This is a genomic window from Streptomyces sp. NPDC026394 (genome assembly GCF_055567735.1).
Genome location: NZ_JBVHPX010000002.1, coordinates 623,159 through 680,218 on the forward strand (window position 1 = coordinate 623,159; position 57,060 = coordinate 680,218).

At 71.1% G+C, this 57,060-nt stretch carries 50 protein-coding genes, 1 tRNA gene and 1 pseudogene (1 of these 52 running past the window's edge); 40 read left to right on the forward strand and 12 right to left on the reverse strand.

The genetic code is table 11. The features are described from left to right. From ACZ4QV_RS06830 to ACZ4QV_RS06840, 3 genes are all read right to left on the reverse strand, one after another. Window positions 1-268, reverse strand: the 5' end (the start) of a protein-coding gene (locus ACZ4QV_RS06830; RefSeq protein WP_361144519.1) for an esterase-like activity of phytase family protein. The gene continues 1,001 nt to the left of window position 1, outside the view; only the first 268 of its 1,269 coding nucleotides appear in the window; its start codon is at window positions 266-268; the stop codon falls past the left edge of the window. A 95-nt stretch (window positions 269-363) separates the two neighbouring features. Next, window positions 364-2,049, reverse strand: a complete 1,686-nt coding sequence (locus ACZ4QV_RS06835) for a penicillin-binding transpeptidase domain-containing protein (RefSeq protein ID WP_467762706.1) — start codon at window positions 2,047-2,049, stop codon at window positions 364-366. Between the two features lie 294 nt (window positions 2,050-2,343). Further along, the gene (locus ACZ4QV_RS06840) at window positions 2,344-5,202 is read right to left on the reverse strand and encodes a discoidin domain-containing protein (protein ID WP_467762648.1); all 2,859 of its coding nucleotides are present in this window, start codon (window positions 5,200-5,202) and stop codon (window positions 2,344-2,346) included. A 205-nt stretch (window positions 5,203-5,407) separates the two neighbouring features. On the opposite strand from ACZ4QV_RS06840, the gene ACZ4QV_RS06845 reads away from it, so the two are divergent. From ACZ4QV_RS06845 to ACZ4QV_RS06865, 5 genes are all read left to right on the forward strand, one after another. Then, window positions 5,408-6,220: an ATP-binding cassette domain-containing protein gene (locus ACZ4QV_RS06845; RefSeq protein ID WP_361582588.1), complete on the forward strand. Its 813-nt coding sequence runs from the start codon at window positions 5,408-5,410 to the stop codon at window positions 6,218-6,220. Then, on the forward strand, window positions 6,192-8,522 hold the full coding sequence (locus ACZ4QV_RS06850; RefSeq protein ID WP_361616985.1) for a YhgE/Pip domain-containing protein: 2,331 nt from the start codon (window positions 6,192-6,194) through the stop codon (window positions 8,520-8,522). The genes ACZ4QV_RS06845 and ACZ4QV_RS06850 overlap by 29 nt, the downstream gene beginning before the upstream one ends. After that, on the forward strand, window positions 8,519-9,223 hold the full coding sequence (locus ACZ4QV_RS06855; RefSeq protein ID WP_467762649.1) for a TetR/AcrR family transcriptional regulator: 705 nt from the start codon (window positions 8,519-8,521) through the stop codon (window positions 9,221-9,223). Before ACZ4QV_RS06850 ends, ACZ4QV_RS06855 begins: the two co-directional genes overlap by 4 nt. A gap of 178 nt (window positions 9,224-9,401) precedes the next feature. Next, window positions 9,402-11,087, forward strand: coding sequence for an NAD-dependent malic enzyme (locus ACZ4QV_RS06860; protein ID WP_361582594.1), 1,686 nt, complete (start codon window positions 9,402-9,404; stop codon window positions 11,085-11,087). Window positions 11,088-11,531: 444 nt separating this feature from the next. Next, window positions 11,532-12,449, forward strand: coding sequence for a nitroreductase/quinone reductase family protein (locus ACZ4QV_RS06865; RefSeq protein ID WP_467762650.1), 918 nt, complete (start codon window positions 11,532-11,534; stop codon window positions 12,447-12,449). Window positions 12,450-12,591: 142 nt separating this feature from the next. On the opposite strand, the gene ACZ4QV_RS06870 is transcribed toward ACZ4QV_RS06865, so the two are convergent. Further along, window positions 12,592-13,545, reverse strand: a complete 954-nt coding sequence (locus ACZ4QV_RS06870; protein WP_361633214.1) for a DMT family transporter — start codon at window positions 13,543-13,545, stop codon at window positions 12,592-12,594. Between the two features lie 92 nt (window positions 13,546-13,637). Here ACZ4QV_RS06870 and ACZ4QV_RS06875 point away from each other — a divergent pair, with 92 nt between their 5' ends. The 6 genes from ACZ4QV_RS06875 to ACZ4QV_RS06900 all read left to right on the forward strand — a co-directional run bounded on the left by ACZ4QV_RS06875 (window position 13,638) and on the right by ACZ4QV_RS06900 (window position 24,768). After that, window positions 13,638-14,597, forward strand: a complete 960-nt coding sequence (locus ACZ4QV_RS06875) for a LysR family transcriptional regulator (protein WP_467762651.1) — start codon at window positions 13,638-13,640, stop codon at window positions 14,595-14,597. A gap of 176 nt (window positions 14,598-14,773) precedes the next feature. Continuing rightward, entirely contained in the window at window positions 14,774-15,058 is a 285-nt protein-coding gene (locus ACZ4QV_RS06880) for a hypothetical protein (protein WP_361582606.1), read from the forward strand. Window positions 15,059-15,229: 171 nt separating this feature from the next. Then, on the forward strand, window positions 15,230-15,733 hold the full coding sequence (locus ACZ4QV_RS06885; protein ID WP_361144547.1) for a hypothetical protein: 504 nt from the start codon (window positions 15,230-15,232) through the stop codon (window positions 15,731-15,733). A gap of 482 nt (window positions 15,734-16,215) precedes the next feature. Continuing rightward, complete coding sequence (locus tag ACZ4QV_RS06890; protein ID WP_467762707.1) at window positions 16,216-22,101, forward strand: toxin glutamine deamidase domain-containing protein; 5,886 nt, start codon at window positions 16,216-16,218, stop codon at window positions 22,099-22,101. 81 nt (window positions 22,102-22,182) lie between these two features. Next, a complete protein-coding gene (locus tag ACZ4QV_RS06895; RefSeq protein WP_361633202.1) occupies window positions 22,183-24,375 on the forward strand; it encodes an SUKH-4 family immunity protein in 2,193 nt (730 codons plus the stop codon). Between the two features lie 57 nt (window positions 24,376-24,432). Continuing rightward, on the forward strand, window positions 24,433-24,768 hold the full coding sequence (locus ACZ4QV_RS06900) for a hypothetical protein (protein WP_361144552.1): 336 nt from the start codon (window positions 24,433-24,435) through the stop codon (window positions 24,766-24,768). Window positions 24,769-24,874: 106 nt separating this feature from the next. On the opposite strand, the gene speB is transcribed toward ACZ4QV_RS06900, so the two are convergent. After that, window positions 24,875-25,870 carry an agmatinase gene (speB, locus tag ACZ4QV_RS06905; RefSeq protein WP_361144555.1) on the reverse strand — a complete coding sequence of 332 codons (996 nt, stop codon included), beginning with the start codon at window positions 25,868-25,870 and terminating at the stop codon, window positions 24,875-24,877. A gap of 111 nt (window positions 25,871-25,981) precedes the next feature. On the opposite strand from speB, the gene ACZ4QV_RS06910 reads away from it, so the two are divergent. Then, on the forward strand, window positions 25,982-26,776 hold the full coding sequence (locus ACZ4QV_RS06910) for a phosphatase (RefSeq protein ID WP_361144558.1): 795 nt from the start codon (window positions 25,982-25,984) through the stop codon (window positions 26,774-26,776). Between the two features lie 118 nt (window positions 26,777-26,894). On the opposite strand, the gene ACZ4QV_RS06915 is transcribed toward ACZ4QV_RS06910, so the two are convergent. From ACZ4QV_RS06915 to ACZ4QV_RS06925, 3 genes are all read right to left on the reverse strand, one after another. After that, window positions 26,895-27,779, reverse strand: coding sequence for an acyl-CoA thioesterase (locus ACZ4QV_RS06915; protein ID WP_361633199.1), 885 nt, complete (start codon window positions 27,777-27,779; stop codon window positions 26,895-26,897). A gap of 70 nt (window positions 27,780-27,849) precedes the next feature. Beyond that, window positions 27,850-29,007 carry an acyl-CoA dehydrogenase family protein gene (locus ACZ4QV_RS06920; protein WP_361144563.1) on the reverse strand — a complete coding sequence of 386 codons (1,158 nt, stop codon included), beginning with the start codon at window positions 29,005-29,007 and terminating at the stop codon, window positions 27,850-27,852. Window positions 29,008-29,087: 80 nt separating this feature from the next. Further along, window positions 29,088-29,795: an SACE_7040 family transcriptional regulator gene (locus ACZ4QV_RS06925; RefSeq protein WP_361144566.1), complete on the reverse strand. Its 708-nt coding sequence runs from the start codon at window positions 29,793-29,795 to the stop codon at window positions 29,088-29,090. 151 nt (window positions 29,796-29,946) lie between these two features. Here ACZ4QV_RS06925 and ACZ4QV_RS06930 point away from each other — a divergent pair, with 151 nt between their 5' ends. Genes ACZ4QV_RS06930 through ACZ4QV_RS06945 form a run of 4 tightly spaced genes read left to right on the forward strand, consistent with a single transcriptional unit; the run spans window position 29,947 to window position 35,689 of the window. After that, on the forward strand, window positions 29,947-31,572 hold the full coding sequence (locus tag ACZ4QV_RS06930) for a carboxyl transferase domain-containing protein (protein ID WP_467762708.1): 1,626 nt from the start codon (window positions 29,947-29,949) through the stop codon (window positions 31,570-31,572). A 32-nt stretch (window positions 31,573-31,604) separates the two neighbouring features. Beyond that, window positions 31,605-33,596 carry an ATP-binding protein gene (locus ACZ4QV_RS06935; protein ID WP_361144569.1) on the forward strand — a complete coding sequence of 664 codons (1,992 nt, stop codon included), beginning with the start codon at window positions 31,605-31,607 and terminating at the stop codon, window positions 33,594-33,596. Continuing rightward, entirely contained in the window at window positions 33,593-34,531 is a 939-nt protein-coding gene (locus ACZ4QV_RS06940) for a hydroxymethylglutaryl-CoA lyase (protein WP_467762652.1), read from the forward strand. Before ACZ4QV_RS06935 ends, ACZ4QV_RS06940 begins: the two co-directional genes overlap by 4 nt. 3 nt (window positions 34,532-34,534) lie before the next feature. Then, complete coding sequence (locus ACZ4QV_RS06945) at window positions 34,535-35,689, forward strand: acyl-CoA dehydrogenase family protein (RefSeq protein WP_361144575.1); 1,155 nt, start codon at window positions 34,535-34,537, stop codon at window positions 35,687-35,689. 116 nt (window positions 35,690-35,805) lie between these two features. Here ACZ4QV_RS06945 and ACZ4QV_RS06950 read toward each other — a convergent pair whose 3' ends face one another. Next, on the reverse strand, window positions 35,806-37,419 hold the full coding sequence (locus ACZ4QV_RS06950; RefSeq protein WP_361144577.1) for a beta-N-acetylhexosaminidase: 1,614 nt from the start codon (window positions 37,417-37,419) through the stop codon (window positions 35,806-35,808). Between the two features lie 202 nt (window positions 37,420-37,621). Here ACZ4QV_RS06950 and ACZ4QV_RS06955 point away from each other — a divergent pair, with 202 nt between their 5' ends. Continuing rightward, on the forward strand, window positions 37,622-37,897 hold the full coding sequence (locus ACZ4QV_RS06955) for a hypothetical protein (protein ID WP_030018892.1): 276 nt from the start codon (window positions 37,622-37,624) through the stop codon (window positions 37,895-37,897). 72 nt (window positions 37,898-37,969) lie between these two features. After that, window positions 37,970-39,799, forward strand: coding sequence for a glutamine--fructose-6-phosphate transaminase (isomerizing) (glmS, locus tag ACZ4QV_RS06960; protein ID WP_361144579.1), 1,830 nt, complete (start codon window positions 37,970-37,972; stop codon window positions 39,797-39,799). Between the two features lie 853 nt (window positions 39,800-40,652). Here glmS and ACZ4QV_RS06965 read toward each other — a convergent pair. Continuing rightward, entirely contained in the window at window positions 40,653-41,174 is a 522-nt protein-coding gene (locus ACZ4QV_RS06965) for a universal stress protein (RefSeq protein ID WP_361144582.1), read from the reverse strand. 388 nt (window positions 41,175-41,562) lie between these two features. Here ACZ4QV_RS06965 and ACZ4QV_RS06970 point away from each other — a divergent pair, with 388 nt between their 5' ends. The 5 genes and pseudogenes from ACZ4QV_RS06970 to ACZ4QV_RS06990 all read left to right on the forward strand — a co-directional run bounded on the left by ACZ4QV_RS06970 (window position 41,563) and on the right by ACZ4QV_RS06990 (window position 45,881). After that, a complete protein-coding gene (locus ACZ4QV_RS06970) occupies window positions 41,563-41,868 on the forward strand; it encodes a hypothetical protein (RefSeq protein WP_031004675.1) in 306 nt (101 codons plus the stop codon). Between the two features lie 348 nt (window positions 41,869-42,216). Then, window positions 42,217-43,351 (forward strand): annotated as a pseudogene (locus tag ACZ4QV_RS06975) (helix-turn-helix domain-containing protein); the annotation flags it as partial. 365 nt (window positions 43,352-43,716) lie between these two features. Then, window positions 43,717-44,325 carry an oligoribonuclease gene (orn, locus tag ACZ4QV_RS06980; protein ID WP_030018887.1) on the forward strand — a complete coding sequence of 203 codons (609 nt, stop codon included), beginning with the start codon at window positions 43,717-43,719 and terminating at the stop codon, window positions 44,323-44,325. A gap of 108 nt (window positions 44,326-44,433) precedes the next feature. Then, window positions 44,434-44,509, forward strand: a tRNA-His gene (locus ACZ4QV_RS06985). 106 nt (window positions 44,510-44,615) lie between these two features. Then, window positions 44,616-45,881 carry a tyrosine-type recombinase/integrase gene (locus ACZ4QV_RS06990; protein ID WP_467762653.1) on the forward strand — a complete coding sequence of 422 codons (1,266 nt, stop codon included), beginning with the start codon at window positions 44,616-44,618 and terminating at the stop codon, window positions 45,879-45,881. Here ACZ4QV_RS06990 and ACZ4QV_RS06995 read toward each other — a convergent pair. Then, on the reverse strand, window positions 45,878-46,093 hold the full coding sequence (locus tag ACZ4QV_RS06995) for a hypothetical protein (protein ID WP_361591990.1): 216 nt from the start codon (window positions 46,091-46,093) through the stop codon (window positions 45,878-45,880). The genes ACZ4QV_RS06990 and ACZ4QV_RS06995 overlap by 4 nt on opposite strands. 209 nt (window positions 46,094-46,302) lie before the next feature. Then, window positions 46,303-46,722: an XRE family transcriptional regulator gene (locus ACZ4QV_RS07000; protein WP_361591988.1), complete on the reverse strand. Its 420-nt coding sequence runs from the start codon at window positions 46,720-46,722 to the stop codon at window positions 46,303-46,305. A 218-nt stretch (window positions 46,723-46,940) separates the two neighbouring features. Here ACZ4QV_RS07000 and ACZ4QV_RS07005 point away from each other — a divergent pair, with 218 nt between their 5' ends. From ACZ4QV_RS07005 to ACZ4QV_RS07085, 17 genes are all read left to right on the forward strand, one after another. Further along, the gene (locus tag ACZ4QV_RS07005) at window positions 46,941-47,279 is read left to right on the forward strand and encodes a hypothetical protein (protein WP_361591986.1); all 339 of its coding nucleotides are present in this window, start codon (window positions 46,941-46,943) and stop codon (window positions 47,277-47,279) included. Continuing rightward, entirely contained in the window at window positions 47,276-47,536 is a 261-nt protein-coding gene (locus ACZ4QV_RS07010) for a helix-turn-helix domain-containing protein (RefSeq protein WP_361591984.1), read from the forward strand. The genes ACZ4QV_RS07005 and ACZ4QV_RS07010 overlap by 4 nt, the downstream gene beginning before the upstream one ends. 96 nt (window positions 47,537-47,632) lie before the next feature. Beyond that, a complete protein-coding gene (locus tag ACZ4QV_RS07015; RefSeq protein ID WP_361591982.1) occupies window positions 47,633-48,148 on the forward strand; it encodes a hypothetical protein in 516 nt (171 codons plus the stop codon). Further along, on the forward strand, window positions 48,141-48,455 hold the full coding sequence (locus ACZ4QV_RS07020; protein WP_361591980.1) for a hypothetical protein: 315 nt from the start codon (window positions 48,141-48,143) through the stop codon (window positions 48,453-48,455). The genes ACZ4QV_RS07015 and ACZ4QV_RS07020 overlap by 8 nt, the downstream gene beginning before the upstream one ends. Beyond that, entirely contained in the window at window positions 48,452-48,649 is a 198-nt protein-coding gene (locus ACZ4QV_RS07025; RefSeq protein WP_361591978.1) for a hypothetical protein, read from the forward strand. The genes ACZ4QV_RS07020 and ACZ4QV_RS07025 overlap by 4 nt, the downstream gene beginning before the upstream one ends. Then, the gene (locus tag ACZ4QV_RS07030; RefSeq protein WP_361591976.1) at window positions 48,646-49,653 is read left to right on the forward strand and encodes a hypothetical protein; all 1,008 of its coding nucleotides are present in this window, start codon (window positions 48,646-48,648) and stop codon (window positions 49,651-49,653) included. The genes ACZ4QV_RS07025 and ACZ4QV_RS07030 overlap by 4 nt, the downstream gene beginning before the upstream one ends. Then, on the forward strand, window positions 49,646-50,695 hold the full coding sequence (locus ACZ4QV_RS07035) for a YqaJ viral recombinase family nuclease (protein WP_361591974.1): 1,050 nt from the start codon (window positions 49,646-49,648) through the stop codon (window positions 50,693-50,695). The genes ACZ4QV_RS07030 and ACZ4QV_RS07035 overlap by 8 nt, the downstream gene beginning before the upstream one ends. Continuing rightward, complete coding sequence (locus ACZ4QV_RS07040) at window positions 50,692-51,486, forward strand: ERF family protein (RefSeq protein WP_361591972.1); 795 nt, start codon at window positions 50,692-50,694, stop codon at window positions 51,484-51,486. The genes ACZ4QV_RS07035 and ACZ4QV_RS07040 overlap by 4 nt, the downstream gene beginning before the upstream one ends. Further along, the gene (locus ACZ4QV_RS07045) at window positions 51,483-52,202 is read left to right on the forward strand and encodes a 3'-5' exonuclease (RefSeq protein ID WP_361591970.1); all 720 of its coding nucleotides are present in this window, start codon (window positions 51,483-51,485) and stop codon (window positions 52,200-52,202) included. Before ACZ4QV_RS07040 ends, ACZ4QV_RS07045 begins: the two co-directional genes overlap by 4 nt. Then, on the forward strand, window positions 52,199-52,468 hold the full coding sequence (locus ACZ4QV_RS07050; RefSeq protein WP_361591968.1) for a hypothetical protein: 270 nt from the start codon (window positions 52,199-52,201) through the stop codon (window positions 52,466-52,468). Before ACZ4QV_RS07045 ends, ACZ4QV_RS07050 begins: the two co-directional genes overlap by 4 nt. Beyond that, on the forward strand, window positions 52,465-53,055 hold the full coding sequence (locus ACZ4QV_RS07055; RefSeq protein ID WP_361591966.1) for a hypothetical protein: 591 nt from the start codon (window positions 52,465-52,467) through the stop codon (window positions 53,053-53,055). Before ACZ4QV_RS07050 ends, ACZ4QV_RS07055 begins: the two co-directional genes overlap by 4 nt. Continuing rightward, complete coding sequence (locus ACZ4QV_RS07060) at window positions 53,052-53,282, forward strand: hypothetical protein (RefSeq protein WP_361591964.1); 231 nt, start codon at window positions 53,052-53,054, stop codon at window positions 53,280-53,282. Before ACZ4QV_RS07055 ends, ACZ4QV_RS07060 begins: the two co-directional genes overlap by 4 nt. After that, complete coding sequence (locus ACZ4QV_RS07065) at window positions 53,282-53,584, forward strand: hypothetical protein (RefSeq protein ID WP_361591962.1); 303 nt, start codon at window positions 53,282-53,284, stop codon at window positions 53,582-53,584. Before ACZ4QV_RS07060 ends, ACZ4QV_RS07065 begins: the two co-directional genes overlap by 1 nt. Window positions 53,585-53,597: 13 nt before the next feature. Next, window positions 53,598-55,418 carry an AAA family ATPase gene (locus ACZ4QV_RS07070; RefSeq protein WP_361591960.1) on the forward strand — a complete coding sequence of 607 codons (1,821 nt, stop codon included), beginning with the start codon at window positions 53,598-53,600 and terminating at the stop codon, window positions 55,416-55,418. Between the two features lie 3 nt (window positions 55,419-55,421). Then, window positions 55,422-55,973 carry a WhiB family transcriptional regulator gene (locus tag ACZ4QV_RS07075; RefSeq protein WP_361591958.1) on the forward strand — a complete coding sequence of 184 codons (552 nt, stop codon included), beginning with the start codon at window positions 55,422-55,424 and terminating at the stop codon, window positions 55,971-55,973. A 77-nt stretch (window positions 55,974-56,050) separates the two neighbouring features. Continuing rightward, on the forward strand, window positions 56,051-56,194 hold the full coding sequence (locus ACZ4QV_RS07080) for a hypothetical protein (RefSeq protein ID WP_361591956.1): 144 nt from the start codon (window positions 56,051-56,053) through the stop codon (window positions 56,192-56,194). Between the two features lie 211 nt (window positions 56,195-56,405). Beyond that, on the forward strand, window positions 56,406-56,897 hold the full coding sequence (locus tag ACZ4QV_RS07085; RefSeq protein WP_361591954.1) for a hypothetical protein: 492 nt from the start codon (window positions 56,406-56,408) through the stop codon (window positions 56,895-56,897). Window positions 56,898-57,060 lie beyond the last annotated feature (163 nt).

Below are 57,060 nucleotides of genomic sequence, written 5' to 3' on the forward strand. Positions count from 1 at the left end.
AGGGCGCCGAGGATCCCGAGGAGTCCGAGGTCTGGCCGCCGGCGGCTGAGGGGAGGCCGCCGCCCTTGTCCGTACGTGCCGATGCGGTGGACGCTCCCGGAACCGTGGCGGACGAGGCGGTTCGGCCCGCGGTGGCCGAGGCCGAGTCTGCGCCGGCCGATGCCGCCCGGCCCGGCCCCGCCGCCGGTGTCCCCTCGGCGCACGCCGTGAGACAGCCGGCGGCCAGCACTGCTGCGGTGACACGGACAACCGCGGAACGTACGCGCACGAGGGGTCCTCCCGTTCGTCGACGCCCGGGGGCAGGCGTGCCCCCGGGATGCGGGCAGGCCCGACGCGGGCACGCCCCAGTGTCGACCCTTCCCCTCAGCGGCGCGCCGCGAGCACCCTTCGGACAATCGGTCCCGCCGCGTCGCCGCCGTGACCACCTTGCTGGACAACTGCGGCCGCCGCGGCGTCGTTGCGGTAACCGAGGAACCAACTGTTGGCGTCGCCCTGGCCGTCGGCCTCCGCCGATCCGGTCTTCGCGCCGATGTCGCCGCTGAGTCCGGCCATCGCCCGCGCGCCGGTGCCGCTCACGGCCGTACGCCGCATCATGGCGCGCAGCTGCGCGGCGACCGAAGGGGGCAGGGCGCGGCTCGCGTGGGCGACCGGCCGGCCGTCCAGTTCCGGCGAGACCAGGACGGGCTGGGAGAAGTACCCGGCCTTGGCGGTGGCGGCCACGGACGCCATGTTCAGCGGGTTGGCCTGGACGCGGCCCTGGCCGATGAGCGCCGCCGGGGTGTCCGCGCCGTCGCTCTGCGGCACGCTGCCGTCGAACGTCGGTATTCCGGCCTTCCAGTCCTTGCCGAGTCCGAAGACTTCCTGCGCCTCGTTGCTCAGGTCCGTGCCCGAGAGGCGGTCGGCCAGGCCGATGAATGCGGTGTTGCAGGAACGCGCGAAACTGTCGGAGAACGTGCCGCCGCTGATCGCGAACATGCCCTGGTTGTGGAACGAGCGTCCGCCCGCCGACGCGTACTTCGGGCACTCCACGCTCTTGCCCGCGGAGACCAGGCCCTTCTCCATCAGCATCGCGGCCGTGACGACCTTCATCGTGGAGCCGGGTGCCAGCCGGCCCTGGAAGGCCGCGTTGAACTGGTCCGTACGGTGGTTGGCCACCGCGAGGATGTCCCCGCTGCCCGGCTTGACCACGACGACCGACGCCTGACGGTAGTCCTTGACCGCCGCTTCGGCCGCGCGCTGCACATTCGCGTCCAGCGTCGTGCGCAACGTTCCTTCGCGGCCCTTGACGACGGTGTGCAGCGTCTTGCCCGGCTGACCGCTTTCGCCCATGACGCGCACTTCGATGCCCTGGACGCCGCCCGCCTTCTCCCCGTAGCTCTCCCGGAGGGCGGGCAGGATGACACCGAGCGACGGGAGGGCTTCGGCGTCCAGTTCGGTGCCGTTGCGGTCGACCGCCTTGACGGGCGGCGCGCCGTCGGAGCCGGTCTGCAGGCTTTCGCCACGGTGCAGGGCGGGGTGGACCACGGTGGGCTGCCAGTCGACGAGCGCCTTGCCGGTGGTCTTGCCGCGGACGACGCGCAGTGCGGAATCGTACGACCAGGTCGCGTGCTCCGGTACGCCCTTCCCCTCGCCCTCGTCCTTACTCCCGTCCGTACCTTCGGCCTTGTCCTGGCCCTCACCCTTGCCCTTGCTCTCGCCCTTGTCCTTGCCCTTGCCCACCGAGAGTTCGGCGGTGACGTGGAAGGGGACCTTCGCGCCGTTGTTCTGGCCGGCCTCGAAGGTCACCTTCGACACCAGGGCCTCGTCGTGGAAGCCGGTCAGCGCCTGGCGCGCGCCCTCGGCGTTGTCCGTGAGGAGGGCGGCGGCCTCGGTGTCGCCCTTGCTCCAGGCCGCGAGAAAGTCGCGCGCGGTGTTGCGCACTTCTTCCTCGCTCGGCGGACCGGTCTGTCTGGAGGCGGTCGTACCGGCCGTTGACCCGGACGTACCGGAGTCGCCGCCGGCGAATGCCTCGTAGACGTTGTACGCGCCCACGCCGGCCACGCCCACCATCGCGGCGAAGACGCCGCCGACCACGTACTTCACACCCGTACGCACAGTTCCCCTCCCAGGTCAGACACACCGTGCGTGTCCGGACACTATGTGACGGAAGCGGTCACAGATGTCTCGTTCCGGGGACGGATTGGTCACTTTCGGTCCAGACCAATGGCCGGACCAGCGCCCCGGCCAGCATCCCGGGCCAGCGGCCGACAGCGACCAAATCAATGACTGCGTCAAGGAAAACGGCCCAGATCGCTACGTTCGACGACCTGGACCGTTCCGAGGGAGATCCTGAACCGTTCCCGGCTACTCCCCGGCCGCCGGGCCCACGGCCTTCTGCACCGTCAGTTCCGCGAGCCCGGGGCGCCGGCCGTCCTTCGTCACCTCGGCGCCGCGCATCGTGAGCCGTACGTAGCGGGCCGTCGAGCGCCCGTCGTACCCGGTGCCGTACCAGTGCTTGCCGTCCGTCGAGACCTGCGCCACGTACGAGGCGGGCTCACCGTCCTTCCAGCGCGGAGTGATCTGCCCGATCCGCGACAACTTGCCGAGGTCGACGGTCAGGGTGCCGTCGGGACCGTCCGGCGTCCAGGAGGTGGCCGCGTTGCCGTCCACCGCGGCGCCCGCGTACATACCGGGCTCCTCCGACGTGGCCCGCACCGTGGTGCACCGGGCCGCATTGTCCGTCGCCGCGAGGTCGGGGCGGCGGGTCTTGAGCGTCAGGGGTACGCCGCGGCTCACCACGCGCTCGCCCTCCGGCGACTCGACGCGCATCGGCGCGCCCGCCGTCAGCCGCACCGTCGTGCTGTGCGCACCGATCTCCACGTCGTACGTACGCCCCTGCCAGCGCAGCCCGCGCAGCGTGACGCCGTCGGACAACTGCGGCGGCAGCATCGGGTCCAGGTGCACCCGGTCCTCGCGCATCCGCAGCCCGGTCAGCCCGTTGGTGAAGGTCTGCAGGAAACCGCCCTTGCCGGTGAGGAAGTCCTGCGCGGGCGAACCGGCGTGCGGGTCGCCCGCACCCGCCTTGTCGCCGCGCGCCTCGGAGAACTGGTGGAAGGCGCCGCGTACGAACGGCTTGATGGAACGCATCATGTACGTGTACGTCGAGCAGCCCGGCTCGCCGGCTCCGGCGGCGGCGACGGCGTGCACCGAGTCGGTCATGGCGGGGCCGTCCGGGTCGGTGAGAGCGGCGTAGTGGTCGAGCGTGCTGACCTTGGCGCGCTGCGACATCGGCCATTCCAGCGGGTACATGAGCAGGACGGTGTCGGCCTGCTTGATCATCGTGTTCTTGTAGCCGTCGTACTGCTGGAAGACGTCGCGCTTCGCGTCGTACGGGATGCGGATGCGGTCGGCGATGTCCTTCCAGGCCGCGGGGACGGACCGGCCGAGTAGTGCGGCGGCGCGTCCGGCGTTGCGCAGCGCGGTGACTGCGCCGGCGTTGGTGAAGACGCCGTCGTTCACGCCGTTGCTGTATTCGTCCGGCCCGGCGACGTTTTTGATCGAGTAGCTGCCGTCGGTGTTGCGGGTGACGCGCGACGCCCAGAATTCCGCGATGCCCTTCAGTACCGGCCAGCCGCGTTCCCGCAGCCAGGCGGTGTCCTTGGTGGCGAGGTAGTACTGCCAGGCCGCCAGGGACACATCGCCCATCAGATGGTTCTGGGTCTTGCAGTGCGGCGGTTCCCAGCTGTGGCACTCGTTCCAGAGGTCGCCCTTGCTGCCGCTGGTCCACGGGTAGAACAGTCCCTTGTAACCCAGCTTCTTCGCGTTGGCGGCGGCTCCGGCCCGGGTCCTGTAGCGGTAGTCCACGACGGACTTGGCCAGGTCGGGGTGGGCGGCCAGGAGTCCCGGGTACATCCAGGTCTCGGCGTCCCAGAAGATTTCGCCCGCGTAGTTGTCACTGGTCAGCCCGGCCGGGCTGATGCTGTCGCTGCTGCCGGGACGCGTACTGGACAGCAGCCCGTACTGCGCCGCACGCACCCACGCCTGCACGTCCCGCTGTCCGCGGCCCTTCACTTCGACATCGCTGCGCCACAGTTTCCGCCAGGCGGCGGCGTGCTTCCGGTACAGGGCGTCCCAGCCCCGGTCCGCGGCCCGCTGCGCGGCGACGGTCGCGGCGGCGCGCGGAGCACGGGAGGTGAGGGCGGTGTCGACACCGACGTACTTGATCAGCTCGTAGGAACGCCCGGCCCGTACGGGGAACGTCACGCTCTGCTGATTGCTCAGGTCCTTCGCCGCGCCCGCGTGCTGCGCGGTCGCGTCCAGCGGGCGGACCTGGGGGCCGGGGCGCAGGGCCGAGGCGATGGCGCCGTCCGTGTTCGTGCCGTCCGTACGGAAGGTCACGTCCATCGTGCGGCCGCCGCCCGGCCGCGCGCCGCCGCCGGTCTGCGTCATACGGCGCGCGCCGCGTCCGTCGAGACGGTCGGTGGCGGTGGCCCGGCCGTCCCAGTGCGGTGTCATGCGCAGCCGTACGGCGCCGGTGTGCGCGCTGGTGCGGTCCGCGAGTACGTCGTACACGAGGTCGGTGGCGCGGCCGTCGGCGGCTGTCCATGTCAGTGACGTACGGACCAGTCCGCAGCGGATGAACTGCGTCTGGCGGTAGTTCGAGATGCGGCCCGCCGGGGTCGAGGAGTCGAAGGTCTGCGGGCGGTCGCCGGCGGCGGTGACGTCGAGGCCCGTCCACGTCGGGAGCGCGGCGATGGCCTGGCGGCCCTTCAGCTTCTCCGGGCCGCGTGCGTACAGGCCGGAGACGAAGGAACCGTCGTAGCGCGGTGTCTTCAGCGGCCAGCCGGTCGTCTCACCGGGGGCCGTGTAGCCGGCGCCGTTGGGGGCTATCCGCTGGCCGAGGTAGCCGTTGCCGACGAAGGCGTGGTGGCCGTCCTCGGGGTCGATACGGGTGGCGGTGGGGGTCCAGCCGTCACCGTCGTCCGCGGCGGTCGCGGCGGAACGTTTCCCCTCGGAGGGTCGCGCGCCGGACCGGTCCAGATCCCGCGGAGCGCAGGAGGCACTGGACGGCTGGGCAGGCCCAGCGGCCTGCACCGCCGCTGCCGTCGGAGCGCCCGAAGTCGACGTGGATGCCGGAGTGGATGCCGCCGCCGACGCCGGTGGCAGCGTCGTGACGAGGGCCCCCGCGAGGAGCGGGGCGATCAGTTTGGCCGAGTGGGTCATCGGTCTCCGTCGCAAGTGTCCAACCGGTGCGGCCGTGCGCTCAGCACCACGGACCACACCGAGAACATCATCAACAAACGCCCCAAAAGCATCGGAGCGCCCCACCCGCCACATGACGGAGTTCACAGGATCGCCCGCTGATTGGTCAATAGCCCACTCCATACGGCACACTTTTAGACTGACCAGTCAGATCAAAGGAGGGGCCGTGGACACCACCCGCCAGGGGGCGGCGGTCAACGCCAGGGGAATCGGAGTGAAAGGCCCGCGGGGGTGGGCGTTCAGAGACGTCCACCTCACCGCGGACCCGGGTGCGCTGATCGCCGTCGAGGGCCCTTCGGGCTCCGGCCGCACCTGTCTCCTGCTGGCGCTGACCGGCCGTATGAAGCTCGCCGAGGGCCACGCGACGGTCGCCGGCTTCCCCCTCCCCAAGCGCATGGGTACGGTGCGCAGCCTCACCGCCATCGCGCACGTCCCCGGGGTCGCCGACCTGGAACCGGCGCTGACCGCCGGGGAACACCTGGAGGAGCAGGCCCTGTTGGGCCACCGGATGGCCGGTTCGCTCGGCGCCCGGCTGCCCTGGGGCCGCCGCTACAAGGAGGCGACGCGGGCCCGCATCGAGGCCGCGCTGGCCGCCGTCGGCCTCGACCCCGCCACCCTGCCCAAGGGACTGCGCACCGCCGTACGGGACCTGGAGCGCATCGAGGCGCTGCGGCTCTCGCTCGCGCTGGCCGTCATGCACGGCCCGCGGCTGGTGGCCGTCGACGACGTCGACCTCAAGCTCTCCGAGGACGAGCGTTCGCTGGCCTGGCAGATGCTGCGGGACCTGGCCCTGCACGGCACGACGGTGGTGGCGGCGGCCAGCACCGCCCCGCGCGACGCGGTCGTCGTACGGACCGCGCCCGCGGCCACCGAATCCGCCGCCACCCCCGCCCCCACTTCGACCACCGGCACGGCCGGTACGACCGACATCCACGAGGAGGAAGCAGCCCATGCGCTCGCCGAAGCTCGCCGCGCTTGAGCTCAAGCGCTTCGGCAGGGGCAAGCTCCCCCGGCTGGGCCTCGTCGCCCTGATGCTGATCCCGTTGCTGTACGGCGCGCTGTACCTGTGCTCGTTCTGGGATCCGTACGCGAACCTGGACAAGATCCCGGTCGCGCTCGTCAACGACGACCAGGGCGCCACCGCCGACGGCAAGAAGGTCCAGGCCGGCGACGAACTCGTCAAGAACGTCAAGGACAGCAACACGTTCAACTGGGAGGAGGTCAGCTCCGCCGACGCCGAGAAGGGCGTCGAGAACGGTACGTACTACCTCTCCCTGACCGTTCCGAAGGACTTCAGCGAGCGGATCGCCTCCAGCTCGGGTGACCACCCGGAGACGGGTGCGCTCCAGGTCCGTACGAACGACGCGAACAACTACATCGTCGGCTCGATCTCCAAGACGATCTTCTCGGAGATCCGCGCGAAGACGTCGGCGAAGTCGTCGCGGCAGTTCTACGACAAGATCTTTGTGTCGTTCTCGGATCTGCACGACCAGACTGCGAAGGCCGCGGACGGCGCCACCAAGCTCGACGACGGCCTGGGCAAGGCCAAGGACGGCACGGACAAGCTCGCCGACGGCCTCGGCACGGCCAAGGACAAGAATGGCGAGCTGACGGACGGGCTGGGGAAGCTGGACAAGGGGTCCGGTGACCTGAGCAAGGGCGCCGGGACGCTGCGCGACAAGTCCGGTGAGCTGAGCCAGGGCGCGGGCGCCGTGAACAAGGGCGCCAGGGACCTGAACTCGGGCCTCGGCACCGCTCAGGCCAAGGGCAAGCAGCTCAGCGACGGCGCCGGCCGAGTGGCCGCGGGCACCAAGCAGCTCGCCGACAAGGTCAACGGCATCGCCAAGCAGGATCTGCCGTTCCTGAAGGCGCACAGCAAGGAGATCGCCGACAAGGCGCGCGTCGTCGCCGACCTCAGCAAGGCTCTCAACGACGACCTCGGCAAGCTGCCGGGGAACTCCGCCAAGGCTGCCGCCGAGGCACGGAAGAACGCTGAGGACGCCAAGTCCCTCTACCAGGAGAGCTGCGGTGGCGCTTCCGCCGACAAGGCCGACTGCGCGAAGCTGAAGGGCATCGCGGCAGGCACCGCACTCGCAGCCGACGCAGCGGAAAAGGTTGACGGAGTCATAGGAAAGCTGGACCTCCAGCACCTCCGTACGCAGCTCGGAGAACTGCACAGGGGTGCCGAGCTGGTCGCCGACAAGGCCCCGGGCATCGCCGGCAATGCGGAAAAGGCGATCGGCCAGATCAACGAACTCAACGCCGGTGCCCAGAAGATCTCCCGAGGGGCCGGGCAGTTCGTCCAGGGCATCAACGCGCTCGCCGACGGCAGCGGCAAGGTGGCGGACGGTACGGGCAAGATCGCCGACGGCAACGGAAAGCTCGCCAACGGTGCCGGTGACCTCGCCAACGGCGCAGGCCAGCTCCACAACGGCATCGGCGACGCCAAGAACGGCTCCGGAAAGATCGGCGACGGTCTCGGTCAGCTGGAGGACGGCGCGCTCGACCTCAAGGGTGGCGTCTACAAGCTGAAGGACGGCTCCAACCAGCTCGCCGGTGGCCTGAACAGCGGTGTGGACAAGATCCCGGACTACGACAAGAAGGACCGCGACGCCCGTACCGACGTCATGTCGAACCCGGTCGAGCTGGCCTCGAAGTCGATGCACAAGGCGCCCAACTACGGCACCGGACTGGCCCCGTACTTCATCCCGCTGTCCCTGTGGGTCGGCGCGATGGTCGCGTACATGCTCCTCGCGCCGCTCGGCAAGCGGGCGCTCGCCGCGGGGGCGCCGGGCTGGCGGATCGCGCTCGGGTCCTGGCTGCCGGCCTTCGCCATCGGCGTCGTGCAGGTGCTGGCCCTGATGGCCGTACTGCACTGGGGCCTCGGCCTGGAGATGGAACGCGCGGGGGCCACCATCGGCTTCCTGTTGCTGGCGACGGCCGCGTTCACCGCCATCATCCAGTTCTTCGGCGCGCAGTTCGGTCCGGCGGGCCGCGTACTGACCCTCGTCGTGCTGATGCTTCAGCTGACGTCGGCGGGCGGTACGTACCCGGTGCAGACCAGCCCCGGATTCTTCGGCGCGATCCACCCGTTCCTGCCGATGAGTTACGTGGTGGACGGCCTGCGCCGGCTCATCACCGGCGGTGACCTCGGGATCGTGTGGCAGGGCTCGATCGTCCTGGCCGTCTTCACCATCGCCGCGCTGGCGCTCACCTCGCTGACCGCGCGCAGCCGGCAGGTCGTACGGATGAAGGACCTGCACCCGGAACTGAGCCTGTGAGCGTGCGGACCCAGCACCGGGGCAGGCACGGGAGCGGCGCCGTTCGCGGCGCCGCTCCCGGCGCCGGACCCGAAGCCGTCACCCCGGCCCACGGGCCCCGCCGCGGCGCCACCCGGCGCAAGCTGTTCGACGCCGCGGTCACCCTCATCGCCGAGCAGGGCTTCTCCGCCACCACGGTGGACGAGATCGCCGAACGCGCCGGTGTCGCCAAGGGCACCGTCTACTACAACTTCGCCAGCAAGAACGTCCTCTACGAGGAGCTGCTGCGGGACGGCGTCGACCTGCTCGCCGCCTCCCTCCGGGACGCCGCCGACCGGGCGGTGCGGGTGGACGGCGGTACCCGGGTCGACGCGCTGGACGCGATGATCCGGGCGGGCCTGGACTTCATCGCCGGCTCGCCCTCCCTGACCCAGCTCTACGTGGCGGAACTGTGGCGTACGAACCGGGTCTGGCAGCCGACCTTGCAGTCCGTACGGGGCCGGGCGGTCGCCGTCGTCGAGGACGTGCTGCGGGACGCCGTCGACGTCGGCGAGCTGACCGAGGAACTCGACGTCCCGCTGACGGCCTCCGCCCTCCTCGGCATGGTGCTCGTAGCCGCACTGGACTGGCTGTCGTTCCAGCCGCACCGCTCGGTGGAGGACGTGCACGCCTCCCTGTCGCGGCTGCTTCAGGGCCGGGTCAGTCCCCTCCGCACGGACTGACACCGTATTCACACGGACCAGCCGAGCACGCGTCGTACACGCAGGTCAGAGCCCCGTCCCCGCATCCACCGGATGCGGGGACGGGGCTCTCGCGTGAGACTGGACGGGGTACCTGAGACCGGCCGGGGTACGTGTGACCGGCCGGGCAGGCGGCAGACGAGCCGGGGAGTGCGGACGTATGAGCAGACAGCCGCGGCTCCCCCGGGTGATGAACGATCCGCTGGTCAACCGCGGAACCGCCTTCACCGCCGCCGAACGTGACCGTCTCGGGCTCGTCGGCCGGCTGCCCGACGCGGTGCTCACGCTGGACCAGCAGGCGCGGCGCGCGTACGAGCAGCTCCGCCGCCAGCCCGACGACCTGGCCGCGTACAACCATCTGGAGCAGTTGCACGACCGCAACGAGGTGCTTTACCACCGGCTGCTCACCGAGCACCTCGCCGAGCTGCTGCCCATCGTCTACGACCCGACCGTGGGCGAGGCGATCAAGACGTACAGCCATGAGTACCGGCGCCCGCGCGGCGTCTTCCTCTGCATCGACCGGCCCCAGGACTTGCGCCGCTCCTTCCAGGAGCTGGGTCTCGGGCCGGACGAGGTGGATCTGGTCGTGGTCACCGACGCCGAGCAGATCCTCGGCATCGGCGACTGGGGCGTGCACGGCATCCAGATCGCCGTGGGCAAGCTGGCGGTGTACACGGCGGCCGCGGGTATCGATCCCGCGCGGTGCCTGCCGGTGGTTCTGGACGTCGGTACGGACAACGAGACGCTGCTCAACGACCCGCTGTATCTCGGCGTACGGCACAGCCGGGCGCGCGGCGAACGTTACGACGCCTTCGTCGCCGCGTATCTGGACACGGTCGCGACGCTGTACCCGGGCGCGCTCCTGCACTTCGAGGACTTCGGCGCGGGCAACGCACGGCGCTTCCTGGAGCGGTACGGCGAGCGCTACCGCATGTTCAACGACGACATGCAGGGGACCGGCGCCATCACGCTCGCCGCCGTCCGGGCCGCACTCGACGTCACCGGCGTACCGTTCCGCGAGCAGCGCGTCGTGGTGTTCGGGGCCGGGACAGCCGGCGTCGGCATCGCCGACCAGCTACGCGAGGCCATGGTCCGCGACGGCCTGGACGGCACCGAAGCGACCCGCCGCATCTGGCTCGTCGACCGGCCAGGACTGCTGCTCGACGCCATGGACGGGCTGCGCGACTATCAGCGGGGTTACGCCCGGCGCAAGGAGGAGGTCGAGGGGTGGGGGGACGGTGGAGCTGAACGGGATGACATCGATCTCCTGACGACCGTACGGAACGTGCGCCCGACCGTTCTGATCGGCACCTCGACCGTACGCGGTGCCTTCACCCGGCAGATCGTGCAGGAAATGGCGGAGCACGTCGAGCGGCCCGTCATCTTCCCGCTCTCCAACCCGACCGAGAAGATCGAGGCAATGCCGTCGGACCTGCTGCGCTGGACCGGCGGCAGGGCGCTGACGACAGCCGGCATCCCGGTGGACCCGGTGGAGATCGACGGCGTCCGGCACGTCATCGGCCAGGCCAACAACGCTCTCGTCTACCCGGGGATCGGGCTGGGCGTGGTGGTCTCGCGCGCCGAGCGGCTGACGCCCGGGATGCTGCTGGCCGCCGCGGACGCGGTCGCCGGGCAGGTCGCCGGGCGTACCGGTGGCGGCCCGGGAGCGCCGCTGCTGCCGCAGGTGGAGAATCTGCGTGCTTCTTCGGCTGCCGTCGCGGTCGCGGTGGTACGGGCGGCCGTCGGCGAGGGAGTCGCGCGCGTGGCTCCCGAGGATGTCGTCCAGGCGGTGCAGGACGCGATGTGGCAGCCGGAGTACGGGCAGACGCCGACACCATCCGGTTGACGAGCCGTCGGCCCGCTAGGTCTAATGGGAATGCGTGTGCGCGTGACGTCGGCCAAAGAGCAGTGGGCCGGCCGGCAGTCGGGCGACACACCTTTTCTTTTAGGGACGACGCCATGAGTTCATACTCCACAGGCTGAGCCTGACATCAGCGCGCCGAGTGCGCGCGGCGGTGCGTCACATGCCTGGGCACTGTTCCGGCCCGGTTCCCACCTTCTGGTTTTCGCGTTTCGGTTTCGTTGTTTCGGTTTCGGTGTTCTGCGTACGGCGTGGAGCTCGCGGCATCCCATGACACGTACGACACGTAACCGATGACCTCTCCGAACGAGGGCGCGTGCGGCGACTGCCGCACGCCGTGAGCATGCCTGCGCGCTTCCCCCGCACTGCCATTCCTTCTCTTTCCCTCTCTTCCTTCCTCCCTTTCACCTTTCGGAGAGCGACACCAGCATGTCCCAGTCCTTCAATCAATCGGTCATCGCCGAGTTCCGGGCCAACGGTGGAAAAGTCGGTGGCCCGTTCGAGGGCAGTGACCTTCTTCTGTTGACCACCACCGGTGCCACCTCCGGCAAGCCGCACACCGTGCCCCTCGGGTGTGTCCGCGACGGCGGCCTGTTGCTCGTCGTCGGGTCGAATCTCGGCGCACCGGACCACCCCGACTGGTACCGGAATCTGCTCGCGCGCCCGCAGGTGCGGGTGGAGTTCGGCACCGAGGCGTTCGAGGCCATCGCGGTGCCTGTCGAAGGCGAGCGCCGCGACCGGCTGTTCGCGCAGGTGGTGGCCGTGGCTCCCGGGTACGGCGACTATCAGGCGGCGACGTCCCGCACGCTGCCGGTCGTGGTGCTGGAGGCGGCCGAGCCCGAGTACGTGGCAGCGGACGGAGAGAATCCGGCCACCGTCACCTCGCTCGCCGACAAGCTCGTACAGGTGCACACGTGGTTGCGCGCGCAGTTGCGACACGTACACGACGAGGCGGCAGCCCACCTCGCAGCGCGGGCCGCTCATCAGGGGCCGGGCGCGCCGCCGGCTCCGGGGCTCGGGCTGCAGATCCGGCAGCACTGCCTGGCGTTCTGCCAGAGCCTGGAATTCCACCACACCGGCGAGGACGCGCACATACTGCCCGCCGTCGCCCGCTACCACCCCGAACTGCGGCCCGCCATCGACCGGCTCCAGGAGGAACACCGCACCATCACCCGCATCCAGAACGACCTGCTGGCCCTCCTGGCGGACATCGACACCGCCGATCCGGAACGTTTCCTCACCGATCTGGAACGCATGTCCGCCGCATTGCGGGCCCACCTCGCTCATGAAGAGGAGCAGTTGATCCCAGCGCTGGCCGACATTCCGTGGCCGCCGCCCGCACCGTAACCGGCCGGGGCGGACAGAGCGACCAGGGCCGCCAGGCCGGGCACAGCGACCGAGCCCGTCATGGCGGGCACAGCGACCAAGCCTGTCATGGCGGGCAGAGCGACCAGGACGGGCAGGCCGAGTAAGGCGAGCGGGACAGCCTTCAGCTTCTGGGCCGCGCTTTGAGCGCGCCCGGAGCCGCCGGCCCCACGCACCACACCATCAGGACGACCAGCGCGCATCCACCGTACTGGCTCGCGGTGGGGCGTTCTCCGACCGCAGTTCCGAAGCCGATCGCCAGCACCGGCTGAACGAGCAGCAGCGCGGCACCGGTATCGGGCGGCAGTTTCGGCAACGCGGGCGTCACCATCAGCCAGGCGAGTACCTGCCCGACGAGAGCCAGTACCGTCAGCCAGGCCCAGGCGCGACCGTCGAGGGACAGGTCGATGCCCGTCCACGCTCCTCCCAGGAGCGCGGCGGCGGTCGCGGCGGCCGCGGTGGACGTGCACACCGGGCCGACGGTGTGTCCCTGCCCGCCGCCGAGTCGCATCAGGAAGAGGTACCCCGCGTATCCGCAGCCGGCGATCAGCCCGAACACCGCTCCCCGCGCGGGGTCACTGCCCTGGACCGGAGCGCCGACGGCCCCGCTGGCCAGTGCGATTCCCAGCAGCATGACGGGGGCCACGGCAACGAAACGCCGTGGCACGGGGGTACGGGTGAAGAGCCGCGCCAGCAGCGGGTAGATCACCACCTGAATGTTGATGATCACGGTGGTGACGGACGCTCCGACGCTGTGCACCGCCGCGGCCCAGAACACGAAGTCGACGCCGAGCGCCAGGCCTGCGGCCAGGTCCAGGCGCCGCAGCCGCCACGTTCGCCGTCCGGCCGTCCGCCGTTCCGCGAGCGCGAGCGGCACCAGGACGGTCAGTGCGATGGCGCAGCGGAAGAAGGCGGCCGTCCCCGCGCTCGTACCGGACAGTTCGACGAAAGCTGCGGACGCGGAGACGCAGAGGCTGCCACCGATCACCATCCATACGGGCATTCCGCGTATGCCGCCGTCGGGCCCCACTGCACCGGTCCGGCCGGTCCGGCGACCGCCGCTCCCTGAATCCGTCATTTCTCCACTCTGGCCCCCACCACTCATCAACAAAAGCGACGTTCTGTCACCACAACTCGGTACCTCCGCTTACGAGTCACTAACCTGAGCGCGTGATCAACTTGGAGCGACTGCGCGCCCTGGCCGCGGTGGACACCCACGGATCCATCGCACGCGCCGCACAGGCCCTGCACATCACGGCGTCCGGCATGAGCCAGCAGCTCAGTAAGCTGGAACGGGAGTGCGGGCACCGCCTCTTGGAGCCGGAGGGACGCAGCGTGCGGCTGACGCACGCCGGCCGGGTCCTGGCGGATCACGCGGCCGCGGTCATGTCCCGCCTGAGCACTGCCGAACAGGACCTGGCCGCACTGGAGACGGAGGTTCTGGGTCCGCTACGGGTCGGCGCCGTGGGCAGCGCCATCCGTACCCTGCTGCCGACCGCGCTGGCCACTCTGGCCGCGCGCCATCCGCGGCTCACTCCGTCGGTGCGCGACGGCGAAGTGGCCGACCTGCTCCCCGCTCTGCTGCACGGCGAGCTGGACCTGCTGCTCATCGAGAACTGGTCGAACCGGCCACGGCACATCCCGGAAGGCGTCGCCGTCCGGACGATCGTCACGGAGGAGGCGCAGGTGGCGCTGCACGCGGACCATCCGCTCGGCGCCCGGACCGTCCTGCGCCTCGCCGACCTCGCCGGCGTTCCGTGGGCGGCGTGCCCGCCGGGGGCGGAACCGCGCGAAGCGCTCGTACAGGCCTTGCGTACCCACGGCGTCGAGCCGGAGATCCGCTACAGCGTCGGTGACCACGCCACCCAGCTCGCCCTGGTGGCGTCCGGTCTGACCGCCGCGCTCATACCGGACGCGGTGCGGCAGCAGGTACCGCCGGGCGTGCTGTGCGTACCGACCGATCCGCCACTGCGCCGCCATGTGCAGGCGGCCTGGCGCCCTCGTACGGAAACGCCGCCCGTCCGCGCCTGCCTCGACGTTCTCACGCACGCGTCCCGGTCGGAAGAATCCGCCACCGTGCTGAAAGTCGCCTCCGAGGAGAACCGCACGGACGGGCGCGACGTGGGTTAAGTTGACCACCGCTGACGCAAACCTTGGCATGATCACCGGCAGAACCCCTGCCGAGGGAGGGGCAATTCATGGCAGAGTCCGACATCCCGGGCCATGTTTCCGGCCAGCCACCCACACCTCCCCCGCCCCCTCCGCCTCCGCCGCACCCGGGTGCGGCGGACGACGGACCACGGCCGGTGCCGACGACGCCGGAGGAAGCGATGGAAATCGGCCGCCGCTACTTCCGCGAAGTCGGGACACCCGGCGGCCCGTCCGGCCTCTTCGTCCACGAATTCGACGTCGGCTACCTGGTACGCGCGAGCTGGCCGGCGCCGGCGGACCCGCAGGCACCGCCGACCGACCCCGGCGGCAGCAACGTGGCAATCTCCAAGGTCAACGGCGATGTGACCCATCTGCCGAACCATCCGCCGGAGGAAGCAGTGAAGATCTACCACCGCTGGTACCGGCCCAGTACGTCCTGATACGGCACCGCTCGTGACGTACAGGCGATTGAGCCGCTGATGCGGATAATGCCGGTGGCACTTCAGCGTCGCACCGATGTCCGCTCTCGTCGCGGGGGTTGGCAACATCTAGACTTTGGCATGAACATCTCTTTGTGCGTCAGGTGACGGCACGGACAACACGGGGGCGTTGTGGGAGCTGGCGGATTCCAGACCGAGGTGGAGTCGCTGAAGACGGAGGGCACCAACTTCGTCAAGCTGGGCGAGGACTTCCAGAGCTCGGTCAAACGGCTGATGGACGGGTTGAGCGCACTGGGCGCGGGCCCGCCCGGGACCCCGCCGGCGGGCGGCGGCCAGAAGGAGCCGGAGAAGTCGTTCGGTGAGCAGTTCGTCAGCGGGCTGACCACGTTCGACAGCAAGGCCGGGGCGCCGCCGTGGGGAGATGACGAGATCGGTGAGAAGTTCGGCGTCGTCTACGAGGGCGTACGCGACGGCATGTACGAGTCGATGGGCCACCTGTCGTCGAAACTCGAAGAAATCGGCAAGGCGCTGAGTTCCATGTCCAAGAACTACACGGCGGGCGAGGACTTCAGCGAATCGCTGATCAAGCAGCACATACCGAACGAACAGGGCTGGTCGGACCCGCTCGCCGCCCCGAAGGTCAGCGCACGCCTGGACGGGCCGGCGCACCACTGAGCCGGGGTGGGCCGGGGTGAGGCGGTGCGTTCGGTGGGTTCGGGGGCGGTGGCTCACCGCGGTCGGTACTGGACTCCGGGGCGCTCGTCGCTTCCGGCAGCTCATCGATTATCGCGGCGATCGTCGATTCTGCCGGAGCCCGTCGATTCTGCTGACGCTCGTTGACTCTGCTGACGCTCGTTGACTCTGCCGACGCTCGTTGACTCTGCCGACGCTCGTTGTTTCTGGGCGTTCGTCGCTTCAGGCCGTACGCAGCGCCTGGCCGTACGCAGCGTCCGGCCGTTCGCAGCGTCGGTCCGGGCCCCCGGGGTCCGGAGGCTCCTGGGCGACCGCCGCTCCTGAGCCCGCACGCGTCACCGCGCCACCGCCGTCACGCCCACCGGCCCACCGCCCACCACCACCGACACCGCCGCACAGTGGCCGCCGCCGATCCCCGGCGCGCCGAACACGTACTTTCACGGGGGAGCTCCGCCTTGTCTCTCATGCTGCCGGACTCGCTGGAATGGGTTCTGGACATGCTCGGCTTCAACTGGCCGACCGCCGACGAGGACAAGCTGATCGAATGCGCCCAGGTGTGGCGGCAGTTCGCGGCCGAGGTCACCACCCACCAGACGCGCGGCCACACCGCCGCGAGCAACGTCCTCGCGGCGAACGCCGGGGACGCTGTCGAGGGGTTCAGCAAGGCGTGGGAGAAGTTCGGGTCCGGCTCGGGCTATTTCGACGACGCCCGCCAGGCCGCCGAAGTCGTCGCCTTCACCCTGGAGTCCGCCGCAGCACTGGTCATCGGCATGAAAGTGGCGGTCATCGCCCAGTTGGTGATCCTGGCCGCGGAGATCATCGCGGCTCAGGTGGCGGCACCCTTCACGCTGGGTCTGTCCGAGATCGGCGCCGCGGCCGGCACCCTGGCCACCCGCGAGATCGTCCGCCGCCTCCTCAAGGAGGTGGCCAAGCAACTGCTGGACGCGATCGCGGAGGCCGCCAAGGAACCGGTCATCTCCGCGCTGGAGGCCATGGCCTCCGACCTGATCGCCCAGACCGTCAACCAGAACTTCGGCGCCCAGAACGGCTACGACCTCAAGCGCACCGCCAAGGAAGGCATCGCCGCCGGCAAGGACGCCCTGAAGAACACCGGCGAGACGCTCGGCGAGAGCCTGCGCGACGGCGCCGGCCACCGGGCCGGTCACCGCGCACGTCACGGCCTGGACTCCGCCGCCGGTCACGGCGACGGCGCGGGAAGCGGTGGCCCACATGCGGGGGACGGGGGCTCGGAGGACGCCGGCGGAGGCGGTGGCAGGTCCGGGGGCGCGGCAGGGGCCGGAGGTGGAGCCGGTTCCGGTGAGGGAGGTGGCCGCTCCGGTAGCGGGGACAGTGGCGGGAGCAGTGGCGCGGGGGCCGGTGGCGGTACGGGACCGGGCGTCGGAAACGGTTCCGGCACGGGTGGGCCCGGTACGGGTAATTCGGGCATGGGTGGTTCCGGTACAGGTGGATCCGGCAGCGACGGCGGTTCCCGGGCGTACACGGGCGGGGGCGGGACCGGCGACGCCGCCTCCCATGGGGGCGGGGGCACGTCCCACACTCCTCGTCCGGGTGACTCGACCGTCGGTACGGACGCGGAGTCCGGCCGTACGCCCTCCTTCGCGTCCGACAGCTCCGCTCCGGGCCCGGACGGCAATCGCGACGCTCCCCGGGCACAGCCCCTGCCACCCCCGGACCAGCGGTCGCCCTTCGACGCCGGATTCCAGGGCGGAAACGATCACAATCCGTACGGCGGTGCCCACACCGGCAGACCGGACGGGCAGAACACGCCGGCCGCCGACCACAACATCCCTCAAGAGGCCGTCAGCACCCAGCCGGCACCGGACCGCACCCCGGACGCGGTGCGTCCGGACCCGCACGACAACCCCAACAACAACATCACCACCCAACCCGCTCCGGACACCACCCCGGACGCGGCCCGCCCCCATCCGGACAACAACCCAAACAACGTCACCACCCAGCCGGCACACGGACCGTCCCCGGACGCGTCCGCTGCCGCTTCCCAGCAGCAGCACACGCCCGCCCACGAGCCGATGGCGGGCAACCCGCCCAGCAACAACGCCGGAGACGGCAGCGGTAACGGTAACGGTGCGTCGGACAACTCCGGCAACGGCAGCAGCGGCCGTGCGTCCGCTCCCCATGTAAGTGCTCCCTCGCAGGGCGCTCCCGTTCAGCACTCGCCGTCCTCCGGCCAGCCGATCCAGCACCGCGACCCGGCTCCTGGCGACCCCATGCCGACGGTGGACGAGAACGACACCTCCGTCTCCACCCAGTCGGCCGCCACCATGACCGCACCGGCCCCCACCCAGCACACCACCGACCCCAGCAGCGCCGGAACACCATCCACGCCGCAGCAGTCACAGCAGCCGCAGCAGAACGTCGCCCAGTCCGCCGGTCCGGTCATGGGCGCGCCCACCGTCCCCACGCAAGGCACCACCACTCCACACAACACCAGCCCCACTCCCACTTCACGCACCGACCGTCGCCCCGACGGCTCGCAGGCCATCCGCGACATCAGTCAGCAGCGCGACCCCGAGCGTCCCGCCTACAACCGGCGCCTCGACGGCCCTGTCCGTCCCAACCGGACCGAGACGCCCAACCGGACCGAGGCCCCCGCCCATGCCTCGTCCCAGCAGAACTCCCACCAGAACGTCCAGCCTCAACAGCACCAAACACAGCAACAGACACCACAGCCACAGCCACAGCCACAGCCACAGAACGAGCATCCCCATCCCCCACACCAGCCCCCCGTCGCCCAGGACCCCAGCCGTCCGAGCATTCAGCATGTCCGCGCCGGCCTGAACCACGCGCCGAGCGGGCTGTACTCGCCCTACCCGCACGACCAGCAGGCCCTGGAAGCGAACTTCCCGCGAAATCCGGACGGCAGCCCGCGCGCGTTCAACGACCCGTTCCAGCCGTGGGCCCAGTACCAGAACGACGGGGGCCCCACCGTCCTCGGGCGCTCCAACAACTGCGCCGACTGCACCCGTTCCTTCATGGAGTCCTGGTACGGCAACCCGCAGGTGTCCGCGGTCCGTACCTACGACCCCGACGGCAAGGGCGGGATCGACCGGGCCTCCGGCGAACGGGACGGTACCCGCAACATCGAGCAGTGGGCGGGCACCCCGTTCCGCCATTCCGGTCCGAACTCGCAGGACGCGTACGCCAACATCGCCGACGAACTGCGCCAGGCCGGACACGGCGCGGCGGCCGCCGTCCTCGTCACCTGGCCCAATAACCCGGACGGTTCGGGCGGGGGCGCCCATGTCTTCAACGCCGTCAACCACAACGGGCAGGTCGTCTGGGTCGACAGCCAGACCGGTGAGATCAGCCATCAGCCCATCAACACCGCGGCGGACGGCGTCTGGCACCTCACCCTCGACGCCAACCGCGCCCCGTACGACCCCACCCAGGCCCAGGCCCAGAACCACGCCCAAGCCCAGAACCACGCCCAGGCTCAGAACCACGCCCAGGCTCAGAACCAGACCCAGCAGCCGAATCCCCAGAACCAGCAACCGAACCCGCAGAACCCGACCGGCACACCCGACCCCGCCGACCATGCGACGGCTTCCCTGGCGCCCAGCACCCCGGGATCCGACCCCTTCCACGACGCGTACGCCTCCGACACCTCTGACGGTGCCCCTGACAACGCCTCCGACGACACCTCAGACGACGCCCCTGACGACACCTACTACGCACCGTCTCTCGACGACCTGCGCAACGAGCTCCGGGACGGCGAGGGCGGGCTCCTTCCCCCGGACCCACGCGACCAGCAGGCGCTGGAGGAAGCGGTTCCGCTGGCGGAGGACGGCACCTTCCAGCGGTACCCCGATCCGTACGGTGAGTGGGCCGACCTCCAGAACGACGGCGGTATCACCGAACCGGGCCGGGACGACAACTGCGCCGATTGCAGCCGTTCCTTCCTGGAGACCTGGTACGGCAATCCGCAGGTGTCCGCGCCCCGGATGGACGACGGCGGCTTCGGGGAGCGGGACGGGGAGAGCAATGTCGAGCGCTGGCTGGGCGCGGAGTTCCAGCACGCGGGTGACGACGCCCGGTCGTACGAGCGGGTCGCCGAGGACCTGCGCAACGCCGGGCACGGTGCCGCGGCCGTCGTCTGGGTCGGCTACCTCGACGAGGACGGGGAGCCCGGCTCCTCCCACCTCTTCAACGCCGTCAACTACAACGGGACCGTCGTCTGGGTGGACACCCAGTCCCGTGAGGTGATGAGCCGCCCGATCAACACCACGGACGTGGGCGAGGTCTGGCACATCCCGCTGGACGCCGATGCCCGGCCGCTGTACCCCCCGACGGAGGCCGAGGCTCCGGCCTCGGACGCCGACACCGCGGACGCCAACGCCACGTACGGGGACCCGGCGTACGGGGACCCGGGCGGCCCCCGGCCCGCAGCGGAATCCCGCCCCCGTACGGACCCCGGCGGCATCCTCGACCCCGACCCCGAGCATCAGCGCATCCTCGAATCGGCCGTCCCCCGTACCCCGGAGGGCGTACCGCAGCGCCACCCCGACCCGTACGAAGGGAACTGGACCGACTACATCAACCAGCCCGGAGCGGACGCGCCGGGCCGGAGCAACAACTGTGTCGATGTGGCGCTGTCCACGGCCGACACGTATGCCGGCACGGCCACCGTCGCCGGTGCCCGTACCCCCGACCTCACTCCCGGCGGGGTGCCGTCCGACCGTGGCGAAGCGGGCGGCCGGGACCGGCTGGAGAGCGCGCTCGGTGCCCGTTTCACTGACTACGGCAACGGTCGGCAGGCTTTCGACGGCCTGGCGGACACTCTCCGGCGCTCCGGTCACGGCTCTCAGGCCGTCATCGTCACGCAGGGCGCGGACGGCCGTGCGCACGCGTGGAACGTCGTCAACCACAACGGCACGATCACCTACATCGACGCCCAGACGGGCCGCCGCGGTGACGCGCCCCTGCACAGCGGCGACCACGGCGTCTTCGCCATCCCGCTCGACGCCAACCGCAAGCCCGTGCCCGTACCCGGGCCCGTGACGCCGCCCGCCGGGAACGGCGATCCGGGTGCCCGGCGCGACGTTTCTCCCCGTACTCCTGAGCGGCGCCCGCCCGGGAATCCCGCGGGGACCGACGGCACCGGCGACGGGCCCAAGAGCATCTACCGGGAACCCGGTATGCCGGACGGGCAGTCGCCCGACCACCTCCCGGAAAACGTCCGGGTCCTGCCGGACAAGGGCCAGCAAGAGCTGCGCGAGAACCTCGATGTCTACGAGACGGACATGGACACCGTCTACGACCGGGTGCGCGACTGGGTGGCCGACGGCAGCGTCGAAGACCTCATCCGGCATCTGACGCCCGAGCAGGGCGAGCCGGCCGCCGGGCCCGACGGATCACCGGGCGACAAGGGCGAACCGGCGAATGAACCGCCTCGTTCCACCCTGACTTCGGAAGAACTCGGCAACCGGCTCGACGGCTTCGCGGATCTGGACGCCGGTCAGCGGGGCGCGGTGGTCTCGATTCTCGCGCGCCTGAGTCTTTCCTTCCACGAGAGCCACGCCGTCGGGGTCTCGCCTTTCCCGGTGGACCGTCCGTACAAGTGGGAGGACGATCCGGAACGCGAGACGCCGCTGCCCCGTGACAAGAAGCGGCAGAGCAACGACGCGAAGGCCGCGGAGGAATCGCTCTCCCGTGGTGTGAAGCAGCACCGCAAGGCGACGTTCTTGGACGGGAAGGACTTTTCCCGGAACGTACGCGATCACCTTTTCGAGACGCTTCAGGACGAAGGACGGGACCGTTCCGAGCTGAAGGAGGCGGCCGGCGGAGAGGGAGCCACCCATACGCGGCCGGACTTCACCGGGCGGAACTACGCCGTCATCGAGGTGTACGACCCGGTGTCCGGGAAAACGAACTACATCGTCGACAGTTCGATTCCGCCGGGTGAGAAAGGGGTGAGCACCGCGCATTCCGAGCCGCACCTCGTGGGATATGTGAAGCGGCTGAACGAGGCGCGGGGCGGTGACCCGGACCAGCACATCCAGATTCACGCCATGTTCACGGAGCGCGAGCCCTGCGGGACCGTCAAGGGCGCCGGACATGCGGAGTGCTCCCCTTACTTGGTGCACCACTCCGACGGAACCACGGTGCACTACGCGACCACGTACCGCAGCGGAGCCTGGGTTCCGGACCCGGATTCCGACGAACCGCAGAACATGACCAAGGCGGACATCAAGCGCATGGTCGACCAGGAGATCCAGGACCATCTCAACATCGTCGGCGAAATCTGGCTCGAATTGCGCGACGCCCAGCAGGCGAATGCGTCGGGGACGGGACCCGGGTCGGAGAACTGATGCAAGAACGGAAGAACGGGGTTCTTCTTGCACCGTATCCATGGCAACTATCACAATTCCGCAATCCAGTAGGGTGTGACCATGACCGACGGACATGACGAGGAAGCCCATGTCGCCGCGGCCGGCCGGGTTCTGGAAGAGCTTTCGGCGTTCGGCCGCGGGAGCGGAGTGGTCCGGGTGGCCGGTCCGCCCGGTTCCGGGAAGAGCCGGGTCCTGGAGCTCGTCCGCCGGGAGGTGTCCGAGGCCGTCACGATCGACTGTGCCGGGCTGCGCGCCGACGACGTGGTCCTCCGCGTGCTGGACGCTTGCGGGGTACAGCGTCAGCACACGGTCGGCAGGGAAAGCCTCGACGCCCTGGTGAAGCGGGTACGCGGCAGTCACACCGTGCTGCTGGCGAACGTGCAGGGGGCGGGGACGCTCCGGACCACCGACGAACCCGGGCGCATCGCGCGAGCCATGTCCCGGCTGGGCAGAGCGCGACGGGCGAACGTACACGTCGTCATGGAAACGGCCGAGCCGCGCCGCGCGGCGGGCAGCGGGGCATCACCCCACCTCGTCCGCATGGAATCCGGTATTTCCCTTCCCTCCCCCGAGGCGCTGCCCGCCGAAATCCGCGCCTTGACGCTGGGGGAAATTCCCGTCGTCCCCGTCGACGCCTGGAGTGTGCTCTGCGAAAGCCTGGGGATGGACGGCGAACGGAGCGCTCCGGAAGCGCTCGAAGCGCTTCTGCGGCAACACACCGGCTTGCTGCGACGGGTGCCGGACGATCCCGTCACGGGCGGCGGCGTGGCATTCGTCCATGAAGGAGCGGCCCGCGCGCTGCGTCCGTCCGGCCCGGAGGCTGCCGCGGCACACGTACGGATCGGGGAACTGCTCGGAGAACGGCTCTCGACGCGGCCCTGTCCGGAAGGCTGGGCCGGTGGTGATGCGCTGGCGCGGTACGCCGCCCGGGCCGTACCCGGCCATGCCGCGGCTTCCGCGCGCCTGCGCGAAATGGCGGAGGACCGCCGGCTCCTCGCGTGCCTGTCCCCCGCCGCGGTGATGGAGGCCGTACGCGCCGTTTTCGGCAAGGATGTTCCGCCGGACACCGTCGCCGCGGACCTGTGCTTCGTCGAGCGGTTCGCCATGGAGCCGATGCGACAGAGTGAATGGGCCTCCTGGTTGCATCACTTCGCGATCGCCCGGGGGGACGGGGCGGGCGCGGACGCCGTACTGGCTTCGGGTGTCGCGATGCGGTGGCGGACCCTGTGGAGCGATCTGCGTCCGGTGGGGGTTTTCCATGAAGAGGGGAACTTCACCGAAGCGGGCACCCTGGCCCGTCCCTCCGGCATCAGCGAACTCACCGCTACGGAGCAGACGGTCCGCGCGTCCAGCGACGACCTGGGAAGCACGTGGACGTGGTCCCTGCGCTCGGGACAGCGGCTGAGCGTGCCGGACGGTGACGGGGAGGAAACATCGGGCCCGTCCGTCCGGCCCATGGTCAACACCGCCCGCGGCTGGCGCCCCGCTCCGCGGGCGACCGCGACCGCCCGCATGCCGCGCTGCCCGAGGGACATCACGGAGGGCGTACGGGTCGGGAACCTCGCGGTGCTCGGCGGTCGCCGCGGTGTCTTCGCCGTGGAGTTCCTGCCGGACGACCCGGCCGCGCCGGCGGACGAAGCCCCGGTCGAGGGCACGACCGGTGAGACGCCCCCCTGGTACGCGTCCCCCCTCTTGGACGTCCACGCCCGCTCGGTCGCGCCGCGTCCGCTCGCCGACGCCTTCAGGGACCCGTCCGCCGAACTCCTCGCCGCGGTGTTCGGAGCGGACCGTATCCTCCGCCCGTCCGAGTCGGAGCTGCCGGAGGGGTTGCGGGGTACGGAGGCGGCCCGTTGGCTCGTCGGGCGCGGGGTGCCGTTGACGGAGATGCTCACGCTGGACACCCGGCGCCTGCGTACCGAAGGGATCCAGGAGCTACCGGACGCCGACAGCAGTGAGCCGCACTACCGGCTGGGCGAACTGCTCGGTGGCGAGCTGCTGTTGGACGGCACGACCGGTCACGTCCGGTGTGTGTCCGTCAATGTGGAGGAGCAGCTCGCGGCGAGTTCCCTGCCACAGTTCGTCGCCCTGGTGTGCCTGATGAGATGGCACCGCTTCCTGCTGTCCGCGTCGCTCACCGAGGACGGGCGCGAGGCGCGGGCGGAGCTGGAGGCATGGCTCGCCGCGATCGATCCGGCGGCCGCCGCCGGGGAGGTCTGGGACACGCTGCTCAACGAGCCGGGGCTGGAGCCGTAGGCACCCCCGCGCACCGCACACCGGCCCCGCCCCCGACCCAGGAACCAGAGGAAGCCCATGCCCGACACCGGATCTCCCGGCGCCGACCGACCGGTGCCGGCGAACGCCGACGAAGCGCTGGCGATCGCCCGTACGGAGTACGCCCCCGTATGGCCCGACGGCACGCCCGCCCCGTTGCGGGTGCACGAGTTCGACATCGGGTATCTCGTGTACGCGAAGCTGCCGCCCCGGCCGAAGACCGCGCCGGACGGACAGCGCCGCCCGCCGCGGAGCCCGGGCGGGACGTGCGTGGTCGTGGCAAAGGACACCGGGGAGATCAGCAGCGTGCCGCTCCGGCCGCCGTCGGACGCCATCGCGCTGTACCGGAAGTTCTACCGGCCGGACACGCTGTAGTCCGACACACCGCAGTCCCACCCGCCGCAGTACGACGCGCCGGAACCGGGTAGCAGGACCGGCCGGAACCGGACAGCAGGGACCGGCCGGAGCGGGACAGCAGAACTCAGCCCCTCGACGCCGCGATCTGCCGCGACATGATCGTCGTGAGCTCGTACGCCGTGTGGGAGGCCGCCACCGACGTCATCTCGGCGTGGTCGTAGGCGGGGGCCACCTCCACGAGGTCGGCGGAGACCAGGTTGCAGCCGGCCAGGCCGCGCAGGATCTCCAGCAGTTCCCGGGAGGTCAGACCACCGGCCTCCGGGGTGCCGGTGCCGGGGGCGTGGGCCGGGTCCAGGACGTCGATGTCGATGGATATGTACAGGGGGCGGTCGCCGATGCGCTGACGGAGCTGGTCGGCGACCTCGTCGACGCCACGGCGCATGACATCCGCAGAGGTGACGATGCCGAAGCCCATCTTCTCGTCGTCGTCGAGGTCCTTCTTGCCGTAGAGGGGGCCGCGGGTGCCGACGTGGGAGAGGGCGGAGGTGTCGAGGATGCCTTCCTCGACGGCGCGGCGGAACGGGGTGCCGTGGGTGTACTCGGCGCCGAAGTAGGTGTCCCAGGTGTCCAGGTGCGCGTCGAAGTGGAGCAGCGCCACCGGGCCGTGCTTCTTGGCCATGGAGCGCAGCAGGGGCAGCGCGATGGTGTGGTCGCCGCCCAGCGTCATCAGGCGGGCGCCGGTGTCCAGGAGGTCGTCGGCGGCGGCCTCGATGGTCTCGACGGCCTCGTTGATGTTGAAGGGGTTGGCGGCGATGTCACCGGCGTCCGCTACCTGGGCGAGCGCGAAGGGGGACGCGTCCTGGGCCGGGTTGTACGGACGCAGCAGGCGCGACGCCTCGCGGATGGCGTTGCCGCCGAAGCGGGCGCCGGGGCGGTAGGAGACGCCGGTGTCGAAGGGCACGCCGACCACCGCGACGTCGGCCGTGCCCACCTGGTCGAGGCGGGGCAGCCGGGCGAAGGTCGCCGGGCCCGCGTAGCGGGGGACGCGGGAGGAGTCGACGGGGCCGACGGGGCCCGCGGGGTCCTGGGAGGCGCCGGAAGCGGCGGATGCGGTGGTCATGGGGTGAGCGTAGGCAGCGGGGCCGGGAGTGCCCATGGACATTTGTGGCGATGTACCGCCGGTCGATGGACATCACGTCCATCGCCGGGTGCTTCAAGGGACAATGACCTCATGCCGATACTGCCGCCTGTTCCCAGCCGCACCGAACTCGTCGACCATCTCGTACGGACCCGGATCGCCGGTGAGGTCGCCACTCCCCGCGAGAACAATCTCGACCACTACCGCAAGCTGGCCGACGGAGACCGCCACTACTGGCTCGGACTCGAACTCGGGGACCGCTGGACCGACGAGCAGGACGTGCTCGCCGTGATGGCCGAGCGGTGCGGCGTCAACGACGACAGCCGGCACCGGATGGGCCAGGACACCATCGATCCCGAGCTGACGGTGGACGCCCTGGACCGCGCGGCCGCCCGGCTGCGCAAGGCCGCCGCCGGGCGTGAACGCGTGCTGTTCGCGACCGGGCACCCGGGCGGGCTGCTGGACGTGCACCGGGCCACCGCCGAGGCGCTGCGCGCCCAGGGCTGCGACATCGTCGTCGTGCCGGACGGGTTGCAGGCGGACGAGGGGGTGGTGTTCCAGTTCGCCGACGTGGCGATGCTGGAGCGCGGCGCGACGCTGTGGCACACCCACTCCCCCGCGCCGATGACCGCCGTACTGGACGGGCTGGAGCGGGCGGGCGAGGCGCTGCCCGATCTGGTCATGGCCGACCACGGCTGGGCCGGGTGTGCGGGCCGGCGCGGTCTCGACGCCATCGGGTTCGCGGACTGCAACGACCCGGCGCTGTTCGTCGGCGAGGCGGAGGGCACGCTACAGGTGACGATTCCGCTGGACGATCACGTCCTGAGCCCGCGGTACTACGACCCGCTGACGGCGTACCTGCTGGGCGCGGCGGGGCTGCTGGGCTGACCGGCCCGGGGGGCGGCACGTGGGACGCACCACGTGCCGCGCCCCCGCACACCCGCGCCGCTCCTGACCTCAGCGATGCCCCGCACTCCTGCGGCGCTCCTCGCTCTCGCGCCGCGCATCACTCCCGAGGCACCCGGATGACCCCCTCCTGGATCACCGACACCGCCAGTTGCCCGTTCGCCGTGAAGATCCGGCCCTTGCCCAGTCCCCGCCCTCCCTGCGCGGTGGGCGACTCCTGGTCGTACAGCAGCCAGTCGTCGGCCCGGAACGGCCGGTGGAACCACATGGCGTGGTCCAGGCTCGCGCCGACCACGTCGCCGACCGCCCAGCCGCCGCGCCCGTGGGCGAGCAGCACCGAGTCCAGCAGGGTCATGTCGGAGACGTAGGTGACCAGGCAGATGTGCAGCAGCGGCTGGTCGATGGCGCCGTCCAGCTTGCCGTGCGTACGGAACCAGACCTGGGAGCGCGGTTCGCGCGGCTCGCCCGCCGTCCCGAACGGCGGCGCGTCCACGTAGCGCAGGTCGACGGCGGCCCGCGCCTCCAGGAGCCGCTGGGCCACGCCGGGTTCGCGGAAGCGGTCGGCGTAGCGGGGCAGCATCTCGGCTGCGGTGGGCAGGGTCAGCGGATCGGGTGCGTACGGCATCGGCTCCTGGTGCTCCATGCCCTCCTCGTGCACCTGGAAGGAGGCGGAGAGGTGGAAGACCGGCTGGCCGTGCTGGACGGCGACGACGCGGCGGGTGGTGAAGGACCGGCCGTCGCGGATGCGGTCGACGGTGTAGACGATGGGCGCGCCGGGGTCGCCGGGCCGCAGGAAGTAGGCGTGCAGGGAGTGCGGCGGACGGTCCTCGGGGACGGTGCGCCCGGCGGCGACCAGGGCCTGGGCGGCGACCTGTCCGCCGAAGACCCGGGGGACGACGGACGGGCGGCTGGTGCCGCGGAAGATGTCCTGCTCGATGGGCTCCAGGTCGAGCTGTTCGAGCAGGGCGAGCAGGGCGTCGTTCACGCGCGTACGGCTTTCGTTCGGGCTGCGGCGCGCGGGCTCGGACGCCGGCGCGGCAGCGGGCCGTGGGGCCTCACAGCCCCATGGACTTGGCGACGATCGAGCGCATGACCTCGCTGGTGCCGCCGTAGATGCGGGTGACGCGGGTGTCGGCGTAGAGGCGGGAGATCGGGTACTCCTGCATGTAGCCGTAGCCACCGTGCAACTGGAGGCACTTGTCGATGACGACGGCGGCGCGCTCGGTGGTGAAGAGCTTGGCGGAGGCGGCGTCTGCGGCGGTGAGATCGCCCGCGTCGTGGGCGTCCAGGGCGCGGTCGACGACGGCCTGCATGGCGTCCACCTCGGACTTGCAGTCCGCGAGGACGAACTTGGTGTTCTGGAAGGAGGCGACGGCCTTGCCGAAGACCTCGCGCTCCTGGACGTACTCCTTGGCGAACCGGACGGCGGCGGCTGCCTGGGCGTAGGCGCCGACGGCGATGCCGAGACGTTCCTGCGGGAGGTTCTGGCCGAGGTAGGAGAACGCCTTGCCCTCCTCGCCGAGGCGGTCCTCGACGGGCACCTTGACGTCGCTGAAGGACAGTTCGGCGGTGTCGGAGCTCTTGAGACCGAGCTTCTCCAGCTTGCGGCCGACGGCGTAGCCCTCGGAGGTGGTGTCGACGACCAGGAGGGTGATGCCGCCGCGGCGGTCCTCCGGGGTGGGGGCGGCCGTACGGGCGCAGACGATGACGCGGTCGGCGAGGACGCCGCCGGTGATGAAGGTCTTGGCGCCGTTGAGGACGTAGTGGGTGCCGTCCGCGGAGAGCTTCGCGGTGGTCTTCATGCCGGCCAGGTCGGAGCCGGTGCCGGGCTCGGTCATGGCGATGGCGGTCATCATGTCGCCGGAGACGAACGGCGGCAGCCAGCGCCGCTTCTGCTCCTCGGTGGCGTACTTGAGGAAGTACGGGAGGCAGAGGGCGGTGTGCACGCCGGAGCCGCCGAAGCTGACGCCGGCCCGGGCGCACTCCTCGGTGATGACGGCGTTGAACTTGAAGCTGGTCTGGCCGGCGCCGCCGTACTCCTCCGGGACCTCGATGCCGAAGACGCCCAGTTCGCCGAGCTTCTTGTAGAAGTCGCGGGGCGCCTGTCCGGCCTGCAGCCACTCGTCGTAGACGGGCACGACCTCGGCGGCGATGAAGTCGCGGATGGTCTCCCGGAACGCCTCGTGATCCTCGTTGAACACCGTACGACGCATCCGCCGCCTCCTCAGGTCCGCCGGCCGGCCACCACCGACCCCTCGACTAAGCGCTTGCTCAGCCGAAAGCTACCCGCCGGTCAGTGAGACTGTCCAGAGGCGCCCGAAGGGGCCGGGAGCCCCCCGGACCCGCCCGCGCCGTCGCCCGCACCCCCGCTCGCACTCCCGCTCACGCGCCCGCTCGCACCTCCGTCCGCGCCCGCCGCCGCGAACGCCCCCCGGGCCAGCCGGTGCAGCAGCGCCGCCATCTCCGTACGGCCCGGGAGGGCGCCGGGGCGGCTGAGGTGCGGGGTCGAGTTGAGCAGGCCGAACACGGCGTGCACGGAGGCGCGCGCGTCCGCCTCGGCGTACGCCGGGTACACCTCGCGCACCACCTGCACCCACAGTTCCACGTACTCGCGCTGGAGACGCCGCACCCGCTTGCGGTCGGCCTCGCGCAGCCGGTCCAGCTCGCGGTCGTGGACGGTGATCAGCGGGCGGTCGTCGAGGGCGAAGTCGATGTGCCCCTCGATCAGGGCGTCCAGCACCGCGGCGGGGCGGTCGCCACCGGAGGCGGCGCGGATGCGGCCGCCCTCCAGCAGTCGTTCACTGATACCGACGAGCAGCTCGGCCAGCATCGCGTCCTTGCCGGCGAAGTGCCGGTAGAGGCCGGGCCCGGAGATGCCGACGGCGGCACCGATCTCGTCCACGCCGACGCCGTGGAACCCGCGCTCGGCGAAGAGCCGGGCCGCCTCCTTGAGGATCTGCTCGCGTCGGCTGGTGGCTGCCGGGGCGTGTGTGCTGCTCATACAACCGATTGTAGACAGGCGGGTTAGTGGTCGTTAACCTGGGAGAAATGAAGTTAACGCCCATTAACGGCCGGGCGATCCCCGGCGTCCGCGGCAGCCGTACGAAGGAGCTGTGGTGAGGGAGCCGAAGGAGGCGGGGGCACGGATGCGGATGGACCCGGCGGAAGTGGCACCGGTGCTGGACAGCACGGCCGACCCGGCGTCGGACACCTGGCGCGCCAACGAGGCCGCCCACCAGGAGCTGGCCGAGGACCTGCGCGCCCGGCTCGCCGCGGCCCGCCTGGGCGGCGGCGAGAAGGCCAGGGCCCGGCACACCGCGCGCGGCAAGCTGCTGCCCCGCGACCGGGTGGACGCGCTGCTGGACCCCGGCTCGCCGTTCCTGGAGCTGGCGCCGCTGGCCGCGGAGGGGATGTACGGCGGTGCCGCGCCGGCCGCGGGCGTGATTGCGGGCGTCGGGCGGGTCTCCGGCCGCGAGACGGTGATCGTCGCCAACGACGCGACGGTCAAGGGCGGCACGTACTACCCCATGACGGTCAAGAAGCACCTGCGCGCCCAGGAGGTGGCGCTGGAGAACCGCCTCCCGTGCCTGTACCTGGTCGACTCCGGCGGCGCCTTCCTGCCGATGCAGGACGAGGTCTTCCCCGACCGTGAGCACTTCGGGCGGATCTTCTACAACCAGGCCCGGATGTCCGGCGCGGGCATCCCGCAGATCGCGGCGGTCCTCGGCTCCTGCACGGCGGGCGGCGCGTACGTCCCGGCGATGAGCGACGAGGCCGTGATCGTGCGGAACCAGGGCACGATCTTCCTGGGCGGCCCGCCGCTGGTGAAGGCCGCGACCGGCGAGGTCGTCACGGCCGAGGAGCTGGGCGGCGGCGAGGTGCACTCCCGTACGTCCGGTGTCACCGACCACCTCGCCGAGGACGACGCGCACGCGCTGCGCATCGTGCGCACCATCGTCTCCACGCTCGGCGGCCGCGGCCCACTGCCCTGGACGGTGCGGCCCGCCGAGGAGCCCAAGGTGGACCCGGCCGGGCTGTACGGCGCGGTGCCCGCCGACTCCCGTACGCCTTATGACGTACGGGAGGTCATCGCGCGCGTCGTGGACGGCTCCCGCTTCGCCGAGTTCAAGGCCGAGTACGGCACGACACTGGTCACCGGTTTCGCGCACATCCACGGCCACCCGGTCGGCATCGTCGCCAACAACGGCATCCTGTTCTCCGAATCCGCCCAGAAGGGCGCGCACTTCATCGAGCTGTGCGACCAGCGCGGCATCCCGCTGGTCTTCCTCCAGAACATCTCCGGTTTCATGGTCGGCCGCGACTACGAGGCGGGCGGCATCGCCAAGCACGGCGCGAAGATGGTCACGGCGGTGGCGTGCACCCGCGTCCCCAAACTGACGGTCGTCATCGGCGGCTCGTACGGCGCGGGCAACTACTCGATGTGCGGCCGGGCCTATTCGCCCCGCTTCCTGTGGATGTGGCCGAACGCGAAGATCTCGGTGATGGGCGGCGAGCAGGCCGCCTCCGTCCTCGCGACGGTCAAACGCGACCAACTGGAGGCGCGCGGCGAGGAGTGGAGCGCCGAGGAGGAGGCCGCCTTCAAGGCCCCGGTCCGCGAGCAGTACGAGACCCAGGGCAGCGCGTACTACGCGACCGCGCGCCTGTGGGACGACGGGGTCATCGACCCGCTGGACACCCGCCGGGTGCTGGGGCTGGCCCTGACGGCGTGCGGCAACGCACCGCTGGGCGAGCCGGGCTACGGCGTCTTCCGGATGTGAGGGGAGTGCGGGGAGTGAAGGAACAGATGAGCATGTTCGACACCGTCCTGGTCGCCAACCGGGGCGAGATCGCGGTCCGCGTCATCCGGACGCTGCGCGCGCTCGGCGTCCGCTCGGTGGCCGTCTTCAGCGACGCGGACGCCGACGCCCGCCATGTCCGCGAGGCCGACACGGCGGTCCGCATCGGCCCGCCACCGTCCACCGAGAGCTATCTGCACGCGGGCCGCCTGATCGAGGCCGCGCACCGCAGCGGCGCGCAGGCCGTGCACCCCGGGTACGGCTTCCTCGCCGAGAACACCGCGTTCGCGGCGGCCTGCGCCGACGCCGGACTGGTCTTCATCGGGCCGTCCGCCGAGGCCATCGAGCTGATGGGCGACAAGATCCGCGCGAAGGAGACGGTGCGGGCGGCCGGCGTGCCGGTCGTGCCCGGCTCCTCCGGCAGCGGACTGACCGACGCCCAACTGGCGGACGCCGCGCGCGAGATCGGTATGCCGGTGCTGCTCAAGCCGTCCGCGGGCGGCGGCGGCAAGGGCATGCGGCTGGTACGGGACGAGGCGCTGCTCGCCGACGAGATCGCCGCCGCCCGCCGCGAGGCCCGCGGCTCCTTCGGCGACGACACGCTACTGGTGGAGCGCTGGGTGGACCGCCCCCGGCACATCGAGATCCAGGTACTGGCGGACGGCCACGGCAACGTCGTCCACCTCGGCGAGCGCGAGTGCTCGCTCCAGCGCCGCCACCAGAAGGTGATCGAGGAGGCGCCGTCCGTCCTGCTGGACGGGACGACCCGGGCCGCGATGGGCGAGGCCGCCGTGCAGGCCGCCCGTTCGTGCGGTTACCGGGGCGCGGGCACGGTCGAGTTCATCGTGCCGGGCGACGACCCCGCCTCGTACTACTTCATGGAGATGAACACCCGCCTCCAGGTCGAGCACCCGGTCACCGAGTTCGTCACCGGCCTGGACCTGGTCGAGTGGCAACTGCGGATCGCCGCGGGCGAGCCGCTGGCGTTCGGGCAGGACGGCGTCCGGCTGACCGGGCACGCCGTCGAGGCCCGGATCTGCGCCGAGACGGTGTCGGTCAAGGAGGGCGCGCGCGGCTTCCTGCCGTCCGGCGGTACGGTCCTGGCGCTCGCCGAGCCGCAGGGCGACGGGGTGCGCACGGACTCCGGCCTGGCCGAGGGCACCGAGGTCGGCAGCCTGTACGACCCGATGCTCTCGAAGGTCGTCGCGTACGGCCCGGACCGCGCGACCGCGCTGCGCAAGTTGCGCGCCGCGCTCGCCGAAACGGTGGTGCTCGGCGTCCCCACCAACACCGGCTTCCTGCGCCGCCTGCTGGCCCACCCGGACGTCGTGGCGGGCGAGCTGGACACCGGGCTGGTCGAGCGCGAGATGGACGCGCTGGTGCCGCGGGAGGTGCCCGCCGAGGTGTACGCGGCCGCCGCCGCCGTACGGAACGCGGCGCTGGAGCCGGTGCCGGACGGCGGCTGGGTGGACCCGTTCGCCGTACCGGACGGCTGGCGGATCGGCGGCCGCCCGGCGCCCGTCGCCCACCAGGTCAAGGTGCCCGGCCACGACCCGGTGGCCGCCACCGGAACCGGCCACGTCACCGCCGGCCGGGTCCGCGTCACCGTCGACGGTGTCGTCCACACCTTCCACCGGGCCGGCGACTGGCTGGGCCGGGACGGCGACGCCTGGCACGTCACGGACCACGACCCGGTCGCCGAGACGCTGCGCGGCGCCGCCGGAGCGCACGGGATGGACGCGCTGACCGCGCCGATGCCCGGCACGGTCACCGTCGTGAAGGTGACCGTCGGCGACGAAGTGGCCGCCGGACAGGGGCTGCTGGTCGTCGAGGCGATGAAAATGGAACACGTCATCTCCGCGCCGCACGCCGGCACGGTCAGCGAGCTGGGCGTCTCCCCCGGCAGCACCGTCGCCATGGACCAGGTGCTCGCCGTCGTCGATCCGCACGACCAGGCGCCGGACCCCGCGCCGGCGGCCGCCCCGGCCGAGGAGGCAACGGCATGACCGCACCCGGACTCCCCATGCCCGTCCCGGCCCCCGGCCTGCCGGCCCGGGTCCGTATCCACGAGGTCGGCGCCCGCGACGGCCTGCAGAACGAGTCCGCCGTCGTCCCCACCGAGGTCAAGGCCGCGTTCGTACGCCGCCTCGTGGACGCCGGGCTGACGACGGTCGAGGCGACCAGCTTCGTGCACCCCAAGTGGGTGCCGCAGCTCGCCGACGCCGAACAGCTCTACCCGATGCTGGCGGACCTCGACGCGCGGCTGCCCGTCCTGGTGCCCAACGACCGCGGCCTGTACCGCGCGCTGGCCCTCGGCGCCCGCCGCATCGCGGTCTTCGGCAGCGCCACGGAGTCGTTCGCCAAGGCCAACCTCAACCGCACGGTCGAGGAATCGCTGACCATGTTCGCCCCGGTGGTCGCCCGCGCGAAGGAGGAGCAGGCGCACGTCCGCGGCTACCTCTCGATGTGCTTCGGCGACCCCTGGGAAGGCCCGGTGCCGGTCGCGCAGGTCGTGCGGGTCTGCCGCGCCCTGTTCGACATGGGCTGCGACGAACTGAGCCTGGGCGACACCATCGGTGTGGCCACCCCCGGCCACGTCCAGGCGCTGCTCGCCGCGCTGAACGAGGCGGGCGTGCCCACCGACCGCCTCGGCGTGCACTTCCACGACACGTACGGCCAGGCGCTGGCCAACACCCTCGCGGCGCTCCAGCACGGCGTCAGCACCGTCGACGCGTCGGCGGGCGGCCTCGGCGGCTGCCCGTACGCCAAGAGCGCCACCGGCAACCTCGCCACCGAAGACCTGGTGTGGATGCTGCACGGCCTCGGTATCGAGACCGGGGTCGATCTGGGCCGGCTCACCGCCACGAGCGTGTGGATGGCCGGACAACTGGGCCGTCCGAGCCCGTCCCGCACCGTCCGTGCCCTCTCCCACAAGGAGTGAAGGATGTCCCTGGACCACCGCCTGTCCCCCGAACTCGAAGAGCTGCGGCGCACGGTCGAGGCGTTCGCCCACGACGTCGTCGCTCCCAAGATCGGCGAGTTCTACGAGCAGCACGAGTTCCCGTACGAGATCGTGCGGGACATGGGCCGGATGGGCCTGTTCGGCCTGCCCTTCCCCGAGGAGTACGGCGGCATGGGCGGCGACTACCTCGCCCTCGGCGTCGCCCTGGAGGAACTGGCCCGCGTCGACTCCTCGGTGGCGATCACCTTGGAGGCGGCCGTCTCCCTCGGCGCCATGCCGATCTACCGCTTCGGCACCGAGGAGCAGAAGCGGGAGTGGCTCCCCCGGATGTGCGCGGGTGAGGTGCTCGGCGCCTTCGGCCTGACCGAGCCGGACGGCGGCTCGGACGCGGGCGCCACGCGGACCACCGCCGTGCGGGACGGCGACCAGTGGGTGATCAACGGCAGCAAGTGCTTCATCACCAACTCCGGCACGGACATCACCGGCCTGGTCACGGTCACCGCCGTCACCGGCCGCAAGGACGACGGCAGCCCGCTGATCTCCTCGATCATCGTGCCGTCCGGCACCCCGGGCTTCACCGTCGCCGCCCCGTACTCCAAGGTCGGCTGGAACGCCTCGGACACCCGGGAGCTGTCCTTCTCCGACGTACGGGTCCCGGCCGTCAACCTGCTGGGCACCGAGGGCCGCGGCTACGCCCAGTTCCTGCGCATCCTGGACGAGGGCCGGATCGCCATCGCGGCGCTCGCCACCGGCCTCGCCCAGGGCTGTGTGGACGAATCCGTCCGGTACGCCAAGGACCGGCACGCCTTCGGCCGGCCGATCGGCCACAACCAGGCGATCCAGTTCAAGCTGGCCGACATGGAGATGCGCGCCCACACCTCCCGGCTGGCCTGGCGGGACGCCGCGTCGCGCCTGGTGCACGGCGAGCCCTTCAAGAAGGAGGCCGCCCTCGCCAAGCTGTACTCCTCCGAGATCGCGGTGGACAACGCCCGCGAGGCCACCCAGATCCACGGCGGCTACGGCTTCATGAACGAGTACCCGGTCGCCCGGATGTGGCGCGACTCCAAGATCCTGGAGATCGGCGAGGGGACGAGCGAGGTGCAGCGGCTGCTGATCGCCCGTGAGCTGGGCGTGTAGGCCGGCATCCCGTACGGCTTTCCGTACGGCGTCCCGTACAGCTTTCCGTACGGCGCGTACGGCACAGGGCGGGACCGGTGCTCCGGTCCCGCCCTGCTGTCGTCGCCGCCGTCAGCTCACTTGCGCCACGGCACCTGCGGGGACCTGTAGTAGTCGAAGCCCATGGCCTCCCAGCGGGGAGCCTGGGACGCCAGCCGGTGCTTGTAGGTGTTCCAGTCGTGCGTGGACCTCGGCGACCAGCCCAGCTCGGCGATGCCGGGCATCCGCGGGAAGGTCATGTAGTCGAGGTGCTGGTCGGTGGAGAGGGTCTCCGTCCAGATGGGCGCCTCGACGCCCATGATCGATTTCTGCGGCGCGCCCTTCAGGTACGTCGCGGGGTCCCAGTCGTAGGACCGCTGGACCTCGACGTACCCGGCCCACGCCTTACCGAGCTTGGTGTCCTTGGTGTACTTCATGTCGAGGTAGGACCGGTCGGCCGGCGACAGGATGAGCCCGGCGCCCTTCCGGGCGGCCGCCGCGACCTGCTCCCGCTCCTTGGCGGGGGTCTTGTCGTAGCCCCAGTACTGCACCGCGGCGCCCTTGGCGGGCGTGACGGCGGTGAGCTGGTGCCACCCTATGACCTTCTTCTTGTGCTTCGTCACCAGCGGCTGGACCTTGTTCATGAAGGTCACGTAGTCGGCGTGGCTGGTGGAGTGCGCCTCGTCGCCGCCGATGTGCAGGTACGGGCCGGGGGTCAGCGCCGCGACCTCACGGAAGACGTCGTCCAGGAACTCGTACGTCACCTTCTTGGGCACGCACAGCGAGCTGAAGCCGACCTCGACGCCCGTGTAGATCGGCGGCGCGATGTTGTTGCAGTTCAGCTTCGCGTACGAGGCCAGCGCGGCCTGGGTGTGTCCCGGGGTGTCGACCTCGGGGATGACCTCCATGTAGCGGCTGGCGGCGTACCGCAGGATCTCGCGGTACTGGGCCTTGGTGTAGTAGCCGCCGGGGCCGCCGCCGACCTGGGTGCTGCCACCGTAGGTGGCGAGCCGCGGCCAGGAGTTGATCTGGAGCCGCCAGCCCTGGTCGTCGGTGAGGTGCAGATGCAGCTTGTTGTACTTGTACAGCGCAAGCTGGTCGATGTAACGCTTCAGCTGATCGACCGTGAAGAAGTGCCGGGACACATCGATCATCCCGCCGCGGTATCCGTACCGCGGGGTGTCGGAGATGGTGCCGCCGGCGACCTTCCAGGGGCTGTGCTGCTTGCTGCGCTTCTCGACGGACGGCGGCAGGAGCTGGCGCAGGGTCTGCACGCCGTGGAAGAGACCGGCGGGCCGGGCCGCGGTGATCGTCACCGCGTGCCGGGTGGAGGTGAGGCGGTAGCCCTCGGCACCGAGCGCCTTGGTGTCCTTGCCGCCGAGGCGCAGCACGATGCCGTCCCGGCCGTCCTTTCCGGTGACCGGCAGCGGATAGCCGGTGGACGGGCGCAGGACGTCCGCCAGGTAGCCGGCCACCCGCCGGACCTCGCCGGACGCGCCGGGCACCCGGATCCGCGTCCGGTCGCCGATCGTGTAGGGCTCCTTGCCCGGCTTGACGGAGGCGGGCGCCGGGATGACCTGGTCGAGGGCTATCGGCTTGGCGTGGCGGGCGGACGGGCTGCCGCGGTCGGCCGCGGCGGACTGCGCCCCGGCCGTCGACAGGCCAGCCGCCGCCACCAGCAGCAGCGAGCAGAACAGTCTGCTTCGTCTCACGAGATTCCCTTCGGTGGGCTCATCGTGCAGGGCCGTGCGTGGACGTCGTACGTGGCATGGAGCAACCGAACGTCAACATTGAGTACCGCGCACCCCCCTAGTGGTCAAGGTGACACCACGTCTGACGCCATTCGGCGTGTCGCTTGCCCGATATCGGGCAGGTTTCTTGCGTAACTTGATCCGACCCATCAGTATTCATCGGGTGCTCGATCGCCGTTCGCCTCATGAGGATCTCGTCGACCACCTGGTGCGCAGCACGCCGCTACAGCGCGGCGAGGCCGCCCGGGTGGTGCTCGACGTCCTCGCGTACTTCGACGAGACGACCGAGGACTACGTCCGCAGACGCCATCGGGAGCTGCAGTCGCAAGGGCTGCGCAACGAGGCGATCTTCGAACGGATCGGCCAAGAGCTGCCGCACCGCGCGGTCCGCCCACCCGAGCTCTCGGCGCGCCAGCTGCGCCGTCTCGTCTACGGCTGAACCGGCCGAGCACCCCGGCGCGCGCCGCATCGTGCGCCACCTGTCCAACTGCCTGACCGGGAGGGTCACCACATGTGCGGGATCGTCGGCTACATCGGTAAGCGGGACGTGGCTCCGCTGCTCCTCGAAGGACTGCAGCGCCTGGAGTACCGCGGGTACGACTCCGCCGGTATCGCCATCCACGCCAAGGGGACCGGCAAGGCCGCCGGCGGCCTGAAGACCGCCAAGGCCAAGGGCCGCGTCCGCGAGCTGGAGTCCCGCCTGCCGAAGCGCTTCGCGGGCACCGCCGGCATCGCGCACACCCGCTGGGCCACCCACGGCGCCCCCACCGACGAGAACGCGCACCCGCACGTCGACACCGAGGGCAAGGTCGCCGTCGTCCACAACGGCATCATCGACAACGCCGACGAGCTGCGCGCCAAGCTCACCGCCGACGGCGTCGAGTTCGTCTCCGAGACCGACACCGAGGTGCTGGCCCACCTGATCGGCCGCTCCCAGGCACCGACCCTGGAGGAGCAGGTCCGCGAGGCCCTGCGGGTCATCGAGGGCACCTACGGCATCGCCGTGCTGCACGCCGACTTCCCGGAGCGCATCGTCGTCGCCCGCAACGGCTCGCCGGTCGTGCTGGGCATCGGCGAGAAGGAGATGTTCGTCTCCTCCGACGTCGCCGCGCTGGTCTCGCACACCCGCCAGGTCGTCACCCTCGACGACGGCGAGATGGCCACCATCAAGGCCGACGACTACCGCACGTACACCACCGAGGGCTCGCACACCTCCGCGCAGCCGACCACCGTGGAGTGGGAGGCCGAGTCGTACGACATGGGCGGCCACGACACGTACATGCACAAGGAGATCAGCGAGCAGGCCGACGCGGTGGACCGCGTGCTGCGCGGGCGGATCGACGACCGCTTCTCCACCGTGCACCTGGGCGGGCTGAACCTGGACCCGCGCGAGGCGCGCGCCATCCGCCGGGTCAAGATCCTGGGCTGCGGCACCTCGTACCACGCGGGCCAGATCGGCGCCCAGATGATCGAGGAACTGGCCCGTATCCCCTCGGACGCCGAGCCGGCCTCCGAGTTCCGCTACCGCAACCCGGTCGTGGACCCCGACACCCTCTACATCGCGGTCTCCCAGTCCGGCGAGACGTACGACGTGCTGGCGGCCGTGCAGGAGCTCAAGCGCAAGGGCGCGCGCGTCCTGGGCGTGGTGAACGTGGTCGGCTCGGCGATCGCCCGGGAGACCCACGGCGGCGTGTACGTGCACGCGGGCCCCGAGGTCTGCGTGGTCTCCACCAAGTGCTTCACCAACACCGTGGTCGCCTTCGGGCTGCTGGCGCTGCACCTGGGCCGTATCCGCGACCTGTCCGTCGCCGACGGCAAGCGGATCATCGAGGGCCTGCGCAAGCTGCCCGGCCAGATCCAGGAGATCCTGGAGATGGAGGACGAGGTCAAGAAGCTGGCGGCGGAGTACGCGGAGGCCAGGTCGATGATGTTCATCGGCCGGGTGCGCGGCTACCCGGTCGCCCGCGAGGCGTCGCTCAAGCTCAAGGAGATCTCCTACATCCACGCCGAGGCGTACCCGGCGTCCGAGCTCAAGCACGGTCCGCTGGCGCTCATCGAGCCCGCCATGCCGACCGTGGCGATCGTCCCGGACGACGACCTGCTGGAGAAGAACCGCGCCGCGATGGAGGAGATCAAGGCCCGCAGCGGCCGCATCCTGGCCGTCGCGCACCAGAAGCAGGACAAGGCCGACCACACGATCATCGTGCCGAAGAACGAGAACGAGCTGGACCCGATCCTGATGGGCATCCCGCTCCAGCTGCTGGCCTACCACGTGGCGCTGGCCATGGGCCGGGACATCGACAAGCCGCGCAACCTGGCGAAGTCGGTCACGGTCGAGTAGTCGCCCGGGGGCGGGGCCGTCCGGGGGGCGTCCCGGGGGCGCTCGCCTTTGGGTGGGGTGTCCACCCGGGGGTGAGTGACCGCCCCGAGGGGAGACCGCCGGGGGGGGCTGAGCCCGCCCGCCGGTGAATGACCGCCCGTGGCCGTGGGGTCCTGTCCACCTCGCGGTCGCGGGCGTCCGTCCGGGGGACGGGCGGCCCACGGGGGGCCGCCCGTCCCCCGGACGCTGTGTTTTCGATGGGCGGGAGGCGGTGCCCCGCGCGTGCCACCAGACGCTCGGGGCACCGCCTCCCCTGTTGCCGGCGTCGCCCTTACGCCGGCGGTGGCCGCCTTCCCGGGAACCGTCACCTCCCGGGCGGCAGCACGCTGTTGACGGCCGGAGAGCCGGGCGGCGGACCGCCCCGTCCGCCGGGGTGCCCGCGCTCCCCGGGAGCGACGCCGGCCGCGCCCGGCCGTCCCGGCCGTTCACGCTCCGTTCGCGCCCTCTTGATCGGATTTCTACCCCCCAGCACCGCGCATTCCACCTCTACGGGCCAGTAAATATGCCGACTGCGCGGGTACGGACCGCTGGTGACGCTCCCTCACCTCATGCCCCAGAAGGTCACGGTGCGTCAGGAGCGTGGCGCGCAAGGGACGTGGCGCGCCGGGGGTGCGGTGCTCCAAGGGTGCGGTGCGTCGGAGGCGCGGTGCGCCAGAGGCCCGGTGCGCCGGTGCGCCAGAGGCCCGGTGCGCCTGAGGTCCGGTGCATCAGAGGCGCGGCGCGTCAGAGGCGTGCCGTCCGGTGGCGGCCGGAGAACCGGCCGGGGGAAGCGGTCGGCAGACGGCCGGGGACACAGCGGCCGGATAAGCGGCGGTCAGGGAATGACGACCACGGGCCGCTGCGCCCTTCTGGCCAGCCGCCCCGCGACCGAGCCGAAGATCCGGCCCACGATGCCGTGCGTCGAGCCGACCACGATCGCGTCGGCCTCGTACTCGTGTCCGACCTCTTCGAGCTCGTGGCAGATGTCGCCGCCGCGCTCCACGAGGACCCACGGAATCTCCGCGAGGTGGTCGGCGCAGGCGAGCTCCAGCCCCAGCACTTCCGTACGGTGGTCCGGCACGTCCACGAAGACCGGGGGCTCACAGCCCGCCCAGACCGTCGTGGGCAGCCGGTTGGCCACATGGACGATGATCAGGCCGGAGCCGGAGCGCCGTGCCATACCGATTGCATACGCCAACGCTCGTTCGCTCGACGTCGATCCGTCGAAGCCGACGACGACACCGTGCCGGAAGGCGGGATCGCAGGAGTGACGTGTCTGATCCGCCGCTTCGAGGTCCGCCGTCGGATCGGCGACCTGCTTGCGGTCCGCGGGTTCGGGGATTTCGTGACCGGCCATGGTGTCTCGGCGAAGGAGGTCCTTGCGGAGGGGCGGACGGGGAGCGGCGATTGACTTGATCCGGCAGTTGACTGAGCTGGCTTGATCGAGAGGTCGGCCCTGTAGTTCAAAGGGGAACAACACGACCGGGAATCATCTTCCCAATGCCTTACCCCAAGAGTACGGCGCCAGCCCTCCGCTGCCCAGAGCCCCGCGCGGACGGCGGACCCCTGATGCGGGAGCGGCCCCCCGCGGCCACACGGGCGGAGTACCGCTCGAACATTCCCCGGAGCATGCCGGAGCGTGGGCCGGATGGCAATGCCCCGGCCTGCCCCCGTACGTACCCATCGCGGTGACCCATGGACCCCCACAGCCGTTGTAGTACCAGCCTGCCTGGAGGGAGTACGCCGTGCCCGGTCCTTCGAACACATCAGCCGATCCGGTGAGCGATCTCGTCCGCTGGGCGGCGTTCAGCTGTGCCGTGGTGCCCCTCGTCCTCGTCCTGTGCGGCGCGTCCGCCGCCGGGGCGCTCGGCACCGCCGTGGGACTGGCGACGGTGACCTGTGCCTGCCGGGCCCTGCTGCGCCAGTCCGAGCGCACCGCCGCCCGTCCGTCGCCCGACGAGATCGCCCCGCACCGCGGCCGGCACAGCCGTACCGGGACCGGAGCCCACCGGGGAGGGCGCCGCTCCGAGGGGCGTACGCCGGAGGAATGACGCGCCCGCAAGCCTGCCCAGGTTCGTTTTCGGCCAACTTCGTGTCCGAGTGCATCCCTTGGCAAAAGCGACCCGCAACCCGGGCCTGAGCTGGGAGGAAAGGACCGCGGGGCGTGGTTGCGCCCTACGGCTGACGGGCAGAGGCGAGAGGCGTACTTCCCAGCAGGCCCGACGAGTGGAACGCTTCGTGATCGAATGCTTCGCGCCAAGTTGCCATATCGACATACGAGCGGGTGGTGAACTTGGCACTCCATCCTCACGGGACGCAGTAGATTCGATCTTGGCAATCACGGCGGGGGAACAGTGCAGGACCGAGAGGGCGAGACGACCGAGGGGGGCTTAAGTGCCATGAGCCAGGACTCCGCTGCCGTACCAGATGCCGCACGCAAGCTCGCCGCCCGACGACGCCGCGAAATAGTCGCGGTGCTCCTCTTCAGTGGCGGCCCGATTTTCGAGAGCTCCATTCCGCTCTCGGTCTTCGGCATCGACCGCCAGGACGCGGGTGTTCCGCGGTACCGACTACTTGTGTGCGCGGGCGAAGATGCGCCTTTGCGCACCACCGGGGGGGCTCGAACTGTCGGCCCCCTACGGGCTGGAGGCGATCGCCCGCGCGGGCACCGTCGTCGTTCCGGCTTGGCGGTCCATCACACAGGCACCACCACCGGCCGCGCTGGACGCGCTGCGCCGGGCACACGAAGAAGGGGCCCGCATCGTCGGGCTCTGCACGGGGGCCTTCGTGCTCGCCGCCGCAGGGCTCCTCGACGGCAGGCCCGCGACCACCCACTGGATGTACGCGCCGACGCTCGCCAAGCGTTATCCGTCCGTCCATGTCGATCCCCGCGAGCTCTTCGTCGACGACGGCGACGTGCTGACCTCCGCGGGGACCGCCGCCGGCATCGACCTGTGCCTGCACATCGTCCGTACCGACCACGGGGCGGACGCGGCCAACGCGCTCGCCCGGCGGCTGGTGGTCCCGCCCCGGCGCACCGCGTCGGACCTGGGACACCAGAGGTACCTGGACAGGTCATTACCGGAGGAGATCGGTGCGGACCCGCTCGCCGAGGTCGTGGCCTGGGCGCTGGAGCACCTCCACGAGCAGTTCGACGTGGAGACGCTGGCGGCCCGCGCCTACATGAGCCGCCGTACCTTCGACCGCCGTTTCCGGTCCCTGACCGGGAGCGCTCCGCTGCAGTGGCTGATCACCCAGCGCGTCCTCCAGGCGCAGCGGCTGCTGGAGACCTCGGACTACTCCGTGGACGAGGTCGCCGGACGCTGCGGTTTCCGGTCGCCGGTCGCCCTGCGCGGCCACTTCCGGCGGCAGTTGGGTGCCTCACCCGCGGCCTACCGCGCGGCGTACCGCGCGCGCAGGCCGCAGAACGGGGTGCCCGAGCAGGTCACCCGGTCGGACCGGCCGGAGCGCGGTGAGCGCCCCGGTGCCGGTGCGGACCGGTTCGCCGCAGCCGCGGCGGGCCATCTGCCGGGAGGCCACGGACCGCTGCACCACGGGCAGACGTCGCACAGCCAGGCGTCACACACCCAAGGGGGACTCGGCCCTGGCGGGCATACGCAGGGTCATCCCCAGAGCGGTCACGGTCCGGGCGGGCACCCCCAAGGTTCGCACGGGGGGCACGGCGGGCCGGGCGGGCACGGGTCGGGCGGCCAGCCGGGGCACAGTACGGCGGGCCACAACCAGCCGGTGCACAGCCAGGCCACCGCGCTCGCGCCGACAGAGCCGGGCAAACCGGAATCCGACGCCTACGCGCCGCGGCTTCCGGAACAGCCCGCCGGGCGGCCGGCCGGCCGCCCGGTGCTGCCCAGTCAGCGGGAGCGCCCCGTAGGGTGAGGCGTATGAACGATCGCATGGTGTGGATCGACTGCGAGATGACCGGGCTCTCGCTGGCGAACGACGCGCTCATCGAGGTGGCCGCCCTGGTCACCGACTCGGAGCTGAATGTCCTGGGCGACGGGGTGGACATCGTGATCCGCCCCCCGGCCGAGGCCCTGACCACCATGCCCGAGGTCGTGCGCCAGATGCACACCTCCTCCGGGCTGCTGGCCGAGCTGGACAGTGGCACCACGCTGGAGGACGCACAGGAACAGGTGCTCCAGTACCTCAAGCAGCACGTACCGGAACCCGGCCGGGCACCGCTGTGCGGCAACTCCGTCGGCACCGACCGGGGCTTCCTGCTCCGCGACATGCCGGAGCTGGAGAGCCACCTGCACTACCGGATCGTGGATGTGTCGTCCGTGAAGGAACTGGCCCGGCGCTGGTACCCGAGGGCGTACTTCAACAGTCCGGAGAAGAACGGGAACCACCGGGCGCTGGCGGACATCCGTGAATCCATCGCGGAACTCCGCTACTACCGGGAGGCGGTCTTCGTGCCGCAGCCCGGCCCGGACTCGGACACCGCGAAGGAGATCGCGGCCAGGCACGTCCTGCCCGCGGACCCGGAGTGACGCAGCTCGCTCCCGGCCTGACCCAAAGCCGGGAGCGAGCACCCCTCCAGACCCTGTACACTTTTTCTCAGCCGGTGGGGAACAAGACACCACACAGCACCGGTCATGGTGGGTATAGCTCAGCTGGTAGAGCACCTGGTTGTGGTCCAGGATGTCGCGGGTTCAAGTCCCGTTACTCACCCCAAACGATCAAGGCCCGACCTGCGAAAGTAGGCCGGGCCTTGGTCGTTCTCCCGTTCACGGGAACACCACGGGAACACAACCGCCCCGAACAGCCGTACATTCACGACATGGCGAGCATCGTGGAACGCCCCATGAAGGGCGGCACCATCACGTATCAGGTGAAGTGGCGCAAGGGCGGTGCACGCGCGGCTCCTGGCCAATCGGAGAAGTTCAGGGACCTCGAGAGCGCCGAGACCTTCAAGAAGCTCGTAGACGCCCACGGGCAGCACTGGCCGCCCGGCTGGGTCCGCGGCAAGGGATTCGTCGAGCCGGACACCCACCCCGATGACGTGCCGTGGGTCACATGGGCGGAACGGTACGTCGACCGTCTCACCGGCATAGACGATCGGACCCGTGACGACTACCGCCGCGAGGTCCGTATCCACCTCTCACTGCTCCAGCACACGCAGCATTCCGGCGAAGTCGTGCCAGCGACGGTCTGCAACGTGACGGCGGACGACGTGGCCGACTGGGTCCGCGCTGAGGAGAAAGGGCAGCCAGACCCGGCCGACCTCTCAAAGTGGGAGCGGAGGCCGGCCGACCCGAAGAGTGTCCGGAATCGTCACGGTCTCCTTTTCTGCGCCTTCCAGGCTGCGATAGAGGCCAAGCCGCCGCTTCGCACCGACAACCCCTGCAAAGGCACGCGCCTCCCCCGCGTCGACGATCACGTCGACGAGGAGATGTGCTTCCTGGAGCGCGACGAGTACCAGCGCATAGCCGCGGAGATCACCGACCCGGACGCGCGGGACCTCGCTGACTGGCTCGTCGGCACCGGGATGCGGTGGGGTGAGGCGACCGCCCTACAGGTCCGGGACCTGAACCTGTCCGCCTCCCCGCCCACCGCCACGGTCCACCGGGCGTGGAAGAAGGCGAAGAAGGGCAGCGACCGCGCGTTCTACCTCGGCCCGCCCAAGACCAAGAAGGCTCGTCGCGTCATCGCCCTGACGGCCGCGCAGGCGGACACGGCGCGGCGGCTGGCCTCGGGGCAGCCGCCCGAAGGGTTCGTGTTCCGGGCAGCGATGGGCGGCGCGTGGCGGCACGCGAATTTCTACAACCGGAAGTGGTTGCCCGCGGTGAAGGCGGCCGTCGCCAAGGGTCTGCCGCGGCGGCCGCGGCTGCATGACCTCCGGCACACGCACGTGGCGTGGCTGATCGCCGCGCGGATTCCGCTTCCGGCGATCCAGGTCCGGCTGGGGCATGAGTCGATCAGTACGACCGTGGACCGGTACGGGCACCTGGTGCGTGAACTCGACGAGGAGATCACTGCTGCGGTCGAGGCCGCGCTCACGGTGCCGGCGCCCGCACCGGCTTTCACAGTGGTGCCCGCGATTTAGGAAGCTGCGCGGTGGGGCGGCTCCTGCTGGTCACCGCCCCACTGCTGCCCCCAGAGGCCATGGCCTGCGAGGTGCCGCAGATGCCGGTTGGCCTCCTCGACGGCTTCTTCGGTTATCTGCCCAGGAGCGAAGGCCCAGATCAGCTCACCCTCGCGCTCGAAGGGGACGACGAGTTCCCCCTCGGGTACGAGGGGCGAGATTACGACGCGCACGTTCGGATTACTGCTGACACGGTCAGTCACAAGACCCCCTGCGCCGCGGGCACTACCAGCCAAAATAGATCACTCGTTCGATCGGGCCGGATGTGCAGGCTATCGAACCATCACGCCCCCCAGGCGGATGAATCATGGTCCCATTTCGGACAGGGGTGAACCACCCCTCAGGCCCAAGTGTGACTGTGCGTAGCAATCAAGGCCAAAGATCACTGCTCGTCGCGTGGCGCACTTTCGAACGCAGCGATAAAGCGCGCCAGTTGATCACGCTGTTCGGCCGACAATCGCTCGGCGTGCGCAACGAGCGCCCGCGCCTCACCTGACTCACTCCACACGGACGTGATCCCGAGGAACTGCGCGCCGGCCGCGTCCTGGAGGCGACCGAGCGGGATGTCGAGGGCGGCGGACAAGGCTGTCAGCTCGGGGACTTGAGGGGGAATCACGGACTTCCGCTTTTCCAGCCTCTCCAGCCATCCGCGCTTGATGATCGGCTTCCCGTCCGGGCCTGCGTTACCAGGGTGATCCTCGACCGCGCGCAGACTCAACCGGAGCGTGGCGCGGCGATTGCGCACCAGGTCGGACAGATCCGTCCGTGTGTATGTGTCGTCCTGTTCGACCATGGTGGTCATCCTGCCACTCCGTGTGGGGGTCGGGCGCTCGGGGTGTCCATGTTGCTGCTGATGATTCCGCGACATTTCGGCAGGTCGCGGCGTCGCTATGACTCACCATCTGGACAGAGTGTCCACGCCGAAGGGCGGCGCAGGGTAGGGCGTACCGCGAATTTGACCTGAAGGAATCCCGTTGTCCATCTCGATGGACAAGCCGTCCAAGCTGTGCGATGCTCGTCGTGTCCAAACAGATGGACACCACGCCCCAGGAGGTGGACATGACCTCGCGTGACCCCTTGTACCGGCTGCTGGACGCCGACCTGCTGCGGCGCCTCATGCAACGCACCGGGTCGGGTCAGCGCATCACCGTCCGTGAGCTGGCTATGCGCAGTGGATGTGCCAGGGGCACCGTCGGCAACCTGCTGAGCGGCGCCCAGGCATGCATCCCTGGCCCCACCGCTCACACCCTGTGCCACACCATCGGCGTCGACGTGCTCGTCCTCTTCACGCCGGTTGGGCGATCTGTCCCGGTACCGACTACTGAGAACACGCCATCGGCCATACGGACCGCGGTATGAGCACGCGCCGCTACACGTATCCCGAGGCCGCGGAAGTGCTCCGCGTCGAGGAGCGATGGTTGCGCCGCAACATCAACGATCTCCCGCACACGCGCAAAGGCAGGGTCGTCACCTTCACGGACGACGACCTCGACCGCATCGACGCCATGCACCACCACGAGCCCACGGCCGGCCCGCTTGCGGCCGTCCCGTCGGTTCCGGCGTCGCCCGTGGCGCACCCGTTGGCGGCGCTGAAGCCGCTTCCGGCTCGCCGCTGATCTTCCCACGAGTGAGTCGGGGCCGCACCGGATGCACCCCGGATACGACCCCTCGGCTCACCTCACCCACTCACCTACCGAGAGATGAGGCTCCCCGTGAGCACCCAGATTACGTCCCCGCCGGACGCTGCCGAGGTGCAGCGCCGCGGGCACATGGCCGCCTTGGCGGTCACCGAGCGGGTAATCGGGCTCAGCCCGATCGTCCCCACCACGGTCACCGTGGAATGCGCCCCCTACGCCCCGGAGGAGCCGGGCGTGGAGGCGCACTTCCACCGGTCGGCCGAGGGCGTGGAGGCGCTGGCGCAGGCGCTCGGCGTGACGGCGAAGACCACTCCGTTCGGTCCCGACGACCGGCGTCCGTACGTGGAGATGCACTCGGTCGTGGCCGGGGTGCCAGTGAGGGCGTGGACCCTGCTGGACATCCCGATCCCGGTCATCGAGATGCCGGAGCCGTACGCCTGCGCGTGGTGCGGTATTCCGCGGCTCTCGCACGGCATTCAGTACATGTGGGGAGTCGGTGGTCACGGGTGGGTGCGGCCGTCTGACGCGCAGATCCTGGCCCGTATGGAGGCGCGCCGCGCCGCCCGCCGAGGGGGTGTCGGCCGTGGCTGAGACGGCGACGCCCGTTGACGGGCCGTTCCGTGTCTCCGTCGAGCGCATCCCCGCCGGGGTCACGCTGGACCTGCGCCCCTTCGTCGAGGCCGTGCTCGTCGAGCTGGTCACCGAGCACGCTGACGCGCTCGCCGACATCCTCGCCGAGCAGGCCGAGCCGCGTCCGTACGACGGTCACCGGCCCGAGTCCCTGCTCGTCGAGCGTCTGCTCGCCGAGGTGTCCACGCGGCTGCCGGTGTACGGGCGGCAGTGCGTGGCGCTGGCGGACAGCATCCGGGCTGCGGCCGGTCTGCGGGGTGCGGCGTGAGTGCCCGTACCTACCGCGACGGTGCGCACGTCATGTGCGGGCACTGCCGCCTGATCTTCGAGACGCTGACGCCCGAGACCGCGCGCATGTACCCCGATCTGCGGGAAAAGTTCGAGGTCGGCGAGCCGCTGTGCTGCGACGCTGCGGCGGCGGATTGGCGGGCCGAGCGTGGCCGGTCGGGCGGTGCGGCATGAGCGCCCGCCCCCTCTCCCCTGAGTTGCGCGCCGCGCTGGCAGCCCACCTCGGGAACGCGCAGTCGGCCCGCGCCGACCTCGTCCTCCAGCTCGGCGAGTGCATCACCAACGTGCGCGAGCACGAGCACCCGAAGTGGGAGGACCTGTACTGCCTGAACCTCGTCTCTTACATGGGCGAGCGGATGGCGCCGGTCCTTCGTCGGCTGGTCGATGCCGAGACCACGGCCGAGCGCTACCGCATCGCCTGGGGCATGGCCCGCACTCGCGCACTCTCCGCTGGCGGGGCGGCCGACCGGTACGCCGCTCGGGCTCGGGAGTTGCAGACGGCCGTACAGGACATGGTCGGCGCGTCGCTCGCTGTGCAGATGGAGCGCAACGAGCTGCGGGCGCGTGTCGCCGAGCTGGAGCAGCAGGCCACCACCCGCTCCGAGGAGCTGCGCAAGGCCGCCGCCGCCCTGCGGCGCGGCAACACGAACTGGACGGACGACACGGCTGCGGTTGTGGTCGATGAAGTCGCCGAGTGGCTGGACCGCCGCGCCGACGAGGCCGGGAAGGACACCCGCAAGGGCGAGTCCACCCGCGCCGCGTCGCCGTGGCAGCGCGCCGTCGATGGCCTCAACGCCCTCGTCGGCGCGGGCATCCCGGTGCACATCGAGCCGGACGGCCACATCGCCAACCCCGCCGGGGACGAGCACATCGAGTGGGACCGTACCGCGCAGCGCTGGCGGCTCGTGCTCGACGGCGAGGCCGAGAGGGGCGCCCAGCCGGTCACCGAATGGCAGCTCACCACGGGCAACATCGCCGAGGTCGACGAGTGGCTGGACGAGGCCGGCACGTTCGCCAAGCCGTACGTCGAGTCCGTTGCCGGTCGCCTGACCGTCGTTGGGATTCGCGTCGGCCTCCGCCCGGACCACGTCGTCGCCCGCTTCGGGGACACCCTCGTCCGGCACGCCGACGGCACCCACACCGTCCGCCACGCAGAGGGCGGTGACGCGGATGCCTGAGACCGCGCAGGCCGGGGCCACCACGGCCCCGGCCGCCGGTCGGCGGATCACCCCCACCGGCCGCCTCATCCTCCCCGCCACCGCCGACCGCACCACATGGCTCACCGCTCGCCGCTCCGGCCTCGGCTCCGCCGACATCGCCGCCATCCTCGGCATCTCCCGCTACGGCAACGCCTTGTCCGTGTACCACGACAAGACGGGCGGCCTGCCGCTGGAGAGCGACGACTCTGAACCCGCCCTCTGGGGCCGAGCGTTCGAGGAGACGGTCGCCCGCGAGTGGGCCCGCCGCAACCGCAGCGTGGTCCGCCGCGTCGGCCTCGTCGCCAACATCACCCGCCCGTGGCAGATGTGCACCCTCGACCGGCGCGTCCTCGAATGCCCCCTCGCCGACGGCCGCGAGAAGTGCGCCGTCGAGATCAAGTGCCGCGACAAGATGAAGGCGCCCGCCTTCCGCGCAGGCGTCGCCGACGACGTGCTCGCCCAGACGCTCTGGCAGGCCGACGTGTGCGGCTTCGACCACGTCCACGCCGCGGTACTGATCGGCGGGAACGACTACAGGCAGTACGTCATCCGGGTCGCCGACCACGCCGACCTCATCGACGACCTGCGCGCCGCCGGCGCCCGTGCCTGGGAACAGATCCAGACCCGGCGCCCGCCGGTCCTCGCCGACGACGCCGACCCCGATGTCCTGCTCGACCTGTACGACCGGCTGCACCCGGACCGCTCCGGCGCGATCGACATCACCCGCGATGTCGACACGCAGGACGCGGTGGCGGCCTACCTCGACGCGCACAACGACGAGGCCGAGGCCAAGGCCCGGAAGAAGACGGCCAAGGCCCGCATCGTCAGCGCGCTCGGCGACGCCGCCGAGGCGGTGGTCCTCGACCGGACTTTCGTCCGTCTCGACGAGACCAGCCGCGAGCACTGCGACACCCGCCGCCTCGCCGAGTGCTGGCCCGAGGCGTACGCCGACTGCGTCGAAGACCGCCCCAGCCGCCGCCTGACCATCCCCCGCGTGATCCGTGAGGAGCACAACGCATGACCACCCTTGCTGAGCGCGCGGCGGCTGCGGCCGGCCGCGCCACCGACGCCCCGTCGATCCCGTCCGACGACGCGTCGTCGACGCCCGTCGAGCCGTACGTCCCGGCGCCGGACCCGATGGCCGCCTACGAACCGGGCGACACGGACCCGGAGATGGTGCCCGTGCACCTCGCGTGGCTCCGCGTCCGCCGCGATGTCCGCGCCATCGCGAAGAAGGAGCAGTACAACGGCGGCGGCACCCGCTTCTCCTTCCGTGGCGTCGACACCGTCGTCAACACCTTCGGCCCCGTGACGCTGCGGCACGGCGTCAGCGTCTTCCCCGTCGACGTGGACGCGGAGCACCGCGACACCACCTCGGCCAAGGGCAGCAAGATGCGCGAGTGCACCGTGACCGTGTCGTGGATGGTCATGGGCCCGAAGGGCGACACGCTCCCGGCCCTGCTGAAGACCCGCGGTGAGGCGCTGGACTCCGCGGACAAGGGCACCGCCAAGGCGCAGTCCGTTGCGCTGCGCGTGCTGCTCCTGACCGGCGGCCTCACCCCCACCCACGACACGGACCCCGACGCCTCGCACGTCGAGCGGGGCGAAGCGCCGCCGCGTACGGCCGCCTCGTACCGAGACGAGATTCTGGAACCGGGCACCTCCCGGCAGCGCCTCGCGCAGATCAACTACGAGATCAAGCAGGTCGGTCTGTACGACACGCAGGTCGTCAACGAGGTCGGCGAGGAGGAGCCGCTCGGCGCCTTCCTGTACCGCGTCGGCCAGGAGCGCATCCAGGGCGGTGCCGCATGAGTTGGCACCTCGGCCGCCTGTGCGGCTTCGACCTGGAAACCACCGGCCCCGACCCCGAAACCGCCCGGATCGTCACCGCCTGCGTCGTCCAGTGCGGCGGCGGCCAGCCCACCCAGTCCGCCACGTGGCTGACCGACGTGGACGGCCACGAGATCCCCGACGAGGCCGCCGCGATCCATGGCGTCACCACCGAGCGGGCCCGCGCCGAGGGCGTCGCCCTGCGCGCGGCCGTCGAGCAGATCCTCGACGCCCTCGGCCAGGTCGTACTGGCCGGGGTGCCGATCGTCGCGATGAACGCGCGGTACGACTTCACCGTCCTCGACCGCGAGGCGCGGCGGTACGGGATGAAGCCGCTCGTTGATGGCCTCGGTGGGCTGCGGGTCCTTGACCCGTTCGTCATCGACAAGCAGGTCGACCGCTACCGCCGCGGCAGCCGCAAGCTCACCGCGCTCTGCGAGCACTACGCCGTGCCGCTCGACGGCGCGCACTCCGCCGACGCTGACGCCATCGCCGCGTGCCGTGTCGCCTGGCGGCAGGGAACCCAGTACGCGCAGCTCGCCGCGATGTCGCTGGATGAGCTGTACACGGCGCAGGTGGCGTGGGCCGCCGAGCAGGCCGCCAGCCTTCAGGAGTACTTCCGCCGGAAGGACCCGGCCGCGGTCGTCCAGGGCGCGTGGCCCGTCGTCCCGCACCAGCGCGCGGGAGGCGACCAGTGATCACCGCCCTCGCCTGTCTGCTCGCCGCGGTGCCGGGCGCGCTGTTCGCCGCTGGCGTCGACCGCGTCCTCCGGCCGGCGCCCGCCGCGCCGGTCCGGGCCGCGCACGCCCGCGCCGCGGCGGCGCGGTTCGAGGAGATCCCGCCCGGCGCCCGCTGGCTCGCCTGCGACACCACCACGTGCGGCCACCTCACCACCCGCCACGTGCCGGACGGCGACGCGTACCGCTGCGCCGAGTGCAAGACCCGCAAGGGAGCGCAGCAGTGACCGCGCTGTTCGACGCCGCCCCAGCCGCCACCCCGGCGGCCGGGCCCCGGCCCCGGCCGTACCGCGTCGCCGGACTCGACATCAGCCTCACCGGCACCGGCATCGCCACCGCCGGCGGCACCGTCCGCATCCCCACCAAAGGCCGCCGGAAGGACTCGATCGCCGAACGGCACGCCCGCCTGCGCTACATCACCACCCGCGTCCTCGACGAGGTCGGCACCGTCGACCTCGCCTGCGTCGAGGGCCCGTCCCACGGCTCCATGGGGCAGGCCGGGCACCACGACCTGTCCGGGCTGTGGTGGCGGATCGTCGGGGCGCTCGTCGAGCGGGAGATCCCCGTTGCGGTGATCCCGCCCATGTCCCGCGCCAAGTACGCGACGGGCGAGGGCAACTCGCGCAAGGCCGTCGTCCTGGACGCCGCGCAGCGCCGGTACGGCGCCATCCTCCCCACCGACGACGAAGCCGACGCCCTCATCCTCCGCGCCATGGGACTCCACCACCTCGGCCAGCCGCTCGCCGAGGTGCCGGACGGGCACCGCGCGGCGCTCGCCGGGTGCCAGTGGCCCGACCTCGGACCGATCCCGTGATCGCCGTGACGGGCGCGCTGTTCGTCGACCTCGGCGAGGGCCGCGAGGACCGCCGCACCGGCCACGTTCGCTGGAGCCGCCCGCCGCGGGCCCGGTACGAGTGCCTGCTCTGCCACGCCACCGAGGGCCCGGTCACCGGCCCGCACGAGGTCGCCCGTTTCGTCGCCACGGTCCGCTCCAGCCACCGAGCCACCTGCACCACTGCTGACCGAAAGGAAGCTGCCTGATGACCAGGCGCGCGGCACCCGACGGCACCACCCAGTGCCCCGCCTGCCGCGCGCCCATCCTCCGGCAACTCGTCGGGCACCGGGCAGCCCTCACCGTCACCGCCGACCTCCGGCCCCTCGCCCCCGCCGAGCAGGCCGCCGCCCGCACCCCGAACCGCCTCATCTGGTGCCTCTACCGAGCCGGCCCTCACACGCCGCCCCGGCTCCGCTGGATCGACCGCTGGCACCCCGCCGACTGCCCCCACCCCCACGTGACCGAGCACCACTGCCCCGGCCCCGCCCGGCAGCACCCGCTGTTCTGAACCAAGGAGCACCGTGGACAACGTCCGCCGCATCCCACCGCGCAGCAACGCGGTCAACGACGAGGCACCTGATGCCCTCGCGCGGACACCCCACGACGCGGAGGCCGAGAACCTAGTAGCGGGCGCCATCATGCACAGCGCGCAGGCGTACACCGACTGCGCGCAGGTCATCGGCCGAGACGACATCTACCAGCCCGCCATCCGGCTCATCTGGGACACCGTGGCTGGCATGGTCGCCGCGGGACAAGACCCTCACCCCGTCCTCGTACGCGCGGAGATCGACAAGCTCGGCCAGCTCCGCCTCGTCGACGGTGGCGCCCTCATCGACCGTCTCGGCACCGAGTACATCACCGCGGCCATGGCGCCCTCGTTCGCCGAGCGCATCGCCGAGACCGCCCGCGAACGCCGTTACGACGAGCACTCAACCGCGCTGAAGGCCGCCGTACTTCGCAAGGCAACCGGCGACGAACTCGCCGAGATCGTCGCCTCCTTCCAGCAGACCGAGCAGCTGCGCGAGTCCACCGGCCACGGCCCGAGCCACCTCACTGCTGCCCTCCTCGACTGGGACGCCTTCTTCGTCACCGACTTCGGCGCCGTCCAGCTCCTGCCTGGCAAGCTCATCGGGCCCGGCCAACAGATCACCGTCGTCGGCGACGGCAAGGCCGGCAAGTCCCTCTTCGTCCAGGAGTGGATGTGGCGCATGGCCACCGGCCAACCCTTCCTCGGCGACGCCCCGCAGCCGCCCGTACGGGTCCTGTACCTCGACGCCGAGAACGGCCAGGAGCAGGTACAGGAGCGTTTCCTCAGCTTCGGCGGCGGCCTCGGCCGCATGGGCGAACTGCGCTACGCCAGCTTCCCGCCCGTACGTCCCCTCGACACCGCCGGCGGCGGCGTCGACCTGCTCGCCCTCGCCAAGGCCACCGCCGCCGAGGTCGTCGTCATCGACACCGTGTCCCGCTTCATCTCCGGCCCCGAGAACGACGCCGACACCTGGCTGTCCCTCTACCGACACACCCTGCTTCCCCTCAAGCGGGCTCGCATCGCCTCTGTCCGCCTCGACCACTTCGGTAAGGACAGGGAGCGCGGCGGCCGAGGCTCCTCCGCCAAGACGCAGGACGTAGACCACGTGTGGGAACTGTCCGCTCAGGGCGGCGGCTCTCTCACCCTCAAGCGCACCCACACCCGCACCGGCATAGGGCCCGACCACTTCGCCCTCCTGCGCCAGGCCCGCCGCGACGGCGACAACTGGGCCCCCGGCGGCACCCGCCACGTCCTCATGACGTGGGAGGAGGAGCCCACCGGCCTCGCCACCGTGCCCGGCACCGTCGAGCACATCATCGCCACCCTCGACGCCGCCGGCGTGCCGAACGACGCAGGCAACCGCATCGCCCGCCAGACCCTCGCCGACCGCGGCGTCCCCGGCGGCAACGAGAAGGTCGCCGAAGCCGTCCGCCGCCGCAAAGCACGGGCCACCACGCCCGCCCCAGACGTTTCCGGAGAGCGTTCCGGAGCCCCCACGCAGCAACGTTTCCCGGAAACGTTTCCCGGAACGCACCCCCGGAACGGCGAAACCGCAGGTCAACCGTTTCCCGGAAACGTCGCGGAAACCCCCGGAACGCCCGCCGTTCCCCCCGTTCCTCCCTCCAAGGGAGGGAACGGGGCGGGAACACCGGAAACACCAGACGACAAGACCCCCCTGTGCACCATCTGCGAACTGCCCCTCACCGGCTACCGCCTCGACCGCGGCTACGACACACACCTCGCCTGCGACCCCACCACCGGCAGCCACCCCAACGGCCCCACCGACAACGCCCCCGCGCCCGAGGAGGACTGACCCATGACCACCACGCCACCCCTCGGCCGCACCCGCCCGGCCTGCTCCGGCGACGACCCCGAACTCTGGTTCTCTCCCTTGCCCGAGGACCGCGCCGCAGCCAAGGCAACGTGCCTCCGCTGCCCGCTGCGCCGCGCCTGCCTCACCACCGCCCTCGATTCGAAGGAGCGATTCGGCGTGTGGGGCGGCCTCGACGCCTCCGAGCGCCGCTGGCTCGCCGCCGACGACGCCCGGTGGGTGGACGACGAGGGCCGCCTCCGCCTCGCCTGCGGCACCGAGCCCGCCCTCCGCGCTCACGGCCGCTACGGCGAGACGTGCGAGACCTGCACGGCCGCCCACGCCGCGCGCGTCGAGGCGGCGCGCCGGGCGCAGTTGGCCGCGGCGCACGCGGCCGGCGGGACCGAGACCGGGTACCTGGTACACCGTCGCCTCGGCGAGACCGTGTGTCCCCGGTGCCTGGCCGCGCACCGCCGCGCCTCGAAGGAGCAGCGGCGTCGGCAGGCCGCCCGTGCGGCGCTGGCCGCCGACACGGCGCGGCTGGCGGTGGCGTCGTGAGCGCCCTCCGTACGGCCGTACGCGCTGTTCTGTGGCTCGGGGGACACAGGGCCCGTCGTGAGGCGCGTGAGGCCGCTGTGAGGGCGGAGAGGGCCGCGCGCCCCCGCTACCCGGCCGAGGCCGCGCCGCTGATCGCCGCGTGCTGTGAGACCTGGTGGCTCACCGCCGGCCGCCACCACGAACGCACCTGCCGCATCGTCAGCGCCGAGATCGACCAGTGACCAGCAGACACACCCACACCACCAAGCCGACCCCCACCACGACCCCGCCCACAGTCAGCGACGCGGCGGCGACCGCCTCACCCCACGAGCGCCCCTCGCCCGCCCGTCGGTACGCGGCCATCGCCGCCCATCCGCACACGAGCCACCCCGCCGCGAGCACCCATCGTCGACGCCTCATGCCGACCGGGTACCCGACTGCCAGGAGATCACTATGCCCGCTGATCCCGCCCGTGAGATCGTCCGCGCCGTCGACAGGCTGACGACGCAGGTCAGACGCCTCGCCGACGCCATAGCGACGCCCGTCACCGACGAGCCGACGACGCGCGCCGACGGCCGGATCACCTGCCCGACCTGCCGCTTCACCGGCGTGTGGGCGGGCGTCCCGCTGCACTGGTGGAACTGCCCCGACCGGCCGGCCCGGTCGCGTGGCGCGGACCCCGAGCAGCGGACACCCGCTGACTGCTCGACCACCGCGTTCCGCGACGCGCTGCTGGTGCTCCTGTCCCGCGCCAGCCGCGGCGTCCTCACCCCCGACGAGGGGCCCCTCCTCCGGCAGCACGTCGAGCACCTGCTCCGCGACCGCGACCACCTCGCCGCCGCGATCGACCGTGTGCAACAGGCGTGCCACGACCTCCCGTACGAGCACGTTCGGAGCGTCTGCACCGCCCTCGACGGGCCAACGACCGAGGCGTGTGTCCTGTGACGTCGAAGCTTCACTTTGCGGGAGACCTTGCGGGCTGAAGAGTTACCTTGCGGCGAGGGGCAGGGCCAGGGACGTGGTGCATGCGTTAGAGGCCCTGCCGGATGGTTCCGCCGGGCCGTGGACGGATGGGATCGATGCCGTGTACATCACCCCTGACGGGGCG

Excerpts from the sequence above, each read along its gene's own strand:
- ACZ4QV_RS06835 (WP_467762706.1), bottom strand. The coding sequence starts at position 2,049 with ATGGTGGGCGTGGCCGGCGTGGGCGCGTACAACGTCTACGAGGCATTC.
- ACZ4QV_RS06840 (WP_467762648.1), bottom strand. The coding sequence starts at position 5,202 with ATGACCCACTCGGCCAAACTGATCGCCCCGCTCCTCGCGGGGGCCCTC.
- ACZ4QV_RS06850 (WP_361616985.1), top strand. The coding sequence starts at position 6,192 with ATGCGCTCGCCGAAGCTCGCCGCGCTTGAGCTCAAGCGCTTCGGCAGG.
- ACZ4QV_RS06860 (WP_361582594.1), top strand. The coding sequence starts at position 9,402 with ATGAGCAGACAGCCGCGGCTCCCCCGGGTGATGAACGATCCGCTGGTC.
- ACZ4QV_RS06865 (WP_467762650.1), top strand. The coding sequence starts at position 11,532 with ATGTCCCAGTCCTTCAATCAATCGGTCATCGCCGAGTTCCGGGCCAAC.
- ACZ4QV_RS06870 (WP_361633214.1), bottom strand. The coding sequence starts at position 13,545 with ATGACGGATTCAGGGAGCGGCGGTCGCCGGACCGGCCGGACCGGTGCA.
- ACZ4QV_RS06890 (WP_467762707.1), top strand. The coding sequence starts at position 16,216 with ATGCTGCCGGACTCGCTGGAATGGGTTCTGGACATGCTCGGCTTCAAC.
- ACZ4QV_RS06895 (WP_361633202.1), top strand. The coding sequence starts at position 22,183 with ATGACCGACGGACATGACGAGGAAGCCCATGTCGCCGCGGCCGGCCGG.
- ACZ4QV_RS06900 (WP_361144552.1), top strand. The coding sequence starts at position 24,433 with ATGCCCGACACCGGATCTCCCGGCGCCGACCGACCGGTGCCGGCGAAC.
- speB (WP_361144555.1), bottom strand. The coding sequence starts at position 25,870 with ATGACCACCGCATCCGCCGCTTCCGGCGCCTCCCAGGACCCCGCGGGC.
- ACZ4QV_RS06910 (WP_361144558.1), top strand. The coding sequence starts at position 25,982 with ATGCCGATACTGCCGCCTGTTCCCAGCCGCACCGAACTCGTCGACCAT.
- ACZ4QV_RS06920 (WP_361144563.1), bottom strand. The coding sequence starts at position 29,007 with ATGCGTCGTACGGTGTTCAACGAGGATCACGAGGCGTTCCGGGAGACC.
- ACZ4QV_RS06925 (WP_361144566.1), bottom strand. The coding sequence starts at position 29,795 with ATGAGCAGCACACACGCCCCGGCAGCCACCAGCCGACGCGAGCAGATC.
- ACZ4QV_RS06930 (WP_467762708.1), top strand. The coding sequence starts at position 29,947 with ATGGACCCGGCGGAAGTGGCACCGGTGCTGGACAGCACGGCCGACCCG.
- ACZ4QV_RS06935 (WP_361144569.1), top strand. The coding sequence starts at position 31,605 with ATGTTCGACACCGTCCTGGTCGCCAACCGGGGCGAGATCGCGGTCCGC.
- ACZ4QV_RS06940 (WP_467762652.1), top strand. The coding sequence starts at position 33,593 with ATGACCGCACCCGGACTCCCCATGCCCGTCCCGGCCCCCGGCCTGCCG.
- ACZ4QV_RS06945 (WP_361144575.1), top strand. The coding sequence starts at position 34,535 with ATGTCCCTGGACCACCGCCTGTCCCCCGAACTCGAAGAGCTGCGGCGC.
- glmS (WP_361144579.1), top strand. The coding sequence starts at position 37,970 with ATGTGCGGGATCGTCGGCTACATCGGTAAGCGGGACGTGGCTCCGCTG.
- ACZ4QV_RS06965 (WP_361144582.1), bottom strand. The coding sequence starts at position 41,174 with ATGGCCGGTCACGAAATCCCCGAACCCGCGGACCGCAAGCAGGTCGCC.
- orn (WP_030018887.1), top strand. The coding sequence starts at position 43,717 with ATGAACGATCGCATGGTGTGGATCGACTGCGAGATGACCGGGCTCTCG.
- ACZ4QV_RS06990 (WP_467762653.1), top strand. The coding sequence starts at position 44,616 with ATGGCGAGCATCGTGGAACGCCCCATGAAGGGCGGCACCATCACGTAT.
- ACZ4QV_RS07000 (WP_361591988.1), bottom strand. The coding sequence starts at position 46,722 with ATGACCACCATGGTCGAACAGGACGACACATACACACGGACGGATCTG.
- ACZ4QV_RS07010 (WP_361591984.1), top strand. The coding sequence starts at position 47,276 with ATGAGCACGCGCCGCTACACGTATCCCGAGGCCGCGGAAGTGCTCCGC.
- ACZ4QV_RS07030 (WP_361591976.1), top strand. The coding sequence starts at position 48,646 with ATGAGCGCCCGCCCCCTCTCCCCTGAGTTGCGCGCCGCGCTGGCAGCC.
- ACZ4QV_RS07035 (WP_361591974.1), top strand. The coding sequence starts at position 49,646 with ATGCCTGAGACCGCGCAGGCCGGGGCCACCACGGCCCCGGCCGCCGGT.
- ACZ4QV_RS07040 (WP_361591972.1), top strand. The coding sequence starts at position 50,692 with ATGACCACCCTTGCTGAGCGCGCGGCGGCTGCGGCCGGCCGCGCCACC.
- ACZ4QV_RS07045 (WP_361591970.1), top strand. The coding sequence starts at position 51,483 with ATGAGTTGGCACCTCGGCCGCCTGTGCGGCTTCGACCTGGAAACCACC.
- ACZ4QV_RS07065 (WP_361591962.1), top strand. The coding sequence starts at position 53,282 with ATGACCAGGCGCGCGGCACCCGACGGCACCACCCAGTGCCCCGCCTGC.
- ACZ4QV_RS07075 (WP_361591958.1), top strand. The coding sequence starts at position 55,422 with ATGACCACCACGCCACCCCTCGGCCGCACCCGCCCGGCCTGCTCCGGC.
- ACZ4QV_RS07085 (WP_361591954.1), top strand. The coding sequence starts at position 56,406 with ATGCCCGCTGATCCCGCCCGTGAGATCGTCCGCGCCGTCGACAGGCTG.